Source organism: [Rhizobium] kunmingense, assembly GCF_977018605.1.
Genome location: NZ_CDRNXG010000003.1, coordinates 229,322 through 286,992 on the forward strand (window position 1 = coordinate 229,322; position 57,671 = coordinate 286,992).

The window sequence follows — 57,671 nt, forward strand, 5'->3', positions numbered from 1 at the left end:
ACGAAAAAAATTCGTTGATTTCCTAACGAGCCCCGGCGGGCTGACCGCGCTGTCTGCTGCCCTCGGGCAGATGCCCGGCAAGGTGGTTCAGGCCGATATTGAGGGAAAGACCTGGAAATTCGTCCGTGAGCGATCAACGGGCGATCCTGGAGAAGGTTAGCGAAACCATTTCTCAGCGGCAGCGATAAACTCTTGCTCGTCACGGGTGCCGTCCAGGCCGGCCCTCGGGGCCACTACGTGAAGATTTTGCACGATAGCTTTGAGGGTGAAAGGACATTGAGAAGCGGAACTTATGGTCGCCCTCCCCGGTTAATCAACCTCAGGAAACCGAGGAAAGACTAATGGCATTTATTGAGGCAAAGGACGGCACTCAGCTCCACGTCAAAGACATGGGAAAAGGTCACCCCGTGATGCTCATCCATGGCTGGCCTTTGACGGGCGACATGTTCGAATATCAGACGATCGCACTTCTTGAGGCCGGCTACAGGGTGATCACCTACGACCGCCGCGGGTTCGGCCAGTCCGGCCATCCTGCCGATGGTTACAATTACGATGTCTTTGCAGATGACCTCGCCTCAGTGATCGATGGTCTCGAACTGCAGAAAGTCCATCTGGTCGGCTTTTCCATGGGCGGTGGTGAGATTGCCCGTTACCTGTCACGCCATGGCGCCGCCAAGGTGGCGAAAGCCGCGTTGGTTGCTTCTGTTGCGCCGTACCTGTTGAAAGACGACTCCAATCCTGATGGCGTCGATGGCAGCGTTTTCGACGACATGAAGAAACAGGTCCGCGAAGATCGCTTCGCGTTTTTGCAGAGCTTTGCCAAGACTTTCTACGGCGTCGGCCTCGTCAGCAAGCCCGTCAGCCAGGGGGTGCTCGATTGGTCATTCGTCCTTGGTGTGATGGCCAGCCCGAAGGCCACAATCGACTGCATCGACGCGTTCGGCCGGACGGATTTCAGAGGCGATCTGAAAGCCTTCACGATCCCCACCCTGGTCATCCACGGCACATCGGACAAGACCGTTCCCATTGAGCCGTCCGGGCGAGCCGCTGCGAAGGGCATTGCAACCGCCACACTGATTGAATATGACGGCGAGCCGCACGGCCTGTTCGCGACCGCGCCAGAGCGTCTGAACCGTGATTTGATCGAGTTCTTGGCCTGAACCGAATTGGGTATTCCAGCCAGGCCGATAAAGGCTTGGCTGGATCAAATTTCGCCGACTTCACGCCCATTCTGGCCAACTTCGCGATGCGTCCGCCGCCCTTACCCTTGCGAGATCAGGTCGCTGACGCGCCTCGCGAATGCGTCCATCTGGAACGGCTTTGTCATGACATGCATGCCAGTTTCAAGGTGACCATGGTTCAGCACGGCATTCTCTGCGTATCCTGTGATAAACAACACCTCGAGTTCCCTGCGAAGGTTACGCGCCGCGTCCGCGAGTTGGCGTCCATTCATGCCATTGGGGAGCCCGACATCTGTGATCAGCAAATTCAAAGATTGATCTGACTTCAGGATCTTCAACGCGGATGCGGCATCGCCAGCCTCGATGATCGTATATCCGAGCTCTTCCAGCGCTTCTGCCGCCACCATGCGAATAAGCGGTTCGTCATCGACCAGAAGTATGGTCTGAGCCCCACCTGACCGCGGCATATCTTCAGCTAGTGGCTCAGCGGCACTGGTTTCCGCTTCGCCGTGATGGCGAGGCAAATATATGGCGATCGTCGTCCCTTGGTCGATTTCCGAGTATATTCGAACGGCTCCCCCCGACTGACCAGCGAAACCATAGACCATCGACAGGCCAAGGCCTGTACCCTGACCGATGGGCTTGGTCGTGAAGAATGGGTCGAAAGCCTTCGCGACTGTGTCTGCAGTCATGCCTGTGCCAGTGTCGCTGACACACAGCGAGGTATATTGGCCGGGTTCGAGGTTTCTTTCCCTGGCCGCACTGGCGTCCATCCATCGATTGCTCGTCTCGATGGTGATCTTGCCTCCATTGGGCATAGCGTCACGCGCATTGATGCAAAGGTTGAGCAGAGCGCTTTCCAGTTGCCCCGCGTCAACAAAATTGAGCCAGAGTCCCGCCGCACCGACTGTCTCGACAGAGATCTCCGGGCCGACGCTGCGATGAATCAGCTCGAGCATTCCGTTGACCAGCGAATTGATGTCGGTGACTTTGGGATCGAGCGTTTGCCGTCTCGAGAAGGCAAGCAGGCGTTGTGTCAACCCGGCCGCACGGCGAGCCGCGCCGCTCGCGCCGGTAATATAACGGTCAAGATCTGATATCCTGCCCTGAGCCAAGCGGGTGCCCATCATCTCCAGGCTGCCGCTAATCCCGGCGATCAGGTTATTGAAGTCATGCGCCAGCCCCCCCGTGAGTTGCCCAACAGCTTCCATCTTCTGGCTTTGCCGCAAAGCATCTTGGACCACTTTCAGTTCGTGCTCAGCACGGAGGCGGTCGGAAATGTCCACTGCCAGATGAAAGGCCCCGACAACGTTGCCGCTTTCATCCAGCAGCGGCGTGTAGTTGATTTCCCACATCGGCGTACCAAACTCTGGCCGGCCGAACTCGCTTGTTATTGTAAAATGCTCGCCCTTGAGGGCACGTTGCATGTTGGCCCGCATCACCGGGCGCTGTTCCTCTACAAACAGGTCGGGAAAGACGTCGCCCAGCTTGGTGTCGAACCCGTTCACCCGTCGGAATTCGTCCTGGTGAGCGGTATTGAAGGCAATCAGCCTGTACTCTGTGTCAAAGGCGCAAATCGGTGATGTCGTGGCATCGACGATGTCGCGGAACTGGCGAAGCTCGGCCGTGCGCTCAAGGACTGTGCTTTCCAGCGTCTCATTCAACTGCTGCAGTTTCTGCTCGGCGGCCCGGCGGGCGGAAATGTCGGTGAACAGGATAGCGACCTGCCCCGGCTGCGCGGCCGGGAAAGCATAGACATCGAACCACCGACCAAGGGTATCAGAGCCTTGAATGAAACGTGTGGGCTGGCCAGTTTTCGCGACACTTCCATAAGTCTCATACCAATGCTCTTCCAGGGTCGGTGCGGCCGTCCGAAGCCACTGTTTGTAGATAACCTCGGGAAAGCCCGTCTGGCTGTAGAATGCCGGGTTGGCCTCGATAACGCGGTAGTCGATCCGCGTCTGTCCGTCGTCGGTGGATGCAGCCAGATCGACTTCTACAATGCAGAATCCGTCCTCCAGTGCCGTGAAAAGCGCCCGATAGCGCTCTTCGCTAAGCTGCCGAGCCGCGTCGTCCTTCTGCTGCTGATGGGCTCTTGCGATCTGCTGGCCTGCTTCCTGCAGCAGCTGCATTTCTTCCAGGTGCCATTGCCTGACCTCGGCATGGTTGACGAAGAGGATGGCCTCCAGCTTCCCGTCGACCACAATCGGCACATTCATGAGGGAACGGGCCGATCGCGCCTCAAGAGCATCCGCAGCCATGTAGGTACGAGCATCTAGGCGCACGTCCGAAATTGCAACGAACTCCTTGCGGCGCAAGCTTTCGACGAATGAGCCATACTCCAGCAGCTGCGTCGCGCCGGCGAGCGTGTCGGTAATGCCTGGGGCAAGATAATCCCGGTCGACGTAAAGGGTCGCCGTGGTGTCGTCGACGTGACCGTAGCCGACCCGGCTCACCCCGAGAGCACCGCCGAGCACCGACGCAACGTCGAATGACAGGTCCTTTGAGTTGCCAGCGGCCCTGATGACCTCGCCAAGTTCGGCCAGTGTTTGCCAACGCTGTTCAGCACGCTTGGCATCGGTTGTATCGTAGCCACCAACAAATATGCCGGTGATCTGGCCCTCGGCGTCGCGGATGGGGTTGTAGAGCAGGTCAATGAAACGTTCGCCATTGGCCCGATCAAGGCTTATAGGAATAGACCTCGCGGCATAAGGAGTGCCTGTTTGATAAACTTGGTCGAGCAGCTCGTAGAAGCCTTGACCGTCCAGCTCTGGAAACACCTCCCGAACCGTGTGTCCGACAAAGTCTCTCGGCCCCGAGATCTCCCGGTAAGCTTCGTTCACGTATTCGTAGACATGATCCGGTCCCCGCAAGATGCAGACAAATCCGGGCATGAATTCGAATACGTCGTTCTGTCCACTCGCAACGATGTCAGTCACTTGATCCCCCGCGTGGCTGCTGCGCAGGAGGCGCATCAATGGCTTCATGCTAAATCTGCTAATACATGAAAAGTTTCAAGTGGGCAGAAACGGCTCGAGCGCCGACGTCGATCTCCAATTCTCAGACGAATTTTTCGCCGATTGAAAGGAGAACGCTTGGAGTCGGTCAGCGTCCAAGCGGTCAGGCGGCGAGAACTGTTGCTTTTTAGAATGGTTCCACGTTACTCAAGGCTCGATCATGCCCCCCTGTGCGGTCGGGTCCGTCAATATATCCGGAGCAAGAAATGAGCGATGATCAGCTACAAACTGACCGGGTACAGCAGGCACTGAACCAGGCCGCTGAAAAGAAGCGGGATAAACTGGCCAGCCGCGGTAAAGGCCGGAGATCTCGGTCTTCTGAGAACCAGGTCATCGGCGAAAAGACGAAAGCTGTTCGCAACGGGTCCGAGGACAGCGATCTTTAGATTTCGAGCTTGTCCTTGATGGGATACTGAACGACAAACTATCATTTCCGGATACCGAAAAGCTGACAGTTCCCCAGAGCCGAGGTCTTTCAGGGTAGCAATGATCATTGTTGATCAACCGTCGAGGCAGTCGTTTTGCAGGTAGGCTGCAGAACGGTACGGGGCTTCGGACATCCATTCGTCCCAACCAACTGATAAGCCGCGGCGATGCTAATGACCCTCTCCCTCGTTCTTAAAGGCCAGTGGCAGAAAGGCAACGCTGAAGCCTACTCGCGGAGTGGAGCTCAATCCAACTCGAACGAATCCCGTTGACCCGAGCTCACGTACAAAACACTCCCATGAAACAATCGATTTTCGGCTGGGCCGACCGCGTAAGAATTTTTCCCCGTCCTGCAGGGAACTCTTATCGTCATCGCGCGTTACGGCGCTGATTTGAGGAACAGTCAGAACGAGTGGTACCGTGAATGCTAAACCTGAGCCCGGATTACGGGAAAATTTTATTTGGTCCAGCTCGGGTTCGCTTTGATGCCTGTGCCGCATTTTCTAAAAGTCCGTACCTTGCGGGCGGCGCTCGAAACTGTTTTCACCACTTCCGAGGTGAATCCGTGTTAGTCGACCGCCCCTAGAGTGGCGTCGTTGCTTATCAACGATGCAACAGTTAGGCGTTCGGTACTCAAATCATTTGCACTCCATTCGAGATATTCATGACGACGTCCACAACACCGACGCCAACCCGACGTGCCATAGGCGTTGATCCAGCGGTTGCCTTCAGTCTTATCGGAGCTTTAGCGTTTTTCGTCATCAGCGCAGCCGTCGCCTGGTACAATGTCCAGACACTGCGTTCCAACAACGAGCGTGTCGTCCACAGCCATGAGGTGATCGTCGCTCTCGCCGACCTCCTGTCCAACATCCAGGATGCGGAAACAGGCCAACGTGGTTTTCTGCTGACGAATAGCGACCGCTATCTCGAACCCTATAATGCGGCAATCAACGCGATCCCGAGACGCCTCGACGCAATCGCCGGCATGATCAGCGACAATGCATCTCAGCAGCAACGGCTCGCCAATCTCAAATCGCGTGTCGAGGGAAAGCTGTCTGAGCTTCGCGAGACAATCGACCTGCGGCGGAGCCAGAGTGCTGAAGCGGCGCTCGCCGTCGTCAATTCCGATCGCGGCAAGGCCGAGATGGACGCGGTTCGGGCGCAGTTGACGGCGATGCGACAGGAAGAGACCCGTCTGCGCATCCAGCGTCTTTCGGAAATGGACGATGCTTATACGACCGCGTTCGCCAGTAGTATCCTCGCGGGCCTGCTCGGTGTGCTTCTGACGGTCGCGATCGGGGTGCTGATGCGCCAGGCGACGCTTTCACGGCGGCGGCAGGATTGGCTGCAGTCTGGAGAAGTGGGATTGAACGCGGCGGTCACCGGTGACCGCCGTACTGAAGAGCTTGGTGACAGCATCCTGCAATTTCTGGCTCGTTACACCGGCGCCGTCGCCGGCGCGATTTTTGTCAAGGATGAGGACGACTTTCTACGCGCCGCGACCTACGGAGTCCCAGAAGGTGCGAACGTGCCGGAACGCTTCAAGTCGAAAGAAGGTCTACTGGGACAAGCGGTGACCGGCGCAAAACCTATCCTGATCGAGGGCGTTCCAGACGGCTATCTGGCCTTCGGTTCGGCGCTTGGACGCGACAAGCCACGCCATTTGATGATCTCTCCTGGAAGTGTCGATGGTGCGGTGAATTCCGTCATCGAACTCGGTTTCCTGCGTCCCGTCGATAATTCGGTTCTAAGCCTTCTCGATCAGGCCTCAGCCTCGATCGCTACTGCAGTTCGATCGGCGAAATACCGGAGCGACCTCCAGAATTTTCTCCGCGAAACCCAACGCCAGGCAGAAGAGCTTCAAGTTCAGGGCGAAGAATTGCGCGTTTCCAACGAGGAGCTCGAAGAGCAAGGCCGGGCACTCAAGGAATCGCAGGCACGTCTCGAGCAGCAGCAGGCTGAGCTCGAACAGACGAACTCCCAACTGGAAGAGCAGGCCCAGCAGCTCGAAGGCCAGCGCGACGACCTTGAGAGGGTCAACGCGTCGGTGCAGCTCAAGGCCCGCGAACTCGAACAGGCAAGCCAGTACAAGTCGGACTTTCTTGCCAACATGTCACACGAGCTGCGCACGCCGCTCAACTCGTCCCTGATCCTGGCCAAGCTTCTGGCAGACAACCCTGAAGACAATCTCACGGCCGAGCAGGTCAAGTACGCGCAGACGATCCAGTCTTCCGGCAATGACCTTCTCAATCTAATCAACGACATTCTCGATCTGTCGAAGATCGAGGCAGGCCATGTTGATATTCGGCCCGAGTCCGTCTCTCTCGAGAGATTGGTTAGCGGTCTCAAGCAGCTTTTTGATCCTGTGTCAAAGTCGAAAGGCCTTGGCTTTGAGATCGATATCGCGCCCGAGGCGCCAGCCATCATTGAGACAGATCCGCAACGTCTCGAGCAGGTGCTCAAGAACCTGTTGTCGAATGCTTTTAAATTCACCGAGAAGGGCAAGGTTACTCTCACGCTTCGCAGCGCCACCGACGGTCAGCTCGCGTTGGCGGTAACCGATACCGGTATTGGCATCGCAGAGGATCAGCAGCGCAGCATCTTCGAAGCCTTCCATCAGGCCGATGGTACGATTAGCCGCCGCTTTGGCGGAACAGGCCTTGGCCTGTCGATCTCCAGGGAGCTTATTCGCCTCCTCGGCGGTGCAATCCACCTGACCAGTCGGCACAACCACGGAAGCACGTTCACAGTTGTTATCCCTGTCTCGTACGATCCGTCGCGTGTCGTTTCCCGTGACATTCGTACCGTGGATCCGGTAGCGATTCCGCGACCCGTTGTCGAAGAGGTGCGGGCGCTTCAGCCCGAACGCCATCGGATCGTTGAAGACGATCGCTCGGCTGCAGCTGACGGCAAGCGCACGTTGCTGGTCATCGAGGACGACGAAACGTTTTCTGCTATCCTTCGCGACCTTGCGCGCGAAATGGGTTTTCGTGCGCTCGTCGCAGGAACGGCCCACGACGCACTCGAACTTGCCAAGCAGCACATGCCGAGCGCCATTGTGCTCGACATCGGATTGCCGGATCAATCTGGGCTCTCGGTGCTCGATCGGCTGAAAACCGATGTCCGCACGCGCCATATCCCGATCCACATTGTGTCGGCCGACGACTATGCGGAGACTGCGCTTTCTTTGGGCGCTGTCGGTTACATGATGAAGCCAGTACAGCGTGAACAGCTCGTCGAAGTTCTTCACAAGCTGGAGGCCACGCTCTCGCAGGGTGTACGACGCGTTCTGATCGTCGAGGACAACGAGGTCCAGCGGGAAGCTGTTATGAAACTCCTGACCTCGCATGACGTCGAAACGGTCAGTGCCGGCACGGCTGCTGAATGCCTGATGCTGCTCAAAGAGCAGACGTTCGACTGTATGGTCCTCGACCTTACCCTTCCCGACGCGTCCGGCTACTCGCTTCTGGAGACCATCAGCGGCGACGACAGCCATTCCTTCCCGCCCGTGATCATTTACACGGGAAGGGTTCTGTCGGCGGATGAGGAGCAGCGTCTGCGGCGCTATTCGAAGTCTATCATTATCAAAGGCGCCAAGTCGCCTGAGCGACTGCTCGACGAAGTGTCCTTGTTCCTGCATCAGGTGGTCTCGGACCTGCCGGATGAACAACAGAAGATGATCCGTAAAGCGCGCAACCGGGATGCGTTATTGGAGGATCGCCGGATCCTGATTGTCGAAGACGACGTTCGCAACGTCTACGCGCTGACGAACATCCTTGAACCCCGCGGAGCCGTCATCGAGATCGCCCGCAACGGCCAAGAGGCGCTCGACAAGCTCGGCCAGTCGCAGGGCGATCCGACCAAAGCGATCGACCTTGTCCTGATGGACGTGATGATGCCGGTGATGGACGGATTGACCGCAACACGCACTATCCGGAAAAACTCCGACTGGAAGAAACTACCGATCATCACGCTGACGGCCAAGGCCATGCCTGACGACCAGCAACGCTGCATCGAAGCCGGCGCCAACGACTATATGGCCAAACCCCTCGACGTCGAAAAACTACTGTCGCTCGTGCGTGTCTGGATGCCCCGGTGATCGAGACATTCGAGAAAGTCGAGGACATCGAGATCCGGCTTCTTCTGGAAGCACTCTACGTCCGCTACCACTACGATTTCCGCAACTATGCCATGGGGTCGATCAAACGTCGCCTGCGACAGGCTCGCGAACAGATGGGATTTGCCACAATCTCCGCGCTGCAGGAGAAGGTTCTGCACGACGAGACTATGCTGCCGAGGCTGCTCGGCTATCTCACGGTCCAGGTGAGCGAGATGTTTCGCGATCCGAGCTATTTCCGCGCAATCCGCGAAATAGTCGTTCCGCACTTGAAGACCTACTCGTCGCTAAAGATCTGGATCGCCGGCTGTAGCTGTGGCGAGGAAGTCTACTCAATGGCAATCCTGTTTCGCGAGGAAGGGCTGGAAGATCGAACGATCTTCTATGCGACCGACATCAACCAGGATGCGTTGCAGGCTGCCGAAGCGGGCGTGTACGACCTCGACCGGATCCAGTTGTTCACGGAAAATCATCGGAAATCGGGCGGCAAATCGTCCCTTTCCGATTACTACAATGCCGGCTATGGCCGGGTCTCTTTCGACCGGTCACTGCGCGAGCGGGTTGTTTTTTCCGACCACAGCCTGGTTACGGACGCCGTATTCGGCGAGATGCATCTGATCTCCTGCCGCAACGTGATGATCTATTTCGACCGGCCCCTGCAGGACCGCGCCGTCGGACTTTTCAAGGACTCCCTGGCGCGAAAAGGGTTTCTGGGTATCGGCGCAAAGGAAAGCCTCCGCTTTTCCGAGCATGCGGATGGATTTAAGGAATTTGTCCGCGAGGACAAGATTTATCAGAGGGTCGGCATATGAAACCGGCCAAACCAAAGGCGATCGTGATCGGGGCCTCCGCGGGCGCATTAGAGGCGCTGTCCGTTATACTGCCATCGATACCGGCTGATTTTCGCACTCCTATCGTAGTCGTCGTGCATATCCCGCCGGACAAAAAGAGCGTGCTTGCAGAGCTGTTCCGAGCCAAATGCCGGATCCAGGTGATTGAGGTAGAAGACAAGGAACCGCTCAAGCCCGCGACTGCCTATTTCGCGCCGCCGGATTATCATCTTCTTGTGGAGGATACCGAGACGCTCGGGCTGACTTATGAAGAACCCGTTCTGTTTTCCAGGCCTTCCATCGACGTCCTATTCGAAAGCGCCGCCGACGTTTACGGTTCAGATGTAGCGGCCATACTTTTGACTGGCGCCAACGAGGACGGCGCAAGAGGCCTGGCCGCCGTCGCGAAAGCGGGTGGGCGAGTTATCGTGCAAGATCCAGAGACGGCCTTCGCTTCGGCTATGCCCGAAGCCGGCTTGAAATTTTGCCCGAATGCCGAGGTCATGTCACTGGACGGCATTTCTAAATATTTGAGGAGGTTCGACTGAAATGAGCCAGGTATCGTTTCTTTTGGTCGACGATCTCGAAGAGAACCTCATTTCTCTCGAAGCCCTCCTGCGTCGCGAGGGCCTGACCCTTTTGAAGGCAAGATCGGGCGATCAGGCACTGGAGCTCCTTCTGGAAAACGACGTCGCTCTGGCGCTGATTGACGTTCAGATGCCTGGCCTGAACGGTTTTGAGCTCGCCGAGCTAATGCGTGGCAACGAGCGCACGCGACGCGTGCCGATCATTTTCGTGACCGCCGGCAACACCACTGATAGTCGTTGGCGGTTTCAGGGTTACGAGGCAGGGGCAGTTGATTTCATACAGAAGCCAATTGAGCCAGATGTTTTGCGCAGCAAGGCTGAGGTATTCTTCGAGCTTTATCGCCAGCGCCAACAGATTGCCGCACAACGCGACGAACTCCAAATCCATGCGGAGGCACTGAAGGAAGCAGATCGTCGCAAGAACGAGTTTCTCGCTACACTCGCTCACGAGCTGCGCACGCCATTGGCCCCCCTACGCAATGGCCTTGATCTCCTTCAACGCAACCCGAATGGGGACAAAGCTGGCGACATACGCGGCATGATGGACAGGCAACTGGTCCACCTCGTCCGGCTGATTGACGAGCTGCTCGATGTCTCGCGCGTCAGTCAGGGTAAGATCGAGCTGAGGAAGGAGGCGGTCAGGATTGTTGATATCGTCAGATCAGCGACGGAGGCAAGCCGCCCACTGATAGACGGCGAAGGTCATCTCCTGACGATCGAGATGCCGGAAGATCCGTTATGGGTCGACGGAGACGAGGTTCGGTTGTCACAGGCGGTTTCTAACCTCCTCAATAACGCCGCAAAGTATACGCCTGCGGGCGGGCAGATCACTCTTGGCGTGCGTGCGGACGGTCAGCGCATCATCATATCGGTCACCGACACGGGGATTGGTATAGCTGACAATATGCAATCAAAGGTCTTCCAGCTCTTCACCCAGATCGACGACCACCTGCAACGTTCTCAGGGCGGTCTCGGTATCGGTCTCGCCCTAGTACGACAACTTGTCGAATTGCATGGCGGTTCTGTTGACGCTTACAGCGCTGGGCCTGGGACCGGCAGTCGGTTCACGATCAGGCTTCCCATCAGGCCAGCCCCGGTACAGACACAGGAAGCGGAGCAACCAAGGCAGGCCCCCTCTTCGTTTCGACCACTCCGGGTTCTGGTGGTCGATGACAACCCCATCATCGCTGATACCCTCGGGATGATGCTCGAGGATATCGGTCATGAATTTGAGGCTGTCCATGATGGACGAAAAGCCCTGGACGCCGCCAAGCACTACCATCCTGACGTAATTCTCCTCGATATTGGCCTGCCGGGCATGAATGGCTATGAGGTTTGCAAGGCCTTTCGGAGCGAAGCGGAGTTCCAAGAAACACCAATCATTGCCCAAACTGGCTGGGGTCAAGACCGCGACAAGCAACTGGCCGCAGAGGCAGGCTTCAGTTTCCATCTGACGAAGCCGGTCCCGCTCGAACAACTGCAAAAAGTATTCGCGACTTTTTCGCTCTAATTAGCGATAAGCAGCGATTGACGGGTTCCCAGCTCTTGAGCGGGATCGAACCGTCGACCCGTTAGTCTGAAGACTGAAATCTGATAAAACTCAGCAGCTTAACCCGCTGCGGATCGACTAGAAGCTCACGTCACCACTCAACGAGCAAAGTTACGCGCAGCAAGCTGACCCATCGACGGCCGGCTCGCAGCAGGATGACTTCGCCTGTTCCTCCGCCAGCCACCGATCTCGCGGCTTGCAGCTCGCCGGCCGAGCTGAAAGGGACACGTCAAACGTGCCTGCGACGAGCCGCGGTGCAGACGCGCTGTAAAGGGCCATCGGCCGCACCCCGTCGCTAACCTCGAACGTCAGCCTTGCCGTCGGCTCCAGCCGCACATGGTCGGCCACCTTGCGAATGATCGCCGAGAACTTGCCGGCCGGCATGTGCGTCCGACCATCTTCGTCGATATCCCAGAGCTGCACGAAGATCTCCGACCAGGCTTCCGGGTTGGCGCCGCAATCGAGCGCCGAAAACTGCCCGGCCTTTACCTCGGTGACATGATATCCAGGCCGGACGGGACTGCCATCATAACTGAACACCAGCGGCGCATCCGGCGCCACAGCGAGAACATCCAGAAGATGGCCGAGACTGATGTCGGTCGAAACCGTCTTGTCGATCGCGTTCATGTGGGATATCCCTCCATCCAATAGTTCAAGGATCATTGAAGTATGGATGAACGTCAAGCCCTCTCTTCATTCGCGGCGCTGTCCCAGGAGACGCGCCTCGCCATCGTTCGAGCTTTGGTAGTAGCCGGGCCAGACGGCTTGGCCGCGGGCGTGATCGCCGAGCGCATGGGCGTCTCCGCCACGAACGTGTCCTTCCATCTGAAGGAGCTGGAGCGGTCGGGGTTGATCTCTCAGCGAAGAGAATCCCGCTCGATCATCTACAGCGCCAGCTATGAGGCGCTCGCCGATCTCGTCAAATTCCTGATGGAAGACTGCTGCGCCGGTCATCCGGCGATTAGGGAGAACGTCGAGCGTGCCGAAGACTACTGCCTCCCGGCCGACAAGGGTGGCGTCGTTGCGTAGTTCGAAAATCCCGGCCGGGCTTGTCTCGGCTCTCGGTCTGACACAGATTATCGGTTACGGCACGCTCTATTACAGCTTCAGCATCCTCGCCCCCGGCATGGCAGAAGATCTCGGCTTGTCGCTGGCGGAAGTTTTTGGCGTCTTCTCCGTGTCGCTGTTCATCGGTGGCCTGTCGGCCACCTATATCGGCAAGCAGATGGACAGGATCGGCGCCGCGACGATCATGACGATCGGCTCGGGCCTTGCTACGCTGACGCTCGCCCTCTGCGCCTGGTCACCCTCGGTCGCGATCTTCGCCATCGCCATCATCCTCCTCGAAGTGTCGTCCGGCATGGTTCAGTATCAGGCGGCATTCGCAGCGCTGGTCGAGAGCGATCCCCGCACGGCCTCCCGCAGCATCACCTATCTGACACTGATCGGTGGCTTCGCCTCGACGATCTTCTGGCCGATCTCGGCGACGCTCAAAGGCTATCTTTCCTGGCGGGAGATCTATCTCGTGTTTGCGGCGCTGAACCTGTTCCTCTGCATGCCGCTGCACTTCTGGATCCGAAGCCTCGGACAGAAGGCAGGCGATGCTACGACCCGGACACGCGAGACGATCATCGGCGCGATCCCGCCGCATGCCCGGCGCCGCGCCATGGTGATCGTTTCCTTTGCGTTCGCTCTTCTTGGCTTCACGCTCGCCGCCATCCTTGCCCATATGGTGCCGATGCTGGGATCGATCGGGTTGGGCGCCGCAGCCGTCGTGATCGGCTCGCTGTTCGGCCCGGCGCAGGTTCTGAGCCGTCTGATCAACATGGTTTTTGGGAAGAACTTGTCGCCGCCGGGGCTTGCGGTCCTGTCGGCCGTGCTCATCGTCGTCGGCGTCCTGATCCTGCTGATGACAGGCAACTGGTTGCCGGGTGCGGTCGCCTTCGCCATTTGCCTCGGGCTCGGTTCCGGCATCAACAGCATCGCACAGGGAAGCCTGCCGCTCTATCTGTTCGGATCGGACGGATATGGCGCGATCACCGGAAAGATGGCCGCCGCCCGCCTGGCGGTCGGAGCCGGCGCGCCCTTCGTGTTCGCGGCGGCCATGGAGAATATCGGTCTGAGCTTCGCCCTCGTCGCAAACGCATGCCTCGGGGCGATCAGTATCGCGGCATTCGTCGCGGTGGCCGCCTCCTGCCGGCAGCCTGCCACCGCGACGGGTTGATCGGTCAGATCGACTTGAGCGAAACCCGCTTCTCCAGCTCGGCAGCCTCTTCCTTGCGCTCGCTATAGCGGTCGGTGAGGTAGGACGAGGCATCGCGGGTGAGGATAGTGAATTTCACCAGTTCCTCGCAGACATCGACGACGCGGTCGTAATAGGATGACGGCTTCATCCGGCCATCGGCATCGAATTCCTGAAACGCCTTCGCAACGCTGCTCTGATTGGGAATAGTGATCATCCGCATCCAGCGGCCGAGAATGCGCAACTGGTTCACGGCGTTAAAAGACTGGCTGCCGCCGGAAACCTCCATCACCGCCAGCGTTTTGCCCTGGGTGGGGCGGACGGAGCCGAGCGACAGTGGAATCCAGTCGATCTGCGCTTTCATGATGCCTGTCATCGCGCCATGGCGCTCCGGGCTGATCCAGACTTGGCCCTCCGACCACTGGGTTGCTTCGCGCAGCTCCTGAACCTTGGGATGGCTGACGGGTGCTTCATCTGGAAGCGGCAGCCCGGCCGGATCGAATATCCGCACCTCGCATCCGAGGCGTTCGAGCAGCCGACGGACTTCAAAAGCAAGGTGACGGCTATAAGACACTTCCCGAAGAGATCCATAGAGGATCAGGATTCTCGGTTTATGCGTCGAGAATGCTGGCCGCAGCGATTCTGGCGCGATCGGCTGAAGATGGTCGTCGTGCATTGCGGGAAATGTGTCAGACAATGCGCTTTCCTTCCTGGTCGAGGACCTGCTCGCCGTCTTCCTTGGTGAACGGTCCCTTGAAGGCGTCTGCCGGCAGGATGTCGAGCACGACCTCCGAGGGGCGGGCAAGCCTGGTGCCAAGCGGCGTGACGACGAGCGGCCGGTTGATCAGGATCGGGGTAGCGATCATCGCGTCCAGCAACTGCTCATCCGTCAGGCCCGGCTTGTCGAGGCCGAGTTCCGCATAGGGCGTGCCCTTCTCGCGGATCGCTTTGCGGACCGTAAGGCCGGCATCTGCGATCATCTTCGTGAGCTGCTCGCGCGATGGCGGGTTTTGCAGGTATTCGATGACGGTGGGCTCGATTCCGGCGGCGCGGATCAGCGCCAACGTGTTCCGAGACGTGCCGCAGGCCGGATTGTGATAGATGGTGGCGTCCATGGTCAGGTCCTTTCCGTGATGGTGTTGCGGGAGACGGCCGGGGATGCCTCATACCAACCCTTCGAGCGGTTCACGATCCAGACGACCGACAGCATCACAGGCACCTCAATCAGGACACCGACGACGGTGGCGAGTGCCGCGCCCGACTGAAATCCGAAAAGGCTGATGGCGGCGGCAACCGCAAGTTCGAAGAAGTTGCTGGCACCGATGAGCGCTGACGGCCCGGCGACGCAATGGCGCTCGCCTGCCATGCGATTCAAAAGATAGGCCAGTCCAGAGTTCAGATAGACCTGGATCAGGATCGGCACGGCCAGCAACGCTATGATGGCCGGCTGGGCGATGATCTGCTCGCCTTGGAAGGCGAACAGGAGCACTAGCGTGGCGAGGAGCGCGATGAGCGACATCGGCTGGAGCTTCGCAAGCAAGCGGTCGAGTGCGCCCATCGTGCCGTCGGCCGTCAGGTAGCTCCGCAGCATCTGGGCGACGATGACGGGAACCACGATGTAGAGCGCGACCGACAGGGCAAGCGTCGCCCAGGGCACGGTGATGGCCGACAGGCCGAGCAGCAGGCCGACGATCGGCGCGAAGGCAACCACCATGATCGCGTCGTTCAGGGCCACCTGCGACAGGGTGAACAGCGGCTCGCCCCGCGTCAGGTTCGACCAGACAAAAACCATGGCCGTGCAGGGTGCCGCGGCGAGAATGATCAGGCCCGCGATATAGGAGTCGATCTGGTCCGCCGGCAGATAGGGCCGGAAGAGCCACCCGACGAACAGCCATCCCAGCAAAGCCATCGAAAACGGCTTGATCGCCCAGTTGATGATCAGCGTGACCCCGATCCCGCGCCAATAGGAGCCGACCTGCGCCAGCGACCGGAAATCGATCTTCAGCAGCATCGGAATGATCATCAGCCAGATCAGGATCGCGACGGGGATATTGACCTTGGCGATCTCGGCGCTGCCGATGATCTGGAAGACGCCGGGCATCAGGTGGCCAAGGGCAACGCCGACGGCTATACAGAGGAAGACCCAGATGGTCAGGTATCGTTCGAAGGTGGACATCAGGCAGACTTTCCCTTGCGGGGGCTAGCGAAAATAGAACGCGCGTAACTGCTAGCGCCGAAGAACGGCGCGCAGTAGGTCTTGTCAGTCATGGTCGTGGTCCGTGTTAGGCCGGAGGCCTGGTGAGCTTCATGATGGTCGCCGACGATGGGCAGATGGAGGAAAGCTGGCGGGTCGCAAGCACAGCGGCCGGCACTTCGGCCCGCGGCACCTCCGAAAACCCCATGGTCGAGAAGAACTGTACGGCGCTTGTCGTCGCGAGGTAGACCTCTCCGCTTCCAACTTTTTGCAAGGTCGCCTCCACGATCGGCCGTCCCAGGCCTTGACCCCGGTGCGCCGGAAGTACGACGACCGATCGCAGCAGGTAATCAGCGGCGCAGCGCTCGATACCGGCATATCCGATCGTTTCACCGTCTCCAGATACCGCTTCGAAGAAGGTGCGGCCCTTGTCTTCGATATCATCGGTCGGAAGATCTGCGGCACGGAGCGCCCCGCGGAGGCGGGCGTCGCTACCAGCCACTTCGTGCAATGCGATCGCGCTCAACATAGCTTCGCCCCCGGCTCGCAGCATGGCGTCAGCTCTGCGATCAGCGGCGCGCATAGCTCAATCGAGCCGCCACAGCAGTCCTTCAACAGAAACAGCGTCAGGTCGCGAAAACCATCAAGATCAGCGCGGTAGATGATCGATCGGCTTTGACGCTGGCTCTTGACCAGTCCGGCGCGAGACAGAGTTGCGAGATGCGCCGACATCGTGTTTTGCGGGACGTCGAGTACCCGCGCGAGTTCACCTGCTGGAATGCCGTCAGGTTCGTGCCGCACCAGCAGACGGAACGTCTCAAGCCTCGTGTTCTGGGCCAGGGCCGAAAGCGCGGCGATCGCAGATATGTTTTCCATATATCCAGATTAATGGATATATTTTAACTGTCAATCGCCGGAGGTGTACACGTTGTTGAGCTTTTATACGGAATCGAACCACCGACATCGGCGATATCTGGTTGGACTGCCACCAAATCGCTGGCGATCAAATTCTGACTATCTTTCGTAACAAACGAAGGGCACGCGCGTTCTCCAGTCGCACTGGAGAACACACTATGCAATCCGCAAGGTCTGCTGATCACTTCAAGACTGCGTCGACAACGGAAGTCGAGCTCGACCGGGCATTCTCGCCGAAAACTCTGATCACACCACCAGTTGCCCCTACAGCGCTGTGGACCATCGAACGTGGCATGTCGCCTATTATCGCAACCGCGATCCATGAGGGACACTCTACGCGACTGAACCTACAGTCTATATTCAGCCTGGATCATCACGAGCGTTTACGTGAGGAAGATCCCTACACCGAGTTCACCATTCGCGATGTTCCCAATCGCATCGTCTTTCATCGCTCGCGCTTCGAGGTGGACATTAACCGCAATCGCGAGGGCGCCATATATCTGACGCCGGAGCAGGCATGGGGTTTGAATGTGTGGGCAGGAGCGCTTCCGGACGACCAGATAGAAGCCTCCCTACGAACCCATGACGCCTATTACGATATGCTGCTGCCTTTCCTGAAGGAAATCGAGCGCCAGTTCGGCCGATTTGTCGTTCTCGACATCCACAGCTACAATCATCGCCGTAACGGGCCAACCGCTCGACCTACACCGCCGAAGCAGGCACCGGACATCAATATAGGCACATCCTCGATGGACCGCGGGCGCTGGGCGCCGGTAGTCGATGCACTCATCGCCCATTTCCGATCGCATACGATCAACGGCAGCCCGCTGGACGTACGCGAAAACGTCGCCTTTCAGGGCAAGGGCGAACAGACGCGGTTCATCCACGAACATTTTCCCAAAACGGGCTGCGCAATCGCGGTCGAGTTCAAGAAGTTTTTTATGGATGAATGGACGGGTGAACCAGATACCGGTGTCCTCGACCAGCTTCGCCAGATCGTTGCAACAGCCGTCCCGATACTCGAGAAGACACTCGCGAGCCCGCCATGACCCACGCCTCGTCGCAAACTCGCAGCAGTGACGACAGCTGGCTCGACGAGATCGTATCCTGCCTTGCCGACGGCAAGTCGATCCGGCGCGACCTCCCCGGCGGAGGACGGCTGCATATCGACCGGCCGCTTCCGTTTCTTTGCGTCCATATCGCCGAGGACGGGGCAGAACCGGCAGCGCGTGACATCGCGCAGGCAAATGCGTCCTATCTCATTGCACCGCATGCGGCGTCCGCGATCATGGTGATCGAGGCGATTGAGGCTTCGCTGTGCAAACAGTTCGGCGCATTCATCCTGTTCGACATCGGCGAGTTGAAGCAGGATCGGTTTCTGACCGACGATGCGCCTTTCCTGCCTCCATTCGAGATTTCAATATGGGCGAGCGCCGACATGGCGGAGGCGGCTGAAACCTTCTCCGCCGCGATCAGCGACAGCGAGGCGCGGTTTCGCACGCCGCGCGTCGAACACGCGGCAACGCCTCCGGCGCGCGAAGACAAGGCATTGGGCCGTGACCTCGGCTGTTCGACACTTGCCGTCAGGTTTGCCCCCGTCTACCGGCAACCCGGCAGCGACCAGATTTATCCGGAACTTCACGACCAATTGGTGTCGGTCCTGTTCGACGCGGGTCTGCGAGCCATCGCGCGTTTCGTCGAAGCTGGAAAAATCCTCCAGCCGAAGACGCATCGGGCACTCGGGCGCAGGGCCTTCGTGGATGCGGTCTCGCGTGTCGACCGAAGCATTGACGAAGTGGCCTCGACATTCGATTTCTTGCTGGCTGTGACGCCCATCAATGCCGAGTCGGCTTTCGAAGCCTTCAAGCGAGAGGGGCATCAACCTGTCTTTCTGTACCGTCCTCTTGCCCTGCAGGTTGAGGCGACAAAACGGAAGCTCTTTTCGATTTCCTTCGACCATCTCGAAGACCCTGTCCTGCACCAGCTTTATCGCGAAAAACAACAGGAACTTGATCTTCAGCTCTCGCTCCTTTCCTCTCGCCAGAAACCGCAGTTTGTCGAATTCGGACGGGCGCTGTACGGCCCGGTGGAGCCCCTTCTGCTGCGCGAGGCGCAGATCATTCTGTCGCAGCTTACCAATACGGAACCGAGCGGCGATGACGATGGGGGAGCACAGGACCGGATGGCGGACTGCTTTCAGGTGGAACGACGTGCCCGCACGATGATTTCCGCCTATCATCGCCGGCTGAAGGAGTTCGACGTCTCTGTCGAGCTTCGCGACGATCTACCGTCCGGCCTCATGGTATCTGGCCATCGGCTGTTGATCGCACGCAGCACCGTGATGGACCTGGCCCGGGTCGAGCCGCTGCTGTCGCATGAGATCGGTGTCCACCTGCTGACCTATTTCAACGGATCGGCTCAGGGCCTGCGGCTGTTTCGCTCCGGCCTTGCGGGATATGAGGGCATGCAGGAAGGTCTGGCTGTTTTCGCCGAATACCTGTCGGGCGGCATGACGCCGGCGCGCTTGAGGCTGATTGCCGGACGGGTGGTCGGATGTGCGTCCATGCTGGACGGAGCAACCTTTTCCGAGACCTATTCTCTTCTTGTCGAGAAGCATAATTTTACGCCGCCGGCCGCGTTCAATCTCGTTCTGCGGCTTTATCGCGGCGGCGGGCTGGCGAAGGATGCGATCTATCTGCGCGGACTGCTTGCCCTGCTCGATCACCTGCGCACCGGTGGCGCACTCGAACCCTTCTGGATGGGCAAGATAGCCGCCTCGCATTTCGGTGTGATGCAGGAGTTGGCAGAGCGCGGCCTGCTGCGCCTACCGGCGGTTCGTCCCCTCTTTCTCGAAACCGAAGACGGTCGCACCCGACTGGCACGCGCCAGAGACGGCATGCGTCCTCTCGACATGATTCAACGACAGGAGACGTGATGCGGATTGCATTTTTTGTGAACTCGGTTGCCGATGAGGCCGCGTTCTACACGACGACAGCCCTTGCGCTCACCGCAATCGCCCGTGGCCATGACGTATGTTACCTGACGCCAGGCGATTTCGTGCTGCGCCCAGACGACAGCCTGATGGTACGTGCGACCACTGTCAAAAAAGGCAAGTCCAGGAAGCCTGATGCATTCATAGCATCGTTGCAGGGCGAGCAGGCTGAGATCCAGACGATCCCGATCGAGGACATAGACGTCCTGTTTCTGCGAAATGACCCCTCGCAGGATGCCGATGAGCGGCCCTGGGCAGCCCATGCCGGCATTATTTTCGGCCGACTGGCGGCCGAACGCGGCGTGCTGACGCTCAATGACCCCGACGGGCTGGCCCGGGCGCAGAACAAGCTCTATTTCCAGGGCTTCCCTGAGGCGGTTCGCCCAACAACCCTTATCTCGAAAAGCATCGAGGAGATCCGCGCCTTTATCGACGAGCAGAAGCAGGGCGCCATCCTCAAACCGCTGCAAGGTTCCGGCGGGAAAAACGTTTTCAAGATCGCTTCCAGCAAGGAAGCCAATCTCAACCAGATATTCGAGGCCGTCAGCGGCGAAGGTTACCTGATCGCGCAAGGCTATCTTCCCGACGCGACCGCCGGCGACATTCGTCTTTTCCTGATGAACGGTCGCCCGTTGCAGCGGGACGGCGCCTACGCGGCGCTGCGTCGTGTTCCGGCGAAGGGCGAGGTGCGCTCTAACATGCATGCCGCTGGCACTGCGGCAACCGCCGAGATCACACCCGAAATCCTCGCTGTGGCGGAAATGGTTCGCCCTAAACTGATCGAAGACGGCATGTTTCTCGTCGGGCTAGACATCGTCGGTGACAAGATCCTCGAGATCAACGTCTTCACCCCAGGCGGTCTTCCGGATATTGCTGGGCTTCACGGAGTGGACCTTTCGGTCGATGTCATCGCCGCGTTGGAACAGAAGGTCGATATCCGGAAAAATTACGCAGGTCAGATTAATAACCGCGCTCTCGCCACGCTGTAAGGTTCCTAATATCTTTCGTAGATCGGGCACTGCGGTCTTGATGGAATGTGAACCCACGGCCTGCCAAAATAACGAACGGCTTGATCTTTGAAGAAATTGATATTGCGATGTTTTCGTCCCAGAACTGTTCGGCGAGTGCGGTAGTTCCAACCTACATGTATAGACCTACGTTCGTTAACGTGCAAACATCTCACACTGCAACTAAAGTTTGCACTCCACCGAGGCTCCAATCGCATGCTGATGAGCATCCATAAGGGGCGCCAGTTCTTGACCACATAAATCTATGTGCTATTCTACATAAAATAATGGGTGGTAAGGAGCCGATGCCATACTCAGAATTCCTTGAAGAGCTAGGGAAGGCTGGGTTGAGTGTTCGGGAATTTGCCGAACTCATTGGAATGAAACCGAACTCGATCTCAAATTATGCACGTTCCGGCGAAATTCCCACTCACCTTGCCCTTATCGTTGTTCTTATGGTGGGTATCGTCGTCCTCGGCGGTGACTACAGGCAAGTCATTTCTCGTGTCGAGGTTACACCCAAGAAGCCTCGGGGAGGCGGGAGGCCGGGGCATTTTGGTGGCGACCGCCAAACAGATCTGGACCTTGAAAGATGACCAGTACTTCAGCCCTAACGACCTCGGGACTTCTCGATGGTTGATGTAAAGGAGATCGCTCGCGATTTTGGTGCAGATCCGGAGAGTTTTCTTTTCCTTGATGAAGATGGTCCGGATCTTCTTCCATATGCGACTCTGGTAGCATCGCGACGTCGTCAGGACGGCCCACTTGCGAAAGTGGCAGCAGTTTGCGAGTGGCAAGGTGCGCCACTAATGTTTCTGGTGAACGTCGACGATCTCGACGGGGACGACGATCTCCAAAGAATTCGCCGACTTCTGGCTATGCGAGGGGATGCGCCTTATGTAGGTGTCGTCAGTCCTGGTAGACTGGATGTTTTTAGGATTGCCTTGGATGCCAAGAGGCTCAGTGAGGCGCGTGTTAAACAAGATGGGACAGCCGCAGACAGGTTGACAACCTTTGCACGGCTAGCAAACGGGCGTCCGAACGCCACGGTAAGTAGCCGAAACTGGATCTCTAACGTTGTTCTTAATTTGCTGACCGGCTCGATCACCAAGCTGGTAGGTGTGTCGAAGGTGAACCACGATGATGCGATATCGCTGGTGGGTAGAGCTCTTTTTACTAGGTTTCTCGCTGATCGCAGCCTTCTTCCATCAGCGATGGTTGAGGTCGAGACAGCTGCGACGCTATTCGATAATCGCGGTATGGCGAGGAAAACCTCCGAGTGGCTGGACGAAACCTTCAATGGCGACCTTCTGCCTCTAACTGACGGCATTTGGGAAAGCCTTCCTGATAAAGCTTACCAAATTCTCGGTGATGTCCTCCGGCGGGCTCCAGATGGGCAACTTTACCTTGGCTGGAAGGAACAATGGGACCATCTCGACTTCGCCCACATTCCTGTCGGCGTCTTGAGCCAAGCTTATGAACTCCATCTGAGGCAATACGCGCCCGCGCAGCAAAAGCGCGAGGGCGGCTACTATACGCCTCGACCGATTGCCGATCTTTTAGTCCGCGCATCGCTAAAGGCGCTTGGCCGTGATGGTACAGCACACCGGGCGCGTGTTCTCGACCCTGCTGCCGGTGCGGGCGTGTTTCTTCTTACAGCTTTTCGAGAGCTTGTTTCTGAGACCTGGCGGTCTGAGGGAAAGCGCCCGGGAACTCCACGGCTCAGGCAGATTCTATACGAACAGATCTCGGGCTTTGATATAAACGAATCGGCTTTGCGATTTGCGGCTCTTGGTCTGTATCTTCTTTCCATCGAGCTCGACCCGGAACCACGCCCAGTTGATAAGCTTCGCTTCAAAGATCTTCGCGGACGCGTTCTGCATTTGCTTCGAGGAGATGACGACAGTGAAGGGGCGGCACTCGGAAGCCTTGGTCCGGCAGTATCTGATAAGCACAATCAGCAGTACGATGTGGTCATCGGAAATCCACCCTGGGCAAGCGGGACGGGTTTGGCTGACTGGCAGCTTGTAGTCGATAGGATCGGTGAGATCGCGAAGAGCCGTGAGATTTCGATCGCTGCCCCTCCGCTACCAAACGAGGGCCTTGATCTTCCATTCGTTTGGCGGGCGATGGAATGGGCAAAGCCTGGTGGACAGATCGCATTTGCCTTGCATGCACGCATGTTGTTTCAGCAAGGCGATGGGATGCCCGAGGCTCGGCAGGCTCTTTTTGAAGCACTTGATGTTACCTCTGTAATTAATGGCGTCGACCTACGACAAACAAAGGTTTGGCCTGAGATAGCTGCGCCGTTTTGCCTTCTTTTTGCAACAAACAGGAAGCCAGGTGCGACCGCAGGCTTTCGTTTGATTAGTCCAAAGATAGAAGATGCATTGAATGATGCTGGTTCAATGCGGGTCGATGCCTTAAACGCTGAGATAGTTGCATCGCAATCTCTTTCACAGACCCCGGAAATCTTAAAAATCTTGTACCGGGGCACTAGAGCGGACTTGGGCCTTATCGAGCGCATTAGATCGAAGGGATTCCCAACTCTGGACGCTTTCTGGCGCGATACGATCGGGTTGGAGCGCGGGCATCTGCTTGGCAGTGGTAACGGTTATCAGAAACTGAGGAAGAGTAGCCGAGTTCGGAAAAACGGCGATAAGCTGCCTGGTGTCGATGCAAGCTATCTTAAAGGCTTGCCCGAGCTTGGCACGGGAGCACTCTCAAAAGTTTTGATCGAGACAGACGAGCTCGCCTACTTCAACGACGAGCGAATCCACGACCCAAGATCGCCCGCCATATTCCACGGACCCATTGCCCTCGTCCACCAGTCTCCTCCTTCGACTTCGGGGCGCATCGGAGTCGCGGTGTCGGATAAGCCGTTAGTATTCAACGAAAGCTTCTACGGCTACAGCCCCCATGATTTCGACGAGGCCAGCGTATTTGTCCGCTATCTTGCGATCATCTTGGGAAGCAAGCTGGTGACTTGGATCGCGCTTGTTACCAGCGGAAAGTTCGGCTTCGAGCGTGAGGTGATAGAAAAGTCGACCCTTGATAAAATCCCAATTCCAGATTTTCGTTTGCTCAACATTGAGCAGAAAAATGACCTGTTAGACCTTTTCGAACGGCTCTCCACTGGCGAAGGTAGTTGGGAAGCCGCAGATGCTTGGGTTGCGAGGCTCTATGGTCTAGGCCATCAGGATTTGCGTGTCATCTCCGATACGCTCCGTTATAGTCTCCCTTTCAGCGAAAACAAGCGGTTGGCGCAGGCCACTCCGTTGCCCGAGGAACAGTCTATATTCTGTGCATGGTTGTCCGAGGAGCTTTCTCCTTGGTGCGATCGATACAGCTTAAAGGCAGTTGTCAAACCGATTCAGCTCACCAACGCGTCGCCGTGGCTCGCGCTGGAAATCCGGGTCTCGCCAGATGTGAAAAACCAGATAGCCGCGGGCGAACTGGAAGCCTTATTGGCTGCAGCTGACCGTCTTGCGGCCACTGAAATGATCGTTCACGCCGGGAGCACCGGCTTGCTGATCTGCAGACTGGCTCAGATGCGTTACTGGAGCGCGACGCAGGCCAGACTGCTCGCGCAACGCATCATCTGGGAGCATTCAGACGTATTGAAAGGCAAAGGCCGCGCATGAGGGCGAGCACAATTCACCCGCGACCTGACCAGATCGCAGAACTTACCCGAAAGGTCAGCCTTCCTTTGCCGGCGATTGATACGGATCACCTAGAGATCATTTCGGAGAAGCTGGTCGAAGCGTTCGAGGCAATTAGTCATTCGAATATACAGACGGTTGAAGGGGGAAGCGAAGCAGAGGTTACAGCACTCCTTGTATCCCGCCTGAATTCGATGCTCGATGAGGACCGCCTTCTCTCGCAGATTGTCATTTGTGCTACTAGAGGGACAGAGAGTCTTAGCTTTGATGGATCGCACCTTGAAAAGCGACCAGATATATCATTGCAACTGACAAATCGTGCGCGCGGCTTCCCACTAATTGTCGAAGCGAAGCTTATTGATTTTAAAAAAGATGTGAAAATGTATTGCGACAACGGTGTTACCCGCTTTGTCGCCGGTGAATATGCTTGGGGCAACCGCGAAGCGTTCATGGTCGCATACGTTCGGGACAAATCTACGATCGCCGATACGCTTACCCCTTTTCTCAATAAAGCGGCCAGCCAAAGCCCTCCTACTTACCTAGGCCACGGACTCATTAGCTGAGGCGATCCATATCCTCGTGGCGGCAAGCTTGAGGGCGGCCATGTAATTATCAGCGCGCCGGTCGTATCGTGTCGCGAGGCCTCGCATCTGCTTGATGCGGTTGAAGAACCGTTCCACGAGATTGCGCTGACGGTAGACCCATCGACTGAAGCTGAATGTCTGCTTTCGATTGGCCTTCGCCGGGATATTCGCCCAGCATTTGCGTTGCTTGGCAAAGTTGCGAATTGCATCGGTGTCATATGCCTTGTCGGCGAGGATCGTCGCGCCGCGCTGCAGGTCGCTCAACAGCTTTTCAGCCATCGGTGCATCTGCGGCTTGGCCGGCGGTGAGTTCCAGTCGAACCGGCAAGCCATCAGCATCGACAAGAGCATGGATCTTTGTCGTCAGGCCGCCGCGAGAACGTCCCATGCAAGGATCGGCAAAGCCCCCTTTTTAGCGTTGGCACCATGCTGGTGAACACGAACACAAGAACTGTCGATCATCATGATGTCTCCATCGTAACGCTTTGAAACGGCGTCCAGAAGACGATCCCAGACGCCTGCCTTGCGCCAGCGGGAGAACCGATTGTAAAGCGTCGTGCGGGGGCCATAACGCTCCGGAACATCTCGCCAGGACGATCCGGTTCTGAAGCGCCACAGGATGCCATTGATCACCCGGCGGTCGTCAACACGTTTAATGCCACGGCTATTGTTCGGCAGCAGTGGTGCGATGACGGCCCATTCTTCGTCGCTCAATTCGTGACGGCGCATGGCAATCTCCTTTCTGGGAGATTGATGGTGTGGAACGGCCCTTCGAACCGGCATCAAGGATGCCTATTGTGGGGACGCTAATCACCACACTTTTGAAGGAACCGTTCCATGGAGAAGATTACCACAATCGGTTTTGACTTAGCCAAGTCGATCTTTCAGGTCCATGCCGTGACTGGAGATGGAAAAGTCGCGGTTCGCCGTTCCTTGAGGCGTTCGCAGGTGCTTGATTTTTTCCGCTCCATCGAGCCTTGCCTGATCGGTATCGAAGCTTGCGGCACCGCCCACTATTGGGCGAACGCGATCGGAGCATTCGGTCATACGGTTCGTCTGATGCCACCTGCCTATGTGAAAGCTTACGTGAAAAGAAATAAAACGGACGCCGCAGATGCAGAGGCCATATGTGAGGCGGTGACGCGTCCGACAATGCGCTTCGTACCCGTTAAATCCGCAGAAGAACAAGCCGCCGGTATGGTTTTGAAGACGCGAGAGTTGCTAGTCCGGCAGCGCAGCCAGATGTCAAATGCCATGCGCTCCCACATGGCCGAACTTGGCATCATTGCCGCAACCGGGATGCCCAGCATCGCCAAGCTCGTTGTCATCGTACGTGACGAAGAGGATCATCGACTTCCCCCTTCAGCTCGGGTGGCGCTTTTGGAAATGGCTGAGCAAATCGAAATCTTGACGGAGAGGATCGAAAAGCTCGACAGCAAGATTGTCGCCGCAGTGAAAGCAGATGATGCCGCTCGCCGTCTGACAACGATCCCAGGCGTCGGGCCCATCATTGCAGCGACTGTCCGGGCTTCAGTTCCCGACCCCGCAGGCTTTCGGACAGGGCGCGACTTGGCTGCCTGGATTGGCATCACGCCAAGAGCGAACTCCAGCGGGGGAAAAGAGCGGCTTGGTAAAATATCGAAACGTGGCAACAAACAGTTGAGGACATTGTTAGTTGTTGGCGCGACGTCGATCCTGAAGCAGGCTCGACGAGGAGCGAAACTACCAGCCTGGATCGCCTCTGTGCTGGAGCGGAGGCCCTATAAGGTCGCAGCAGTAGCGCTGGCTAACAAAATAGCGCGTACGATATGGGCGCTTCTCGTGAAAGGTGGGACATATCAGACTCCGGCGATCATGATGAAAGCGTAGACGGGATTCTCGGCGTCAGGCGCCGGGATAGCGGCAAGGTACAACAGCGTGATGAACCAACGGAACGCAACCTCAATATCGATCAGACCGTGTGATTCAGGGCGCCGTAGTGCGCGTGAGATTGATTAGGCGATCGACATTGCGGACTTCATCGTGGCCAGCGGTCTATACCGCATCAACAGGCCGAACATATGAATGCACCGTCCGATGGAGACTTACGAGGAAAACACCTTGCTAACCGGGCCGTTCCACATATGAATCACACACCGTCAACAAGATGAACCCCGTTTATGGGGACACTGCCTAGTCGAAAAGTCGGCGACTGCATGCGGATCAACTAAAGCCGATATGGCACTCAGCCAGCACGGGCGTCAATTTGTGTATCCTCATGCCGGCGCTCCCCCAGTCAGCCCCGGTTCGATAGCTATCTGGCACCTATGGCTTACCTGAGCGTCACGCATCATAGCGTTGAAAGGGCCCACGATAGTGGTTGGGTACGCTCGTCGCGAGCGGTAGCGCAGCAAGATGTTTATCGGCGACCGTGCTGAATCCTAAATTCGACGGATCCCGTTCAGCCAAGTGCGAACAATGCATTTCCATTCTGAGTTTTTAGGAAGCTCGCAAAGGCCTTAATTGCCTTCGTTGATTGGGAAATTTTGAGTTTCGTCCGCAAGCCGTCCTGTTCACCGGCTATCTCGGCATAAGTCTTTCCAGCTCCATCGTCAGGGCAAAAAACTACATCCCAATAAAAGGCCCGCTCACCTCTCGGCGATCCAGCTATGGTGCCTTGGGTTTCGCCCACAAACGAGTAGGTCTGCGTTCCGTCACAGTATCCCACAACAGCTCGAGCTGTTGCTCGTTCCCCGGCGCACCCAACCCGCGTCAGGAAGCCCTCGGGACCTAATGCGTCCCACATCGGCTGCGTAAGACCACCAGGGAAGCCTTCACCAAAATTATTCTCAAGGATCAGCCCAGCGTGCTCGACTATGCATGGTGCCAATATCGATTTATAGGCGGACCTTGCTTTATGCCGGACCATTGCCTCAAGATCTATCGCAAGAGGCTCTTCAGTTCTTACATCCGATACACGAAAGTCGACAAAATCGCCGATCCGTTGAGGCGTGTTCAGAGCATCCAAGAAAGTTTCATCGGCAATTATCGCGAGCTCTTCGTTCTTAAATCGACTGCGCGTTGCGTAAAAAATAGTGCGCATTTTCATGAGACGACCTCGTCTAGGACTTCGGCTAACGTTGCAGTTCTATCGTCACCATACGTCGGAATGATCTCGATGTTTCGCTTCTTGAAGAGCGTATATTCAAAATCGGACGGATTGTTGACCACGATGTAAGCGCGCTTTCCGGTATCACTATCAGGTAGAGTCTTGAGCATTTCATTTAAAAGATTGAAAAGAAAACCGACGTTCAGATCCCTAAAGCTGTATCCGACAAAGAGTGCCACACGGTTCAAGAGATCGGAGCGAAGCTTGAAGTCCAGCGGGCTATCGAGCCGCAGCCGGCTATAATAATGCCCTTCAGAAAATACCATGGCAGTGGGATTGTCAAAATCACCATGAAATTTGACGACTTCGGTAACTTTGTCGTTGGATCCCATGTCCCGTTCGCTTGCTACCACCTTTACGGTTCGCCCAGCGAGCCTCAACGATCGTTCAAGTAAATCATCGTAATTTGTCGTGTAGAATTTGGTGGATTCTTCGAGGCGCGACAGCGAATTGTGAACCGCAGAACTGGCAATTGCACCGTCATCGACGTCGAACCTTCTGACCAGCCAATTGGTCAGGGGGGCGAAATTTCCCTTCTTCTGTTCAAAAAACTCGAGGATCTGGAGATCCGTTCCGCGGTACCGAAGCAGTTCGGGGTCCTCATATCCTAGCTGACGACACGCCTCATTTACCAGCTCGGTCCAGGACGGCCCCCGTCTCTCACTTTTTCCATCTGATGACGGCCAACTCAATGACATCGAGGCCCCTGCGCCAACGAAGGGGACTACGCGGCCTTGCCGATATAATTTCTTAAGCTCGGTTGGAACTGTGGCCCTCATGGTTTCACCGCAGAGATCCGCGTCATGGCGTGGTGATGGGGTATTCCGTTGTGGGGATGAGTTTCAAACAGGATCGTATCCGTACTGCTGATGATATTCCAACCGCTAAGACGAGCCTCAAACCAACTATGGCTAAGTAACAACGGTTGAAATCCCGGATGCGCAGATAAATCGTGGCTGCCGTCGTTGAACGAGACAAGAATAAGCGTTCCACCAGGTTTCAACCAATCTTGGAGCTTAGCGATAAGCTGACGCGCATCGGCCTCTCGTTGCAAACAATGAATAAGACCATAGCAAACCACCACATCGTATTGAGAATTAGACGTCTTGTATTCAACAGCGTCCGTATTCATCCAGTTGATGTCGAGATTGGGGAACAACTTCATACCGTTCTCGATCGCGGTTGAAGATATCTCGATCGCATCGACCTTGGCACCAAGTCGAGCAAAAGCTGCCGCATTTTTACCTTCACCTGCGCCCACATCCAGCACCTTCATTCCCGACGGATCATGAAGCGCCAGAAAGTTTGCAACTAAGCTGGCAGGCTCCTTTCCCCAGAAGCCGACGACAGCTCGATAGCCTTGGTCGTAGCCACCGTCAGCTTCGGTCAACATCTAAATCCTCCATAAGCTTTTTGAGAGCCATCTCGTAACCATCCATACCCAACCAATTGAACGTCACGACATCGGCATCACCGATCATGTATCGGATCTTGCTTTCAACTGGTGCCGTATAAAGGCGCACGAAGTCGGGAAATGAGAGCTTCTGCTCGCCATGGCCTTCGCGATATCGGTACATTTCGTAGGCTACGTCAGGCGGAGTATAGACAAACAGCATGGCAACGGGTGCGGTCGCGTTTTCCTTCAAAGCCTCAAGGGTTTCAGGATGCCGGATTCCGTCAATCAAAACCCGCTCGCAACTCAACTCCGACGCAGCTTCGGCTAAAGCCTTCCCCAAGCGGCTCGGCCCGTCTGGTTCATTAATAAAGTTTTCTGCAGCCGCCTGAAATTCGGATCTAGACGTTGTAGGAATAGGCGGCAATCCCATGATGCCCGCGAGAACCTGGCCCGAGTTCACAGAGCGGTATCCGTAGCTTCCAGAAAGAAGCTTGCTGGTGGCAGATTTGCCAGAACCAATTGAACCGACGACACAGAGAATGTGAGGCATATGGAAAACTGCCTTCCTCTGAATCTTGTATCCAGGGACCATCGTCATTGAGCTCTGGAAAAAAGCCCGAATGGTTAGCTGCGACCAATACTCGAAATCGGCCAAATTTATTGCATCATCAATCGTATCTAGCCAGCGAAGCCGATTTATTGAAACTTCACCTTTTTTCACATGCTTCCAACTGGCCCAATCATCAACCCAATACCGCAGCACTACCGCTGAGTGTCGAACCCCAACGGACGACGAGTCGTCGTTCAGTATTCCCAGAAACTCGAGCTTGTTGGGATTTATCTGCGGCCGTCCATTGGGAAGAATTAATTCTTCTGATATCTCGCGGGCAGCATTCTGCCGGACGCCGTGATCCCATTGCGAAAACAGGTCCCGATCAATGTCGGTAACATGTCCCCCGAAACCTACGCATTGCGCCCCACGCAAGAAGTTTGCCGCGCGGTTGTATAATCCCCTTCTGAAAGAAAGTATTTTCGATTGCCATTGAATTATAGTGTAGGTGACTACTTGCTTGTAGTCATCATCGGTTTCCGCCACTGACCTTGGCACGTATGCAATCTGCTTGTCGTGAAGTAGCTCGATCGGATTGCGAACGTTCTTATGTCCGACGCCTTGGTAATCCAGAAAGAGCTGATGTACGTGCCTCGGAATACACAAGACCATTTCGGTCGATGGAGTGGGTGTCCTCCGCTCCGCTTGATAGATCCGAATAGGGTTCTCTTCGTTGCTCGATACACTCGGTATCAGTTCCTTGAGGAAGAACCGTCCAGGACCCGTGCGCACGAATACCGAGTGCTCGTTGTTTAGAATGTCCATGCTCAGACGCGCTTGCATGGATTTTTGAGGCGTGTGACTGAGGCCAGCCGCCGGAAATAAGCCGTCTTCTTGACCGTAATCAACCAGCGTACGCGCGTTCAGTGGACGCTTATGTTTGCGTAAGACGGCCTCGGCCACCCAGAGATAAGTGACATCTTCCAATTTCACACATGCCTACAACTTTTATTTGAAGTTAGCAGGCTTTCAGTTGAGCGACAGTATTCCTGTGGTAATCCACCGGTATTTTTATTCGGGACCTCGTCGCGCTAACTTGTCCAAAGCTCGAAAGCGGCTTCAATGTTCGCTATTTTGACTGATGCCCTCAGACGATCAGTTGGCGCGTACAAAACGGGGATGTCGTTAATATCCTCAGGCCCCTGCCCGCGTTCCAGCATAGTAACTTCCAACCATTGCCCGTCACTCGACAATGCCTCGATCCGAGCAATTGCAAGAACCTCTGATGACGTTAGTAGCAAGCCGAAACCCCAGTCGTCTTGACCCATCCTCCGCACATACCAAGTTGGCAGAACTTCGAACATCTTATCGGGGTCCGTCACCATCCCAATCTTTTTTTGCAGCTGCTTCAATTGCATCTCCGCTAAAGCTGCTTGGGTTTTTGCTGCGTCGGCTTGCGCTTCAGCGTGGCTCGCCTGATCCTCAGCAGACTTGGCTTGCCTCTTTGCCGAAAGCGCGGCCCCCAATGCAACGAGGAATCCGAGAATTGAGATTACTATAGAGACAACAGCCATATCATCCATCTAAACGTCTCATGTTGGTCTCCAGTTTATCGATCTGAGTTAGCAACAGTCTTCATAGAAACCTAGCAAATTCCCCAAGCCCGAAACCTCCCCCTCCCCGTCATCTCGCGCAGTCCGAGTTCCAAAACGATCCGCCGCGCCGCCTGCGGCGTCACCTCCAGCGTTTTCGCCACCATCCCGGCCGAAACGAGCGGACGCGCCATCACCAGCTCAACCAGTTCCGGCAGTTTTGAAGACGTCCGCCGTCCTTCGAGCTTTCTGTCCATCATGGTTTTCGCCAGCGCCAACCGATCATGCTCCTTCATGCCGATCTCGGCAGCCGCCAGAAGGCCGTAGGCGATGGCGAGCAGCCGCGTCTCGCGATCGCGACTGCGGCGCCGATCGACCGGGATGGTTTTGAGGCCGAGGTTGATGGCGGCGAGATGATTTTGCGTGGTGATGCCGGCTTCCCGTAGGATGGAGGCGCACAACAGTCGGCCAAGCCAGGGCGCATGCTGCAGGACCAAAATCTCGTTCCAGGCATCGAGGGCGACGATCGTCCGAAACACCGCCGGCAGGTGTTCGGTCTGCCGCAGTACGCCGCGCCATTCGTCGAGCCGCGCATCCTCGTCCCAGTCGAGATCGTAGATCATCGCATCCTTCTCGGCTGCAGCGCGGCCCTTGGCCCCACCAGGCCAGGTTGCGTTCTCGATCGCGGCCGACGATCGCGCTAACGTCGCATCGATGGCGGCATAGTCGACGCCCGGCAGATCTTTGACGTCATCGACATCCTCCCCCTCCACTTCCGCATCCATCGCAACCGCCCGCCGGGTCACGGCACCCGTCAGCGCTTCGCCAGTGTCAGCCGACATAATTTCCGATGTTTGCCGCAACATACGCAGACCGTCCGGCGATAGCGCCCAGTCCGGCGACTGCCCGGAAACCCGCCGGCGGGTGCGCAGCACGTCGCGGGCGATGGTGAGTTCGTGGGTGGGGGTGCGGGTATCGCGAAGCGCATCGTGCAGGACGAGGTCTTCGAGATGGACGAGTTCGCCGTCGATCCAGAGCGAGGCGCAGGCATCGGCGTAATTTTGCCGCTCCAGCAAGCCGGCGCCGACCGGCGACCGAGCGATGCGCTCGTCGAGACGGGTGAGCGCGATGCCGGCGTCGAAAGACGGTCGCATTAGCGCAGATATGCTGATTTTTGCGAGATCGTAAGCCATTGATTTTATGGTAAAGGATTCCTTACGCGAACGCTATCTGAATATTGAGGTTCCTCACATGGCATTATTGCCAGTTGGGCTTATAACCATCGATAAGTATCTCTTATCGGAAGTGATTAGACCAACTGCTTGACCAGCACCGGAGAGGCGCCTATCTTGGTGCTTGAAGCCAAACGCAGAGGTTTGCACCGATGACGACCACCGTTAAAATTTCCGAAGCGAAAACGCATCTGTCCGACCTGCTTACCCGCGTCGAGGCCGGCGAAGATTTTGTTATTGCCCGCGGCAACGATCCAATCGCCCACGTCACCCGCATGCGCAAGGAGAACGACTTGCAGTTGCTGCTCGCCGAAGTCCGGGCCGCCCGCCTGAAGGCATCGCCTTCCACCCATGAAGAAATTCTCTCCTGGCGCGATGAAGGGCGCCGCTAATGTTTGTCATCGATGCGTCGATGGCGGCCGCCTGGCTGCTGCCGGAAGAGTTTTCCGACGCGGCCGAGTCGGTGATCGCTACGATCGACGCCCCCTGCCCTGTCCCGTCACTGTTCTTCTTCGAGATCCGCAATATCCTCGCCATGTCCGAGCGCCGCGGCCGGATTGCCGCCGGCGCCGCTCTGGTCAACATGGAACGGGTTCGCCGGCTGCCGCTAGATGATGCCGGCATTGGCGGCGATGGCTATGTCCTGCTGCTGTCGGGGTCTCACGGTCTGAGCGCCTATGACGCGGCCTATCTGGCACTTGCCCTCAACCGCAGCGTTCCGCTGGCGACACTCGATCGGAAACTCGCCGCGGCGGCGCGCAAGGAAGGTGTTGTTGTCCTCGGGCCATTCGCCCACGGCGACTGACCGGGCGTTATGGCAGCAAGGGTGGCTGGCACCTTTGCATTGTTTCGGGAGCATGCATGACCGTCGAACCGATCCGCTTGCCCGATGGCGTTTCCGTAGGGAGCATGCTGAACGCGCTCAAGGAGCGCGGTGGTGAGAATGGCCTCCTCCATGCCCTGTCGTCTGCCTTTCCCGGATTTGAGTTCAGACTCAGCTCCGTCTATCTTCCCTATTGGCGCACCGATCGCAGCGTAATCGACGCGGACGGCAACCGGCTGGACGACCATAAGCAATGGGTCGAGGCGCAGCTTGCTGCCTGCGGTGGGGATCTCACCGCCCTGTGGAAGCGATACAGGGAAAGCGACATGCAGATCGCCGAATGGCGTGGCAGACCGGTCTATGCAGCGGCATCGACGGGGCCCGGTGCCGCGGATTTTCTACAGATCTCGCTGGTCGAGGAGACGGAATGGCTGGCCGGGCCGATTGTCGATCCGGATTTTGCCCCTCGCCTGATCGAATCCTTGCTCCAGCCCTCCTGGATTGACCGGGACGCCAGGCCTTCCCGGCCCCCTGTGGCCGGTCCGGTCTACCGACTGTCGGGCAATGCCGGCACGGCCGTCGTCCACATGCGCGGCCTGCTTGCACGCTTTGCCCGGATCGAGCGGGACAAGAGAGAGGCGCAGCGCTCAGAAATGCAGGCTCGCACGGTTCGGGTTGTCGACGAAAACTCCAGCCGCGAAATTCCGTTTCTGGATGCCAATCCGGACTGGTTTGATCAGCTGCCGCGTGAAAACCGTTTCTTCGCCGACTGGGAGCAATCCAGTGCGGCCGGTGCCGCGATCCACGAGCACTGGGCATTCGACATTCGCGGGTTTGAGGAACGCGGCGAGCAGAACATCAGTTTTATCCCGCGCCCGCTCCGCGAGCCCACCATGCGGATCACGACTGACGATGGCTCGTCCATCCACCGCCTCCTGGAGCAGTTCGAGCTGTTCGACGCGGAGCAAGGTGTTCCCTTCTCGTGGTTCTTCTTCATGGCGCATGGGCAGTGGGTGGATCCGGATGTTGGTCCGGCAATTGCCGCTGCCCTGCGCGGAAATCGCATTGGCCTGACCGATGCCGACGCAAAGGTGCTTCTGTCCTGGGCCGAGCGGCCCTACCTGTTCTAGGGGCGAAGAATGGCTGAGCGACACTCGAGCGCAAAATCGCCTGTCGACCGCCGAGCCGGTGAACTCGACACAATCGCTGCTGTCTTGCCGATGGAGCGTCGCGACGAGCTCGCCGAACTGCTCACCGATCAGGATGTCGAAACCCTGCGCCATCTGGTCAATCAAGGCATGGGCGAAAATACCCTTCGGGCACTCACTTCGGATCTGGCTTATCTGCAGGCCTGGTCGTTGGCGGCCACGAGAAAATCCCTCTCCTGGCCGGCGCCTGAAGCGCTGCTGCTAAAGTTCGTAGCGCATCACCTGTGGGATCCGGCAAAGCGCCAAAGCGATCCGGAGCACGGCATGCCTGCGGAGGTGGAGCAGAACCTCCGTAGCCAGGGGTTTCTGAAGACGGTCGGCCCGCATGCGCCCGACACCGTGCGCCGGCGGCTGGCCAGCTGGTCGACGCTGACGAAATGGCGCGGGCTGACCGGCCCCTTCTCGTCCCCTGCCCTCAAGTCGGCGATCCGCCTCGCTGTACGAGCCACGCCCAGGCCGCGCAAAAGGAAGAGTGCCAAGGCGGTCACAGGTGATGTGCTTGCGAAAATGCTGGCGACCTGTGCGAGCGACAGTTTGCGGGATCTCCGCGACCGGGCGATATTGATGGTGGCGTTTGCCTCTGGCGGCCGCCGGCGCAGCGAGATTGCCGGATTGCGCCGTGAGCAGCTGACGGTCGAGCCGCCGATCGTTGTCGAGGGCAGCCCTCCCCTCCCCTCTCTCGCCATTCATCTCGGACGGACGAAAACGTCCGGTGCCGATCACGACGAGGTCGTCTATCTCACCGGCCGGCCGGTAGAGGCGTTGAATGTCTGGATTACGGCTGCTGGGATCGAAAGCGGAAGCGTGTTTCGAAAGGTTGATCGCTGGGGCAATGTGTCGAAGCGGGTGCTCGATCCGAAAGCGGTCAATGATATCGTCAAGCGGCGGGCGGAGATGGCTGGTCTACACAGTGGCGAGTTCTCAGCGCACGGACTGCGGTCCGGGTATCTGACCGAGGCCGCCAATCTCGGCATTCCGCTGCCCGAGGCAATGGAGCAGTCGCGGCATCGGTCGGTGCAGCAGGCGTCAAGCTATTACAACAACGCTACTCGCCGCAGCGGCCGGGCGGCAAGGATGCTCTAGGGCCTGTCGGCTCATTGCGGTCACCTGAAAGGACAGGGAACTGATCTTGAACGCAAGCGTCGTAACACTAATCATGTGGCGAAGATGACTTGGTATAGCTCTCACACCAAGCGCCTGACCTCATATGAACCGCCGCATCAGGTCCGTCCCCCAATGCGGCGGAACTCCGCCGGCAACTCCCCGATCTTAGGAAACCGGCGTTGCTAATGCTTATCGTGGCGCCGTAAGGGAGGCTTTCACGAAGATGACGGAATTGCACGAAAGTGCCAGGAAAGCTTTCACGCTAACAGTTGTTGACCGTCGTTCCACTGCCGTCAGTCGTACCCGCCGTAGCGGAAGGGGCGCCGCTGTTGCCCTGCTGGACGCAGCTGCCGCTCCACGTGCCATCCTTGGAGGTCTTTGCGTCAGACGATCCAGTTTGGTTGGGGGTCGGCTGGGCTCGATCCGTACGCTCGGAGCGCTCCGACTGCTTCTGCGCATCTGGTGCGCGCTCTTGTGCCAGTGAAACAGTGGATAGCGAGGCGATTACGAGCGTGGATGAGATTAACTTGAGCATGACCTTTCCTTTCACTAGGTCAGGGTCAACAGGCTCTGTTCCAATTCGTTCCAAGCTCTGAAGGGACAGTGATCGGTCCGTTTTTGGATGTCACTTCCTGATCGCGCCAAGATAGCCTGTCCCGCCCGCCTCCTCGCGTTCCTCTTCCGGCGTCTTGCTGGTGTCAACGTCTTCCCGATATCGTGAGCCGCGTCCAGCCGGCAGAGACGACAGTAGCTACAAGACCGTGTTAGCTTCCCCCAGGACGAGGCGCAGTGTTCCCCTCTGTACGAGGAAGTCCATCGTCCAAGTGTAGAAACGGCAGCTGCGAGCCAGCATACCCATGTATGGTCGGCGGGAACCGACCAGGATCATCCATAGCCCCCATCATGAAGAAGATCTGATCACTGATGCGAGCATCCCGGTAGGCGATGGGCGCCCCGCAAGTGGGGCAGAAGCTCCGCTGAATGGGATAGCTACCGTAGGTTGCTCCTTCAAAATCGCGAAAATTGACATTTTTGGCATAAAATCCGACGAAAGCGGCAACCGGTGCGCCGCTGGCCCGCCGGCAATCAGAGCAATGGCAATAGGCAGCATAGAATGGCTTCGATTTGGCCACGAACCTGATGGCGCCGCACCGGCAGCCGCCTGTATGTATCTCCAAGGCTCATCTCCCGCTTCGGCAGTTGTGTTGGGCAGGATTTCCCAAGCATTCTTCTTGACCTCATCATCCAACGTCCGAGATTATATTCCAATACCCGGCGACACAACAGCGTGGGCCTCGAAAGGCGGACAGCGGAAAATGCAGATCCGCGCTCGGTGCGAAGCGGAAAAGGTAAAGCAGGGCCTCCCGAGCCAGGGGTTTCAGAAGACAGTCTGACCGCATGCTCCCGCCACCGTGCCCCGGCGGCTGGCCACCTGGTCGACGCTGACGAAATGGCGTGGGCTGACCGGCACATTCGCGTCCCCTGCCCTCAAGTCCGCCATTCGCCTGGCGGTCCACCCCGCAACTCGGGTGTTCACCCTCGTATGTTTCTGCTGGGCCGACTTACCCCGCCCTCTTTGCGGCATACTCACGTTGGCCCGTCAAAACGGTCTTGTCTGTAATCCTCAACCCCGGCATACACCAGCGATGACCTCCCCTTCAAAAATCTTCGTCGGCCTCAAGTCCGTCCGCAGTAGCAAGGCATCGCCTAAGAGTGCGTCCATCGGCCCGAAATGCCATTGGGATGGCTGCGATCAGGTCGGACTCCATAGGGCGCCCGTAGGACAAGAGGGTGACGGCCTCTTCTTTCTGTTCTGCACAGAGCACGTAAAAGAATTTAACCGCGGCTATAACTATTCGAGTGCGCTCTCCAGTCCGGAGGTCGCGCGTTACCAAAAAGAAGCAGCTTCCGGCATTCGGAAGGTGATGGGAGAACTTGCATCGCCAGCGAGCCGCGAGGCCCCATTGCCGTCGACAGCACGGTCCGGATCAGCCAAGAGCATCAATGCAACGCGGTCGGCTGCGCAACGGAGTGCTAGAGACGCTGAGGCTCGGAAGCGGAAACTGCGGGTCTTGGAAGCAAGGGCTTTCGAGACGCTCGGTCTTCCAGAGGATGCAGCTCCTGAAGACATCAGGACTCGCTACAAACTCCGCATAAAGATGCTCCACCCTGATGCCAACGAAGGGAGCCGTACGACCGAAGACGAGATGCGCGCCACAATTGAGGCGTATAAAATCTTGAAGCTCAACCACTTCTGTTGAGTAGCGACCGTAGCTACCTTGTCTCCGACCTACTATAATAGCGTCCCCTGAAGGCAGGCCGACCGAGCACCAGAGGGGGGCCGCATCCAGGAACTGCTGCCACTTGTTGAACTGGCGGCCGACATCGCCGGCCAGCTTCCGGCGCAGGTCAGCGGCGGGCAATTGCAGCGGGGTGGTATCGCGCACGCTGGCCGACGATCCAAACCTGGCCATCCTGGATGAAGCCGTCTCCAACTTCGAACGGCCTGACGCATGACCGCACTCGATCGCATATGCTGGAATTTTCGAAACCGCTTGCATGAAACGGGGCATCCACACATGGAGCCTCCTGCAAATCCGGTGCGGTTCCATCGCTGTGCTTGCCTATAATCCGGATGATGCAGATTGCCGCACTATAAAATTGAGACCATAGCCTGTTGCCCTACCGCTAGTTGCCGCCGCCTTTGATATATGGGGTGAGCAGTCTTTCCATTCTCTTGGCGGCAGCCGGCGCAAGATGATTGTTGTCTACGAATGTCAGCTGCTGATCATTGCCACCAAGGCAGGTTCGTTCATCGCAGTAAAGCGGCAGAATATCTATGTACTCCACACGTGCATCGCTTGAAACCTGCTTCAGAATGTCGATTGTTCTTGCCTGGCGCTGATCGACCAGTGGCCTGTCCACCGACACGTACATGGGAGATAGCTGAAAACTCCGCCTTGCAAGACCCCTCACGACATCCTCGCTGATTTCGGGGGTCGGGCCAACCAATGCAACTGTGTTTGCATTGGCCTTCGCCCAACTCAGGGTATCGATAAGGGAAATTCGGACAAGTGAAGCGTTATCCTCAGCCGTTTGGCCGAATACGGGCGGGTTGCGGGTTTCAGAGCCAAATGGTGCCGCTTCAACGTAATAGGGCCACCTCGCGGCAATAAAAATAGTGCGAGTGTCGATAGCATTCACGACAGCCCGCGCGGCATCATTGAACGTGCGGCATTGCCACTGGCTCGAGTCTTGGCGCTCAAGACCGATGAGTGGAGGACATCCCCCTTTAGTAAGGCTGTAGGCTGCCATGCCCCGCGCGGCCAGCCAGGTGTCCAGTGCAGGAGCCATCGCGTTTGCATGGCTATCGCCCCATACGATGACCTGCACCGATGCGGTCCGATCCCCAATCTTGCAAATCCTGGCCTCAGGGAAGCGCTCTAAAGGTGAAAGCCTTGCGTCGGCAGCGATCAACTCGGGCAGTTTACACTGCGATGAGGGAGGTCCGGCAGGTTTACGTGCTTCTTCTGTCCACGCCTGGAGCTCTGGAGGCAAGCGCCAAGGGGCGCCGTCAGTCCGATTCAGGTAGAAATTGAAGGCTAGCAAAACGCACGCGAAAAGGAGGATGCCCCCAGTCATCGAAGCCTGTCGCCTTCCTCTAAACGGAAGCTCCACGAAATGGTAGCTCAGCACACCTAAACAGAATGAGGCCAGTATTGCCGCTATGCCCTCGAGGAGGTTCATCGCTCGACCGAGGAAATAGGTAGCGAAGGTGATTACAGGCCAATGCCAAAGATAGAACGAGTAGGATGTTCTGCCGATATAGTTGTGCCAAGGAAGCGATAGAGCCTTCGAAACAAAAGATGAGCGGCTGCTAATTATCAAAGCTGCGCCTAGGCAGGGTGCGAGAGCATTCCAACCCGGAAAAGGCGAGCTTTCGTTTAGAACGATGACTGGGTAAGCAATCAACGCGGCTCCGATCAACCCAAAAGTAGGCTTTAACGAGACCGGTTTGACCGCCAGAAACGCGCCGATCAGCAACTCCCAAGCCCTGAATGGCAACAGGAAGAATACCGTTTCCGGCATTCTGGGCAGCATTACAAAGGAAGCGGCAAAAGAAGTGGCCGCCAATGCTCCGATCAGCAGTGGCGCGCTCTTATTCCTTTTTACGAATAACACGAGGATAGACGGAAAAATTATGTAAAATTGCTCTTCGACGGACAGGGACCACATGTGCAACATGGGCGTTAATTCTGTGGGCGCCTCAAAATATCCAGTCCCATGGAGAAAGTAATGATTGGAGTAAATGAGAACGGCAGCAACGACACTCTTCGCATAGCGCTCCAAGTCATATGGCGCGTAGAATAGATATGCCAATGCTGTCGTTGTGGCAGCCATAACAACGAAGGCAGGCACAAGCCGCGCTATTCTACGCTGATAGAACCGGGTGTACGAAAAGCGACCTTCGGCAAGTTCCTCAGTCACAATCCGAGTGATGAGATATCCGGAGATCACGAAGAATATGTCTACCCCGACGAAACCGCCAGTGAGGAAGTGCGGGAACGCATGAAAGACAACCACTGACAATACGGCGACAGCTCTCAACCCATCAATATCTGCGCGGTATTTCACTATTGTCTCCGTCAACCCAAGGCGTTGGTTAGCGCTCGATACAACAGGGGCCTTTGACGTAGCAATGGTGCTTGCGCAGAAGGTGGTTTTATCTGCAGCAGTTGGCGATCCTTCCAGGAATGAAAAACCGCTTCGAGGAAAGCTCCATCGAACGGGTCGGATAAAAAACACGAGCAATTCTGCTTAAGGGGGAGCAATCCTGATCGGCTTGCTTTTCAGATTGTTGTATGGGAACCAGTCCCAACAAAATCGACGGCTTGAGGAACGCTATGCTGCTCTTCGATACTTACTTACTTTGGAAAAAGATCTCTCATTCAATCCGGCGGTCGATAATCGGGAAGCGCGAGCTCCACGTTAGAAATTACAGCTACGCGGTGGACGCGCTGCCCAAGAAACTTCCTAGGACCATATGGATCTACTGGGACAAGCCCATAGATGAGGCCCCAACTTTCGTCCAGTATGCCGTAAAGAGCTGGATTGCCAAAAACCCTGATTGGAGGATTGAGGTTCTCAACGACCAGATCCTGCCATACCTAGTTCGATTCGAAGAGCCCAACGGTAAAGGAAAAATCCAAGGCCGTTCTGACGCGATCAGACTTGCTCTGCTTCAAAAGTATGGCGGCGTCTGGGTCGACGCGACCTGCGTTTGTGTTCGCCCCCTAGACGAGTGGTTGCCTCCGCTGATGCAGACTGGTTTCTTCGCATTTCCCGAAACTTATCCAGGCCGAATAATCCAGAGCTGGTTTCTAGCCGCGGCACCGGATAACTACTTGGTAGATCGATGGGCAAACGCCGCACTTCGTTATTACGGCCGAGCGGGCAAAGTTGGCCATTATTTTTGGGTGATGCACCTATTCGAGTACCTAATCCGCAAAGACAGACGTGCGGCCGCTATATGGGAAGCCACTCCCAAAATTTCAGCGAAGGGCCCATCACTTCTGAAGCGCATCCTCACGCAGAAAGATCTCGCAGAAGCTGTACCATTCGAAGTGGATTTAGCCGCGATTCCGGTTCTGAAGATCAGCTCGACTACAGAGACAGACGAGCCGGAGCTGCAAAAAGCGATGTCGGAAAAGCGGGACGTGGATCTGCAAAAAATGATAGACGCGCTCCTAAAGAAATCAGAGGCCTAGGTATGGCCCCAGTCAAGCTAATACTTCGCTTGCACAGATTTGTTGCCGAGATCGATAGGAAGAAGAGAAGCGAGAGAACCTGGCCCCAGAGAGTGGCACGTACGATAGGCCGCTTTTGGATCGACAGGGCTCTCGCGACTGGATATGGAGCCTTCATCGGAAAAGGCGCACGTATCGCACCTACCGTGAAGTTCGTCCATGAGCTCTACGGGGTTTTTATCGCCGGTGAGGCCACGATTGGTGATGGTTGCAACATCTTTCATCACGTCACTATCGGCGCAAAAAGGAGGCCTGGCGGGCAATATGAGGCACCATATATCGGTGAAAATGTTGTAATCGGCGCGAACGCGACCTTGCTTGGTAAGTGTGTCATCGGGGCTGACGCCAAAATCGGGGCAGGCGTAACCCTAGTTGACGCAACGGTTGCTCCGGGTTCCATTATTGTTAACAAGAGCGCCTATGATTTAACCAATCAGCGCTTCATCTACAAGCAATGAAGCCATGCTACCGCCGTCATCCAGCACCGAATTTTGTCATAAAGCCCATATCGACCATCTGTTGAGCGTCGCGAAATTTGGTTGAGCCGTTATGAAAGAGCTTTAGGTCGCCTGAGCGGTTGAGCTCAGCCATCATCTTTTGATAATGTTCAGCCCCGTTGTAATGTTGCTTTTCGACAGCCGCTTCTTCAATTTTGGCTTTGTAATTTGTAAAAAACTTAATGTGCAGCAGTACTCCGAAGGATGCTGCGAAATTACGCTGATAAGGTAGCGGCTGGTGTATGCTTGCCCCTAAGAAACAAGAGCGATCCCAGTACAGCAGCGGATATTTCATAAGTTCATTGGTTTCTCCGAAGCAGCGCTGCCTTGGCCCGCCCTTGAGACTTATCGCACGCTTATCAACTTTAGCTTCGTACCCTTCTGCATCGAAATGGTTCGAATAATGCCACGGCATGCTGCCTTCTGTAGTCGGGACAATGCTTCCCGGCCCGGGATATAAGTCGATCATCGGAGCTGCAAGTCGCAAGCTTCCAGAGCGCTCAAGGATAGAAATCAGCGCCGGAAGGGTTCGTGATGCACACTCATCGTAAATAAGGAATTCGTCTGCATCTACATTCAGATACCAACGGTCGTATCCGTATCGGCTGAAGAGCTCTTCTCGCCACTGTTTTCCTCGCCGCGCCTCTGCATACCGTATCGGCGATGTCCATAGATCTACGTCATCTTGAGATGATAGATACGCGTTAGCTCCATCTTCTGATGCATCATCGACGCATATAAATCGGGTCACACCCAAGCGACGGTAGTGGCTGAGAAAGTACGGCAACAACGCCAAATCGTTGTGAGTGACTAGAACGAGCGGCAGCTCGTTAGGCGCGAGTGGTCTCACGGTCGCGGGAGGGGTAAGAGGCACGTCGACGCGATCACGAAGTTCGCGCCGAGTGATTCGCCACGTTTCATAGGCGGTACGCAATTTTTGCCGCATGCTGCGACGGATATCAGGCCCATCAACGTTCAAAGGATACTTCAAGAGAGCCTACCACCATGGAAATCAAAATGACTTGCTCGTATCAAACAAGAAAAATGCTTGCAATGCCGCGCCCTTATTTAGAGCAATCCCCTTATGATCGCGAGGCAGTGGGCCAGCGGATGTGCCACTTTCTGGCCAGATTGGCTGCTCTGTGACAGCCGCCCGGAGCACCCTGCGGTATTTAAACTCGCCGCCGGTTTCATAGAATCGGAGTGTCACCGGCGACGTTCCGCACCATAGGAACCAACCTGATGTGGCGGTTCCATGCCGCGAAAGTTGATCCAACTCAGCCGCCGTGGCTTTACCGAGTTCCCTAATTGGCCAGGAAAGACCGCTCCATTCGCGCTAATGGTCACTAACAGTGCCTGTTATCGCTACCATTTCGAATTGAAGAAGACTACACGCGCTAGTTTGGGTAAGAGTAAAACCCCAAAGGGCTGAAACGATTACATGTTGATCAGCTGCGCGCCCACCATTTCCACGTAAGACGTCGCGGAATGGTATCGCATTTGGTGGCCCTCGGTTGGGTTTGCTTAGTCGGCCCCCTGCCCTGTCAGCTCAAATGCTAACAAGGACACCTTCCGATGTTTGTGTGAGTGCCGCATACCTTGTGGTGCACGAAAAGTCGGTGCCGTAGAGCAACGCGGATGGGCTGGTGGTAAAAGTGTAGTTTTTCGACTACATCGGATATGATGATCGAGATTAGGCAAACGACGAACATTCGTCAAATGGGAGACGCATCGTCGCGACAAGCGAGCTAGAACCATAATCGCGTCCCGGCTGATGCGATTAGCCGATAAGGGATCGCAGACCCGAGACATCGCTGCTGCAAAGAAACTCGCTAAGGAATGGAGCGTGTAAATTGGCTGAACAACTCACAGCTTACGATCCTGCTGCCGCGCTTGTCGACGATGAAGAGATCGCCGCCTTCATGGCTGACGCTTTTGAATCAGGCGATGCGGCTTATATAGCCAAAGCGCTAGGCGTCGTCGCCCGTGCAAAAGGAATGACCGAAATCTCTCGCAAGTCTGGGCTTTCTCGTGAGCAGCTTTACCGTTCATTCAGCGAGCGCGGTAACCCGACGCTCAAGACAACCCTTGCGGTGATGCGCGCACTAGGCGTCGATATGACGGCCAAAGTCTCTCCGACTATATAGTTTCGGTCCTTCATCGTCCAAGTGGGTCAGAAACTGCCCGGCCTTTAGCTTAGCGGGATTAGGTCGCGTGCTAAATGCATAAAAGCTGAAAGATGCCACCTAGTAACTTTCTCCTAAGCACTGGGCACGCTAATCGGGTCAGAACAAGATTAGTGCGAAATCTTACGTTTAGCCGAGAACGGGACGGCCGAGATCGATATCTGTTTCAAAAATAGGGGTAAAAACAGCATTTTGCCCTGAACATTCAAACTTAGGATGGGCAGCAAACTGCGGAAAACATGCATGATTTCGCCTAGCATACGATTTCGTACTAATCTTGTTTCGACCCCATCACGCTCGACGACGGCTCGTCCGTTCACCGCCTAATGGAGCAGTTTGATCTGTTCGACGCGGAGGAGGGCGTTCCCTTTTCCGTTTGTTCTTCATGACGCACGGGCAGTGGGTAGATCCGGACGTCGGCCCGACTGTTGCGTCCGCCTTGCGCGGTAATCGCATCCGCTTGGCTGATGCCGATGTAAGAATACTTCTGTGCTGGGCCGAGCGGCCCTATCTGTTCTAGGTGCGAGGAATGGCTGAGCGCTCCCTGAGCTCAAAATCGCATGTAGACCGCCGCGCCGGCGAACTCGACACGATCGCTGCCGTCTCGCCGATCGAGCGTCGCGACGAGCTCGCCGAGTTGCTGACCGACCAGGATGTCGAAACCCTGTGCCATCTGGTCAATGAAGGCCTGGGCGAAAATACCCTTCGGGCACTCACTTCGGATCTGGCCTATCTGCAGGCCTGGTCGTTGGCGGCCACGAAAAAATCCCTATACTGGCCAGCGCCTGAAGCGCTGCTATTAAAGTTTGTGGCGCATCACCTGTGGGATCCGGCAAAGCGGGAAACCGATCCGGAGTACGGGGCATGCGGAGGTGGAGCAGAACCTTCGCGCCCAGGCGTTTTGAAGGTAACCGGTCCGCATGCGCCAGACACCGTGCGTCGCTGGCTGGCCAGCTGGATCTCTGCTAGCCCGTGTCAAGCGACGTGAGGAATTACCCCCCTTGGCGACATCACGAATTGACCCCCTTATTGGTTGGTCGTTTCGCTGGGTCCAAGCGCCGCTCCGGCCTTCTGCAGAAGGCCGGAGCGGCGCTTTTCGCGAAGTCTGAAGCTATCTCCGCGGATAGTGATCACCGTCGAGTGGTGAAGTAGACGGTCCAATATGGCCGTGGCGACAACAGGATCTCCAAAGACACTTCCCCATTCTCCCACACTTCTATTGGACGTGATGAGGATCGAGCCCTTTTCATAGCGCCGCGACACGAGCTGGAAGAACAGATGTGCGGCGTTGGCCTCGAACGGCAAATATCCCAGTTCGTCGATTATCAGCAGCTTTGGCCGGGAAAGCAGCGTCAACTGCTTGTCCAAAACGCCGTCGTTATGGGACTTGGCCAGTGTCGCCACCAAAGTGGCGGCCGTGATGAACTGGACATTATAGTTCTGCCGGATTGCTTCGCGACCAAGGCTCACGGCCAAGTGGGTTTTCCCAGTGCCGGGCGGTCCCAGGAATAAGACCGTGTCACCGTGAGCTATCCACCGGCAAGCCGCGAGTTCTCGTATCTGCCCCTTGTCCAATGATGGCTGCGCGTCGAAGTCAAAGCCGTCCAATTCGCGCACAAAGGGGAATTGAGCGATCTTGCTCGACATTGAGATCCGCCGTTCGTCACGACGGGCAATCTCTCGCGACACCAGGAAAGCCAGAGCCTCGCGCAGCGTCATCTTTGAACGCGCGGCTTCATCGAGGAGTGTATCCAGCTGGTCCCGGATTGCCGTTAGCTTCAGCCGGTCAAGTGTCGCGATCAAGAGGTCATGATCTACCGTCGTCATTACCAGCCTCCTCCAACAACAGCTTCATACTCTGCAAGCGGGCGCAACAGCACAGCAGGTTCGATCTCGATACGTTCAGCGTGCACAGCGCCCTCGAAGCCGGCAACGCCAACAAAATGCTCGCGATCCACGATCCGTTGTCGTCGGCCGAGACATAGCGCATGGTCCGCGACCACCTGACCAGCATGGCGCACAATGACGCGGCCGCCCATAACGACAACCTGCACGCTCTCACCGATCAGACGCCAGGGTACAGAATAACTGTTCGTGTCGAGATCGACGGCACAATCAGCTTGGACCTTACGAATGAGGTCCCGCAGCTGCCCAAAAGGCGCACGTCCGGAAAGTGGGCGTAGCGCGTCGGCCTCAGCAGCAAAGCGCTCTGCCGGTTTGACGCCAGTGGTGCCGTGATCGCGCTGATCGGCGACTTCGCGTGTCCATTGATCAAGATGAGCCTCGAATTCGGCCCAACTCTCAAAACGGCGGCCAGCGATGGCATTCTTCTTGACGTACCCAACTCCCCGTTCGTCTTTCCCTTTCGTTCGTGCTCGATAGGGTGCGCATGCCCGCGGCCGGAAGCCCCAATACTGGGCAAAAGCATGCAGCCTGGTGTTGAACCTTACCTCTCGCGTCACCGCATCATGGTGCTCGACAAGAGGCTTGGCGTTGTCGAGCAGCACCTCCACCGGAATCCCCCCAAACCGGAGGAAGGCCCCTTCGATACCTTCGAACCAGTCCGCCTGGCGCTGTCGTTGCGACACTCGAATATATATGCGTCGTGAGTAACCAAGCGTGGCAACAAACACATAAATCCGGACCCGAAGGCCGCCAATCGACACCTTGGTATCGCCGAAGTCGATCTGCAACTGACGGCCGGGCGGCGTCTCGAAGCGCACCGTGGCCCGCTTCTGTGCCTTCAATTCCCGCCTCCAGACCTGAACCCGTCGCTCAACCGTACGTAAGCTCAGTACAATGCGATGCTCATGCGCCAGCTCCTGCCGGATAACATCAGCATTGCCGTCGTGGCGGAAAAAACGTTCCCGCAACCAACCATCAAGGCCATCCAGGGCGGAGGCACGTATGCAGCCACGATAGGCAACCATGCCGCCTTCCCGAAGATATCGGCGAACCGTATTGCGCGCGCAGCCGAATTCTTTTGCGATCCGCTTCGCACCCCAACCATTCGCATGGAGCCGTAGCATGGCCGCCACTTCTTCTGCCTGAAGCATCGTCTCGTCCTGCATCGTTCTCGACAATGCAGGTTGCACCGAAATCTCAATTGCCATCCATCTTTCCTCTCATTCGAGAGGGGGCAGATCATGATGTCGCCAGGGCGTTAGTTTCTCATGTCGCCCGACAGCCCGATCACTTTCAAGGTGCGCCGCTGCTAATGGCGCCGGGCTGGCATGAGGTTAAGCTATCAGAGCCGCGCGTTTCACCCGGAACGAAAAAGCCCCACCGACGGTTATCGGCTGGATCCCGTCTCCTGTTCGGGTCTAGGGGACTGCTGTTCGCCCCAACAGCGGTCCCTTGATCCGCCCCTAGACGACGGATGAAAACCAGATCATCTTCGCCGCATGGTCAGACTGATAGACTCAACACTGTATTCCATAGCCGATGCCTTCCTTGAGGCGATGCGCGGAGACTTCGAACAATCCTTCGAGCTGAGCGATTTTTTCCGCTTCGTCCGGGTCCGTCATATCCGTGATGCAGACGAGGAGCAGCTTGAGGCATTCGCTTTCAAGTATTTCGGCGCCCACTACGATTTGATCAGGTGGCCTATTGGCGTGGGGTGGGCGTTTAATTCAGAACTGAAAGCACCGGAACCGCCGGGTGGCGGCTAGGACGGCCCGGTGGGGCGGCCTCACCATAAGAGCTCGTACGGAGCCACCGGATCGTGGCTTTTCTACCAACTCCTGGGTCGCGTTGCCCCCATCTCTGAACTGCACCTGTAGCTAAACGGGATAGAGCGCCCTTCTTAAAAACAGGATGTCGAGGGTGGAGGCGGGCGCAATCTGGTCTATGTTGGCCAGCTTATTGAGGATCGAGGGTCTCTAGCGAAGTTCAAGCAGTTGCGCTTGTTACGGAAGGCTAAGATACGAGCAAGTGCTGTCTTGAATGGGATCATTCACGCATTGCGCTCTGCTCAGCCCCCTGCGTAAAGCTTACAAATGCTTTGCAGAACGGCCTTGTCTGAAGCCCTCAACCTCGGCATATCATCAGCGATGACCTCCCCTTCAAAAATCTTCGTTGGGCTCAAGTCCGTCCGCAGTAGCAAGGCGCCGCCAAAGCGTGAGTCCATCGGCCCGAAATGCCATTGGGATGACTGCAATGAGGTCGGGCTCCACAAGGCGCCCGTAGGACAGGAGGGTGATGGCCTCTTCTTTCTGTTCTGCACAGAGCACGTAAAAGCATATAACCGCGGCTACAACTATTCGAGTGCGCTCTCCAGTCCGGAGGTCGCGCGTTACCAAAAAGAAGCAGCTTCCGGCATACGAAAGGTGATGGGAAAACCTGCAGCGCCAGCGAGCCGCGAGGCCCCATTGCCGTCGACAGCACGGTCCGGATCAGCCAAGAGCATCAATGCATCGCGGTCGGCTGCGCAACGGAGTGCTAGAGACGCAGAGGCTCGGAAGCGGAAACTGCGGGTCTTGGAAGCAAGGGCTTTCGAGACGCTCGGTCTTCCAGAGGATGCAGCTCCTGAAGACATCAGGACCCGCTACAAACTCCGCTTAAGGATGCTCCACCCTGATGCCAACCAAGGAAGCCGCACCACCGAAGACGAGATGCGCGCCACCATCGAGGCTTACAAAATCCTGAAGCTCAACGACTTCTGCTGAGAGGCAGCGAGCTGTGGCAACCTTCCCAAGGCAGGGGAACAGTCTTTACACCGCTCCGTACAGAAAAACTCCGATTATTATAACCGCACTACGCGAAAGATCGGATTAGGGGCACGTCGGCACGGAGACATCCGGGCTCAGTCGTAAAACCCGTTGATGTCGAAAAGTCGCCAGTGGTTTTCAGCGAGATGTTTGACAAACGGCTCAAAGTGGCGGCGTCAACGCCATCCTTCACAACAGATCTGTTTGTTTTGCCGAGTGACGGGACGATCGTTAAAGCTCATGCTGCAAAGGCCCCATTTTCTCGCATTTCCGTCTTAGAGCTCCGCTGGCCGGCATTGTGCTATATTAACAGCCAAAGACCAGGGCCAGATCTAAAATCTCGCCCTGCAGAGTCGGTTCCGAGCGCTTATCCACGCTTGCAATGATACCTTTATCGGCGCATTCCTTATTTGAACAGCTCTGGCGGAATCGAAACGTAAATCCATGACAAAAACGGCGAAAAGCAATCTACCGTACCGGCTGGTCGGCTACGCCCGTTTTTCGACGGACGATCAGATCCTTGATGCCCAGGTCGACGAGCTACAGGCCGCCGGCTGTGGTCGCATTTACCAGGAACATGGATCTGGAGCATCCCAAACGCGACCGGTGCTCGCCAGACTGCTGAAGGAACTGACCGCCGGCGACGTTCTCGTTGTCGTAAGACTTGACCGGTTGGCACGATCAGTGAGCCATCTGCTCGATGTTATCAAAGATCTTGAGGAACGAGGCATCCATTTCCGATCGCTGCACGATCCGATCGACACGTCCACACCGAAAGGAATGTTTTCGTTAGAGGTCCTTGGCGCGGTCGCCCAGCTTGAGCGTGCTCTGATAGCGGAGCGAACGAAATCCGGGATGAAGGCTGCAAAGGCACGCGGGCGGATCGCGGGCAACCCCGGTCTGCGCGCGCGGCGCCCAGAGGCGATACAAGCTGCAACTGCCGCGAAGAACCGGCTTTATCTCGATGAACTCACCAGTTCGTCGCAGACCTGGCTTCCGATGGTAAATCGACTTCGCCCGCAGCATAGCTGGGACAATGTCGTCCTGATCCTCAACCGTAAGGGCCACGACTGGACTGTTGAGCGGTTGCGCCGTGCTGTCCATCGTATGGTGCGCGAAAACCTGGCGGACCCGGAATTGTTGGCCCGCTCTCCACGCAGGCCGGTAGACGATCACCATATGAAGCTAGTGGCAGCAATTGCCATCGCTGATCCGACTTTGACGCTGCGCGAAATCGCGGGGCAGTTGGATCAGATGGGTGAGCGCCCGGTTCGGGGCGGGAGGAAATGGCAGCCCTCGTCCGTTAAGACGCTCAAGGACGAGGCGTTTCGGTTCGGGCTCTTGCGAACCTGACCAGATGTCGTGCTAGTCGCGAGATCACTTTCGAACGCTGGCGGCGGGTCAAGGTTGAGAGATCGTGTCACAGCGGATCCCTCACGCCGCGGTCGCCCGCCAGAGATAATCAGCGTCGGTTCGGGGTCGCGGTTTTCTCTCCATGGTTCCTCCTTTGGTCGCCCGGCTGACGTCCGATTGGTGTCGAAGACCATGTCGACGGTCGACATGGCCGGGGAGTGCTAGCTCTTTCACGATGTCGCTGCTTCCCGTGCAGGCGCGCCTCCCCTCCCCTCGCCTCCTCTCTCTCGCCATCCTTCTCGGCCGCACTAGGGCGACCTTCTCTAAGGAGTTTGAAAAGGATAGGTGATGTCCTTACCGACATTGCCGCCGCTCCATACTCATAGAGCTTTTTCGCTACTCGACATGTTCGGGAGCCGCTTCCCCAAGGTGGTTTACAGCCGGAGAATGTTTTTGGACTCGTTGCCGCTTCCAAATTGTCTCGGCATCAGCTTAGTCTCGGTTTCGTAGTGGAGAGGTTTGCAAGTCACCCATATCGCGATGCGACTCACTGCCCCTCGATTCGCGAGAAAAGGGCTTTTTCGGCCTGGCTAAGCGTGCGGCATGGCTACCGACAAAGTTGTCGACTCTTTTTTGTGATAGGCTCGGCTCCATCGAGATTCTGCACAATCACTTGAAACACAAACGTTTCCAGTGGTCTGGCGGTGGAATTCGCTCTCGGCTCAACGCCTTGTTAACCTTTCATTAACCCTAAATAGCTTGCCGCCGTATCGAAATCGGTGCTTATTCTCAGTAGCGGAAGTTACCAGACTTTTCGCACATAAGCGCTAATTTGAGATTGATGGTTTAACATGGCGAAGATCGCGACCCAAATCGCCCCTGTTGATGAGGACCTGATGGGTATCATCACACGGCATTCCCATGCCCTCTCGGAACAGCTCCAGGACCATCACCTTGCGACTTTCCCGCCAGATGCGATGAAAGGCATTCGGAGTTTTCAGCCGTCGGAAACAGCGAAGCTCCTCGGGGTAAAGGAAGTTTATCTCCGGCGCCTTTCAAATGAAGTCGAAGGGTTACAGGTGGCCACAGGCCTTGGCGGCCGTCGATCTTACAGCGTCGAAGACATTGCCCTTATCCGCAAGCACCTCGATGAGGTCGGGCGGGGTTCGCGGCGCTACTTGCCTCATCGCAGAGACGGCGATCAGCTTCAGGTGATCTCAGTCATGAATTTCAAGGGTGGGTCCGGAAAGACAACAACCGCCGCCCATCTGGCACAGTATCTTGCACTTCGTGGCTATCGCGTCCTTGCAATAGATCTCGATCCTCAGGCCAGCCTCTCCACTCTCTTCGGCGTGCAGCCCGAGACGCTTGGTGCTGGAGAAAGCCTGTACGGCGCAATTCGCTACACTGATGCGCGGCCGATGGGTGAGATCATTACGGGTACCTATATCCCTGACCTGCATCTCGTTCCCGGGAACCTCGAACTGATGGAATTCGAACATGAGACTCCGGCGGCGCTAATGAAGCGCAAGCCTGGAGACACCATGTTCTTCAGCAGGATTGGCGAGGTGTTGGGACAGGTAGCCCATGCTTACGATATAGTCGTCATCGACTGCCCGCCACAGCTCGGCTACCTGACGCTGTCTGCGCTCACAGCAGCGACCTCAGTGCTCATCACCGTTCATCCACAGATGCTCGATGTGATGTCGATGAACCAGTTTCTCGCGATGATGGCGGATCTTCTCAGAGAGATAAAAGCCGCCGGCGCTGACTTCACCTATAGTTGGATGCGCTATCTGGTGACCCGCTTTGAACCGAGCGATGGGCCGCAGAATCAGATGGTGGGATATCTACGAGCGATCTTCGGTGAGAATGTCTTGAACTTCCCCATGTTGAAAACGACGGCCGTCTCCGATGCTGGTTTGACCAATCAGACGCTCTACGAAGTTGAACGGGGACAGTTTACGCGGTCGACCTACGATCGCGCACTGGAATCAATGAACAACGTCAATGACGAGATCGAAACCCTGATCAAGAAAGCATGGGGTAGAGCCGCATGAGCCGGAAAGACATCCTTCGGGTTCCACAAATGAAGCCCTCGTCAGAACCGGTGCAGGCCCGTCCGATGCGGGCCAAGGTTCTGCCTATGCTTAACGCAGAGGCACCTCCCGCTGCATCTCGGTTGACACACCAAGTCGGTACCGCCCTCTCCGAAGGGAAAGCTCGCTTCGAGCGAGCCGAGGAAATTGAGCGACAACTGGCCAAGGGGCAGGCGGTCGTTGAACTCGACACCGGCGAGATAGACCCTTCATTCGTCCAGGACAGAATGGAAGGCAATATTGATGGACTGATCGCTTCAGTTCGAGATCATGGGCAACAAGTGCCAATCATGGTGCGACCTCATCCCGACCAGAGTGGGCGATACCAGACCGTTTTCGGCCATCGTCGTCTACGCGCAGTCAAAGAGATTGGTCATCGAGTTAGAGCCGTCGTTCGTGACCTGACCGATGAAGAGCTGGTGGTCGCTCAGGGTCAGGAAAACAACGAACGCCAGGATCTCACCTTTATCGAAAAGGCGCGCTTTGCTGCACGGCTGAGAGAGCGGTTTTCGCGAGACGTCATTATCGCCTCCCTCTCCGTAGACAAGGGTGACTTGTCGAAGATGCTGGCGATTGTCGATGCCTTGCCCGCCGAGTTGATCGATGCGGTAGGGCCTGCTGCTGGCGTTGGACGTCCCCGTTGGCTGGAGCTTGCCGAGCTCATGGAGAAGGCCCCTGCCCCGCAGGATGCTGTCAGCTACGCATTGTCCGACGGTGTCCGGCATCTCGCTTCGGAAGATCGTTTCAAGGCGCTCGTAACGCACCTGAAACCCCGTCGATCTGCAAAGGGCGCGCCAAGTATCCTTGCGTCACCATCGGGTGTTCGGTTGGCCGAGATCAAGAACAGCAAATCGAAGCTCGAAATCACGGTCGACAAGAAGCTGTCGCCGATATTCGCGGCTTTCATTTTAGAGAAATTGCCAGAGCTATTCGAAAAGCATTTGGCCGACGATCAACACGACAACGGAGAGTAAGCCGGGAAAAGAAAAAGGCCCCAACAGCGTTGCCGCCGTGGAACCCATTTCTGTAGTCCTGAGAAACACAGAATCGCATTTCCACGAATCCTCGTCAAGAGTCTTTGGCATCGTTTTGGTGAGCGGATTTCTTTTGCCTTCTGAAAGGTGAGAGATGATGCAGACTGGATGTGTGACGACGCCATTCGGGCGGCGGCCGATGACGCTTGCGCTCGTTCGGCGCCAGACGGCGACAGCGGAAATCGCGACAGGTAAGACGGTCGACAAATGGAAGGTTTTCCGTGATGTCGCAGCTGCCATGACAATCCTTCGGATCCATTCCAACAGCGTCGCGGTGCTCGACGCGTTGCTGACCTTCCATCCGCGCAATGAGCTGTGTCAGGATGACAGCCTGATCGTCTTCCCCTCGAATACCCAGCTCGCTTTGCGGGCACACGGCATGTCGGGCGCGGCCTTGAGGCGGCACCTTGCTGTCCTCGTCGAAGCCGGTCTGATCGTGCGTAAGGACAGCCCCAATGGCAAGCGGTATGCCCGCAAGGACCACGAAGGCGAGATCGAGACAGCATTCGGGTTCGACCTGGCACCACTCTTGGCTCGTTCGGAAGAGCTGGCGTCGATGGCCCAAAAAGTTGCGGCCGATCGCGCCACGTTGCGCAAGGCCAAGGAGAGCCTCAGCCTGTACCGGCGCGATGTGCGTAAGCTGATCACGGCCGCGATGGAGGAGGGTGCTCCAGGCGACTGGTTTGCGATTGAGGCAATCTATATCGGGATCGTCTCTCGAATTCCGCGCATCCAGACGCTTGAGACAATCGCTCCCCTCCTCGATGAGATCCGCATGCTCCACGAAGAGGTCGTCAATCGGTTGGATATTCAGGACAATACTGAATTTAAGAGCAGCAATGATGCTCAAATCGAGCGGCACATACAGAATTCAAATACCAACTCCATAACTGAACTTGAACCTAGCTCTGAAAAAGAGCAGGGAGCCGCGTCGCGTCAAACCATCGAGCGGAAGAGCGAGCCGATGAGAGTCTTTCCGTTGAGTGTTGTGCTGAAGGCCTGCCCGACGGTGATCGATTACGCGCCCGGCGGGGTTGTCACAAGCTGGCGGGATTTGATGACAGCCGCGGTCACTGTCCGATCAGTGCTGGGTATCAGTCCATCCGCCTATCAGGATGCCTGCGAGATAATGGGGCCTGAAAACGCTGCTGTCGCTTTGTCCTGTATCCTGGAGCGGGCCGCGTTCATAAATTCGCCGGGCGGCTACCTTCGCGATTTGACGCGCAGGACTGAACTCGGCGAGTTTTCGCTCGGACCGATGGTGATGGCTGCTTTAAAAGCAAACGGTGCCGGGCATTTGAAGGTCGGATAAGAGTTGGCAGCTGCCAACATAGATAACCAACTGAAATGTCTATGCTATTTAGATTGCGATTTTGCACGTCGGAAATCAAACGCCGTCTTCTAAAAACCGCTCTTAATTTCTCAACCTACTGGATCAATCTGCTGCCAGGCAACGTGTCAGAAGTCAAAGACGTCCTTCCGAAATTCATTTCTGCGCGGTTTCAGCTAGCTTGGGCCGCTTGCGATCGGCAGGCGGCAAGGGAAGCTCCGCCGCGGCTGGCATCCCCGAAGGGAGCAAGCCGCCCGACATGAAGCCCACCATCCGCGCCCTTGCCTCCTTCGCTCTTCGCGGCATGTGGAGGGCGTCCACGCAATGTGGGGAAAGGCAAGGAAAAGGAAGGACGGGCCTCTGGCCCGGGAGAACAATGGAAAGAAAGGAACTGGAAAATTTGCGGGACCGAGTCCCGTGCTCAGCGGTGCTCGAAGGAGCCGGCTACGCAATAGATCTGAAGGAGAGTTCGCGAGGGGCGATCAAGTATCGACGCGGCTCAGAAATCGTGATCGTCATCCACCAGGGGAAGGGATGGTTCGACCCCCTGTCGGAGGCGAAGGGCGATGTATTCGGTCTTGCCGAATATATTTATGGCCTGCCCTTCAACCATGCCGTTGAACGCGTGTCGGATTTGATCGGGTTTGCCGGCGTCCAGCCAAGCGGGCAACGGGTGTCGAATATTCGCTCCGTTCGGCACAACTTTTCAGGTACTTCCGCCCAAACACGTTGGGCGGAACGCGGTAGGCTGTGGCAGGGATCGGCAGCCTGGCGATACCTACGATCGGAACGCTGCTTACCGTATGCAATCATCCGCGCCGCGATGCGAGCTGATCTGCTAAGGGAAGGACCTTTTGGCAGCATGTGGGCGGCACATGTCGATGACTATGGCGTCGTCTCCGGCTGGGAAGAGCGCGGGCCCGTCTGGCGTGGTTTTGCCACCGGCGGTTCCAAAGTCCTTTTTCGTTTTGGTGCGGAGGATGCACCGAGGCTTTGCGTGACCGAGGCCGCGATCGACGCCATGAGCCTTGCAGCCTTCGAGGGTTTTCGTGAGGGCACCCTCTATCTCAGCACCGGGGGTGGCTGGTCTCCGACCAGCGATAGCGCGATACGCAGGCTCGCATCGCGAGCGGGGGCCCGGCTTGTCGCGGCCACGGATGCCAACAGCCAAGGTGAGACATTTGCCAGTCGGTTACGCAATATCGCCGACGCGGCCGGTTGCGACTGGCTGCGCCTCAAGCCGCCAGCCGAGGACTGGAACGATGCGCTGCGCGCGCGGGAGAATGAGAAAGTGGGAGGGAGAGGGCAGGCGAGGGGAACGGGGAGGGCCTGCCGCATGCCCGCCGGGCGCGTCAAGGGTGAAGCTTCGCCCGGTTTTGCCGGCCCTTGACACGCTCGGACGAAGAGGCGGCCTGAGGGGAGGGGTCCAGAAGGGCTGAAGAGAAGATGGCGACCACCAGGATCGGCCACGCTTCGAGCCCGGCCAAAACCAAAGGATCCCGCCGTGACCTTCACTTCCATCCGCAAAGTCTTCCAGGGCATCGCCGATCGCCGGCAAATTTTCCGCATGTTCGACCGCCATGCTCAGCGCCCCGATCGATGGGCAGGCGATGACAGCGCTCTTTACCGTGGCGAGTGGTTCGAAATCGACGAGCCTTCGCATGACTACATGTTCGAAATCCTTCCACCGTTGTTCATGCGTGGGCATCTGTTCGCCATGAGAGAATATCTCACCGGTTCGATCACCAGCATCTTCTTCAAGCTCTCAATCGACGGCACGATGCGGCACTTCCATGGCTATTGCGATCTCAACGAACAGGGGGCTCTTGATCGCATGCAGGCTGCCATCGTCGATCGGGAGACCCGCAAGGTTCATGCGATCACTCGCGAGGAACGTTTGGAGCATATCTGGTCGAGTACGGCGGACGATTATCGTGGATATGCCGGCGACCCCTGGCCCGAGGTCGATAGAGGCCAACGTACCATCATGCTGTGGAGCGACGGTCGTGGGACCATCCTGAAGTTGCTTGCAGCCCTGACTAACGAAGAGGTGACCGCCAAGCTCCCGGTCCAGCTTCGCCATCTGCCCGACGCGGTTGCAGCGTGAGGGAAGGACGCGATGTTGACCATTTCTATCGATGCTGTGCGTGACCTCATCGCCCGGGGCATGGCCGATGCCACGGCGGGGCTATCGCCATGGTGGGCTCTCCGGCATCGAAAACTGTAAACCGGGCCTGTATCTGGTCGACGACCAGGGCGTCTATTTCTGCCCGAATGGCAAGTCTGCCGGGGCACGTCCGC

51 protein-coding genes and 3 pseudogenes (2 of these 54 running past the window's edge) are annotated in these 57,671 nt (G+C 56.9%); 34 read left to right on the top strand and 20 right to left on the bottom strand.

Annotation, left to right across the window (positions count from 1 at the left end; genetic code table 11):
- Both AC0JZ4_RS25345 and AC0JZ4_RS25350 read left to right on the top strand, forming a co-directional pair.
- Positions 1-160, top strand: the 3' portion of a protein-coding gene (locus tag AC0JZ4_RS25345; RefSeq protein WP_471889285.1) for a hypothetical protein. Its footprint begins 128 nt before the window's first position; the window shows 160 of its 288 coding nt (coding positions 129-288); its start codon lies beyond the left edge, outside the window; its stop codon occupies positions 158-160.
- Positions 161-341: 181 nt separating this feature from the next.
- Positions 342-1,160: an alpha/beta fold hydrolase gene (locus tag AC0JZ4_RS25350; RefSeq protein ID WP_471889286.1), complete on the top strand. Its 819-nt coding sequence runs from the start codon at positions 342-344 to the stop codon at positions 1,158-1,160.
- A 101-nt stretch (positions 1,161-1,261) separates the two neighbouring features.
- On the opposite strand, the gene AC0JZ4_RS25355 is transcribed toward AC0JZ4_RS25350, so the two are convergent.
- Both AC0JZ4_RS25355 and AC0JZ4_RS25360 read right to left on the bottom strand, forming a co-directional pair.
- On the bottom strand, positions 1,262-2,845 hold the full coding sequence (locus AC0JZ4_RS25355) for an ATP-binding protein (protein ID WP_471889418.1): 1,584 nt from the start codon (positions 2,843-2,845) through the stop codon (positions 1,262-1,264).
- Between the two features lie 204 nt (positions 2,846-3,049).
- Positions 3,050-4,168, bottom strand: a pseudogene (locus AC0JZ4_RS25360) (PAS domain-containing protein); the annotation flags it as partial.
- Between the two features lie 236 nt (positions 4,169-4,404).
- On the opposite strand from AC0JZ4_RS25360, the gene AC0JZ4_RS25365 reads away from it, so the two are divergent.
- The 5 genes from AC0JZ4_RS25365 (at position 4,405) to AC0JZ4_RS25385 (ending at position 11,668) form a co-directional block, all read left to right on the top strand.
- A complete protein-coding gene (locus AC0JZ4_RS25365; protein WP_471889287.1) occupies positions 4,405-4,584 on the top strand; it encodes a hypothetical protein in 180 nt (59 codons plus the stop codon).
- 704 nt (positions 4,585-5,288) lie between these two features.
- On the top strand, positions 5,289-8,723 hold the full coding sequence (locus AC0JZ4_RS25370) for a response regulator (protein ID WP_471889288.1): 3,435 nt from the start codon (positions 5,289-5,291) through the stop codon (positions 8,721-8,723).
- Entirely contained in the window at positions 8,720-9,553 is an 834-nt protein-coding gene (locus tag AC0JZ4_RS25375; protein WP_471889289.1) for a CheR family methyltransferase, read from the top strand. The genes AC0JZ4_RS25370 and AC0JZ4_RS25375 overlap by 4 nt, the downstream gene beginning before the upstream one ends.
- Positions 9,550-10,119 (top strand): chemotaxis protein CheB, encoded by a 570-nt coding sequence (locus AC0JZ4_RS25380; protein ID WP_471889290.1) that lies wholly within the window; start codon positions 9,550-9,552, stop codon positions 10,117-10,119. The genes AC0JZ4_RS25375 and AC0JZ4_RS25380 overlap by 4 nt, the downstream gene beginning before the upstream one ends.
- 1 nt (position 10,120) lies before the next feature.
- Positions 10,121-11,668 carry a response regulator gene (locus AC0JZ4_RS25385; RefSeq protein ID WP_471889291.1) on the top strand — a complete coding sequence of 516 codons (1,548 nt, stop codon included), beginning with the start codon at positions 10,121-10,123 and terminating at the stop codon, positions 11,666-11,668.
- 150 nt (positions 11,669-11,818) lie between these two features.
- Here the strand turns inward: AC0JZ4_RS25385 and AC0JZ4_RS25390 are convergent, their stop codons facing one another.
- Positions 11,819-12,334: a DUF6428 family protein gene (locus AC0JZ4_RS25390; RefSeq protein WP_471889292.1), complete on the bottom strand. Its 516-nt coding sequence runs from the start codon at positions 12,332-12,334 to the stop codon at positions 11,819-11,821.
- A gap of 42 nt (positions 12,335-12,376) precedes the next feature.
- Here AC0JZ4_RS25390 and AC0JZ4_RS25395 point away from each other — a divergent pair, with 42 nt between their 5' ends.
- Both AC0JZ4_RS25395 and arsK read left to right on the top strand, forming a co-directional pair.
- Positions 12,377-12,736 carry an ArsR/SmtB family transcription factor gene (locus AC0JZ4_RS25395; protein ID WP_471889293.1) on the top strand — a complete coding sequence of 120 codons (360 nt, stop codon included), beginning with the start codon at positions 12,377-12,379 and terminating at the stop codon, positions 12,734-12,736.
- Positions 12,729-13,931 (top strand): arsenite efflux MFS transporter ArsK, encoded by a 1,203-nt coding sequence (gene arsK / locus AC0JZ4_RS25400; protein WP_471889294.1) that lies wholly within the window; start codon positions 12,729-12,731, stop codon positions 13,929-13,931. Before AC0JZ4_RS25395 ends, arsK begins: the two co-directional genes overlap by 8 nt.
- A 4-nt stretch (positions 13,932-13,935) precedes the next feature.
- On the opposite strand, the gene arsH is transcribed toward arsK, so the two are convergent.
- The 5 genes from arsH to AC0JZ4_RS25425 all read right to left on the bottom strand — a co-directional run bounded on the left by arsH (position 13,936) and on the right by AC0JZ4_RS25425 (position 17,019).
- Complete coding sequence (arsH, locus tag AC0JZ4_RS25405) at positions 13,936-14,625, bottom strand: arsenical resistance protein ArsH (RefSeq protein WP_471889419.1); 690 nt, start codon at positions 14,623-14,625, stop codon at positions 13,936-13,938.
- A 13-nt stretch (positions 14,626-14,638) separates the two neighbouring features.
- On the bottom strand, positions 14,639-15,064 hold the full coding sequence (arsC, locus tag AC0JZ4_RS25410; protein ID WP_471888430.1) for an arsenate reductase (glutaredoxin): 426 nt from the start codon (positions 15,062-15,064) through the stop codon (positions 14,639-14,641).
- A gap of 2 nt (positions 15,065-15,066) precedes the next feature.
- On the bottom strand, positions 15,067-16,125 hold the full coding sequence (gene arsB / locus AC0JZ4_RS25415) for an ACR3 family arsenite efflux transporter (protein ID WP_471889295.1): 1,059 nt from the start codon (positions 16,123-16,125) through the stop codon (positions 15,067-15,069).
- Between the two features lie 106 nt (positions 16,126-16,231).
- Positions 16,232-16,672 carry an arsenic resistance N-acetyltransferase ArsN2 gene (arsN2, locus tag AC0JZ4_RS25420; protein ID WP_471889296.1) on the bottom strand — a complete coding sequence of 147 codons (441 nt, stop codon included), beginning with the start codon at positions 16,670-16,672 and terminating at the stop codon, positions 16,232-16,234.
- Positions 16,666-17,019: an ArsR/SmtB family transcription factor gene (locus tag AC0JZ4_RS25425; protein WP_471889297.1), complete on the bottom strand. Its 354-nt coding sequence runs from the start codon at positions 17,017-17,019 to the stop codon at positions 16,666-16,668. Before AC0JZ4_RS25425 ends, arsN2 begins: the two co-directional genes overlap by 7 nt.
- A 197-nt stretch (positions 17,020-17,216) precedes the next feature.
- On the opposite strand from AC0JZ4_RS25425, the gene AC0JZ4_RS25430 reads away from it, so the two are divergent.
- From AC0JZ4_RS25430 to AC0JZ4_RS25450, 5 genes are all read left to right on the top strand, one after another.
- Positions 17,217-18,107 (top strand): N-formylglutamate amidohydrolase, encoded by an 891-nt coding sequence (locus AC0JZ4_RS25430; protein WP_471889298.1) that lies wholly within the window; start codon positions 17,217-17,219, stop codon positions 18,105-18,107.
- Entirely contained in the window at positions 18,104-19,993 is a 1,890-nt protein-coding gene (locus AC0JZ4_RS25435) for a flavohemoglobin expression-modulating QEGLA motif protein (protein WP_471889299.1), read from the top strand. Before AC0JZ4_RS25430 ends, AC0JZ4_RS25435 begins: the two co-directional genes overlap by 4 nt.
- Positions 19,993-21,039 (top strand): glutathione synthase, encoded by a 1,047-nt coding sequence (locus AC0JZ4_RS25440; protein WP_471889300.1) that lies wholly within the window; start codon positions 19,993-19,995, stop codon positions 21,037-21,039. The genes AC0JZ4_RS25435 and AC0JZ4_RS25440 overlap by 1 nt, the downstream gene beginning before the upstream one ends.
- Positions 21,040-21,689: 650 nt before the next feature.
- Positions 21,690-24,701, top strand: coding sequence for an N-6 DNA methylase (locus AC0JZ4_RS25445; protein ID WP_471889301.1), 3,012 nt, complete (start codon positions 21,690-21,692; stop codon positions 24,699-24,701).
- A complete protein-coding gene (locus AC0JZ4_RS25450) occupies positions 24,698-25,282 on the top strand; it encodes a hypothetical protein (protein ID WP_471889302.1) in 585 nt (194 codons plus the stop codon). The genes AC0JZ4_RS25445 and AC0JZ4_RS25450 overlap by 4 nt, the downstream gene beginning before the upstream one ends.
- Here the strand turns inward: AC0JZ4_RS25450 and AC0JZ4_RS25455 are convergent.
- Positions 25,259-26,037, bottom strand: a protein-coding gene (locus tag AC0JZ4_RS25455; protein WP_471889420.1) for an IS5 family transposase whose coding sequence is annotated in 2 segments (ribosomal slippage) — positions 25,259-25,702 and positions 25,705-26,037 — 777 coding nt in all. Because the reading frame shifts where the segments join, the coding sequence is not laid out codon by codon here. The genes AC0JZ4_RS25450 and AC0JZ4_RS25455 overlap by 24 nt on opposite strands.
- Before the next feature lie 102 nt (positions 26,038-26,139).
- Here AC0JZ4_RS25455 and AC0JZ4_RS25460 point away from each other — a divergent pair.
- Positions 26,140-27,171: an IS110 family RNA-guided transposase gene (locus tag AC0JZ4_RS25460; protein WP_471889303.1), complete on the top strand. Its 1,032-nt coding sequence runs from the start codon at positions 26,140-26,142 to the stop codon at positions 27,169-27,171.
- Positions 27,172-27,742: 571 nt separating this feature from the next.
- Here the strand turns inward: AC0JZ4_RS25460 and AC0JZ4_RS25465 are convergent.
- From AC0JZ4_RS25465 to AC0JZ4_RS25490, 6 genes are all read right to left on the bottom strand, one after another.
- Positions 27,743-28,390: a non-canonical purine NTP pyrophosphatase gene (locus AC0JZ4_RS25465; RefSeq protein ID WP_471889304.1), complete on the bottom strand. Its 648-nt coding sequence runs from the start codon at positions 28,388-28,390 to the stop codon at positions 27,743-27,745.
- The gene (locus AC0JZ4_RS25470) at positions 28,387-29,229 is read right to left on the bottom strand and encodes an SIR2 family protein (RefSeq protein ID WP_471889305.1); all 843 of its coding nucleotides are present in this window, start codon (positions 29,227-29,229) and stop codon (positions 28,387-28,389) included. Before AC0JZ4_RS25470 ends, AC0JZ4_RS25465 begins: the two co-directional genes overlap by 4 nt.
- Positions 29,226-29,843, bottom strand: a complete 618-nt coding sequence (locus AC0JZ4_RS25475) for a class I SAM-dependent methyltransferase (protein ID WP_471889306.1) — start codon at positions 29,841-29,843, stop codon at positions 29,226-29,228. Before AC0JZ4_RS25475 ends, AC0JZ4_RS25470 begins: the two co-directional genes overlap by 4 nt.
- Entirely contained in the window at positions 29,827-31,383 is a 1,557-nt protein-coding gene (locus tag AC0JZ4_RS25480) for an HTH domain-containing protein (protein ID WP_471889307.1), read from the bottom strand. Before AC0JZ4_RS25480 ends, AC0JZ4_RS25475 begins: the two co-directional genes overlap by 17 nt.
- A 104-nt stretch (positions 31,384-31,487) precedes the next feature.
- A complete protein-coding gene (locus AC0JZ4_RS25485; protein ID WP_471889308.1) occupies positions 31,488-31,979 on the bottom strand; it encodes a hypothetical protein in 492 nt (163 codons plus the stop codon).
- A gap of 62 nt (positions 31,980-32,041) precedes the next feature.
- Positions 32,042-33,181, bottom strand: coding sequence for an RHE_PE00001 family protein (locus tag AC0JZ4_RS25490; protein ID WP_471889309.1), 1,140 nt, complete (start codon positions 33,179-33,181; stop codon positions 32,042-32,044).
- Positions 33,182-33,372: 191 nt separating this feature from the next.
- Between AC0JZ4_RS25490 and AC0JZ4_RS25495 the strand changes: the two genes are divergently transcribed.
- From AC0JZ4_RS25495 to AC0JZ4_RS25510, 4 genes are read left to right on the top strand one after another with little or no spacing between them, the layout of a single operon-like run.
- Positions 33,373-33,612, top strand: a complete 240-nt coding sequence (locus AC0JZ4_RS25495) for a type II toxin-antitoxin system Phd/YefM family antitoxin (RefSeq protein WP_471889310.1) — start codon at positions 33,373-33,375, stop codon at positions 33,610-33,612.
- The gene (locus AC0JZ4_RS25500; RefSeq protein WP_471889311.1) at positions 33,612-34,025 is read left to right on the top strand and encodes a type II toxin-antitoxin system VapC family toxin; all 414 of its coding nucleotides are present in this window, start codon (positions 33,612-33,614) and stop codon (positions 34,023-34,025) included. Before AC0JZ4_RS25495 ends, AC0JZ4_RS25500 begins: the two co-directional genes overlap by 1 nt.
- Positions 34,026-34,081: 56 nt before the next feature.
- On the top strand, positions 34,082-35,173 hold the full coding sequence (locus AC0JZ4_RS25505) for a hypothetical protein (RefSeq protein WP_471889312.1): 1,092 nt from the start codon (positions 34,082-34,084) through the stop codon (positions 35,171-35,173).
- Between the two features lie 9 nt (positions 35,174-35,182).
- Entirely contained in the window at positions 35,183-36,334 is a 1,152-nt protein-coding gene (locus tag AC0JZ4_RS25510; RefSeq protein ID WP_471889313.1) for a site-specific integrase, read from the top strand.
- A 785-nt stretch (positions 36,335-37,119) separates the two neighbouring features.
- Here AC0JZ4_RS25510 and AC0JZ4_RS25515 read toward each other — a convergent pair.
- Positions 37,120-37,533 (bottom strand): GFA family protein, encoded by a 414-nt coding sequence (locus AC0JZ4_RS25515; RefSeq protein WP_471889314.1) that lies wholly within the window; start codon positions 37,531-37,533, stop codon positions 37,120-37,122.
- A 468-nt stretch (positions 37,534-38,001) separates the two neighbouring features.
- Between AC0JZ4_RS25515 and AC0JZ4_RS25520 the strand changes: the two genes are divergently transcribed.
- Both AC0JZ4_RS25520 and AC0JZ4_RS25525 read left to right on the top strand, forming a co-directional pair.
- Entirely contained in the window at positions 38,002-38,616 is a 615-nt protein-coding gene (locus tag AC0JZ4_RS25520) for a J domain-containing protein (protein ID WP_471889315.1), read from the top strand.
- A gap of 81 nt (positions 38,617-38,697) precedes the next feature.
- Positions 38,698-38,857 (top strand): annotated as a pseudogene (locus AC0JZ4_RS25525) (ATP-binding cassette domain-containing protein); the annotation flags it as partial.
- Between the two features lie 186 nt (positions 38,858-39,043).
- Here AC0JZ4_RS25525 and AC0JZ4_RS25530 read toward each other — a convergent pair.
- Positions 39,044-40,990 (bottom strand): acyltransferase family protein, encoded by a 1,947-nt coding sequence (locus AC0JZ4_RS25530; RefSeq protein ID WP_471889316.1) that lies wholly within the window; start codon positions 40,988-40,990, stop codon positions 39,044-39,046.
- Positions 40,991-41,259: 269 nt separating this feature from the next.
- Between AC0JZ4_RS25530 and AC0JZ4_RS25535 the strand changes: the two genes are divergently transcribed.
- Positions 41,260-42,123 (top strand): capsular polysaccharide synthesis protein, encoded by an 864-nt coding sequence (locus AC0JZ4_RS25535; protein WP_471889317.1) that lies wholly within the window; start codon positions 41,260-41,262, stop codon positions 42,121-42,123.
- A 92-nt stretch (positions 42,124-42,215) separates the two neighbouring features.
- Complete coding sequence (locus AC0JZ4_RS25540; RefSeq protein WP_471889318.1) at positions 42,216-42,620, top strand: LbetaH domain-containing protein; 405 nt, start codon at positions 42,216-42,218, stop codon at positions 42,618-42,620.
- Positions 42,621-42,636: 16 nt separating this feature from the next.
- Here the strand turns inward: AC0JZ4_RS25540 and AC0JZ4_RS25545 are convergent, their stop codons facing one another.
- Positions 42,637-43,593: a glycosyltransferase family 2 protein gene (locus AC0JZ4_RS25545; RefSeq protein WP_471889421.1), complete on the bottom strand. Its 957-nt coding sequence runs from the start codon at positions 43,591-43,593 to the stop codon at positions 42,637-42,639.
- Between the two features lie 919 nt (positions 43,594-44,512).
- Here AC0JZ4_RS25545 and AC0JZ4_RS25550 point away from each other — a divergent pair.
- The gene (locus tag AC0JZ4_RS25550; protein ID WP_471889319.1) at positions 44,513-44,806 is read left to right on the top strand and encodes an addiction module antidote protein; all 294 of its coding nucleotides are present in this window, start codon (positions 44,513-44,515) and stop codon (positions 44,804-44,806) included.
- Between the two features lie 568 nt (positions 44,807-45,374).
- Positions 45,375-45,803 (top strand): annotated as a pseudogene (locus tag AC0JZ4_RS25555) (integrase); the annotation flags it as partial.
- A 68-nt stretch (positions 45,804-45,871) separates the two neighbouring features.
- Here AC0JZ4_RS25555 and istB read toward each other — a convergent pair.
- Positions 45,872-46,672: an IS21-like element helper ATPase IstB gene (gene istB / locus AC0JZ4_RS25560; RefSeq protein WP_471889320.1), complete on the bottom strand. Its 801-nt coding sequence runs from the start codon at positions 46,670-46,672 to the stop codon at positions 45,872-45,874.
- On the bottom strand, positions 46,672-47,958 hold the full coding sequence (istA, locus tag AC0JZ4_RS25565; RefSeq protein WP_471889321.1) for an IS21 family transposase: 1,287 nt from the start codon (positions 47,956-47,958) through the stop codon (positions 46,672-46,674). The genes istB and istA overlap by 1 nt, the downstream gene beginning before the upstream one ends.
- Before the next feature lie 291 nt (positions 47,959-48,249).
- On the opposite strand from istA, the gene AC0JZ4_RS25570 reads away from it, so the two are divergent.
- The 9 genes from AC0JZ4_RS25570 to AC0JZ4_RS25610 form a co-directional block, all read left to right on the top strand.
- Entirely contained in the window at positions 48,250-48,516 is a 267-nt protein-coding gene (locus AC0JZ4_RS25570; RefSeq protein ID WP_471889322.1) for a hypothetical protein, read from the top strand.
- A gap of 381 nt (positions 48,517-48,897) precedes the next feature.
- The gene (locus AC0JZ4_RS25575; protein WP_471889422.1) at positions 48,898-49,512 is read left to right on the top strand and encodes a J domain-containing protein; all 615 of its coding nucleotides are present in this window, start codon (positions 48,898-48,900) and stop codon (positions 49,510-49,512) included.
- Positions 49,513-49,998: 486 nt separating this feature from the next.
- On the top strand, positions 49,999-50,907 hold the full coding sequence (locus tag AC0JZ4_RS25580) for a recombinase family protein (RefSeq protein ID WP_471889323.1): 909 nt from the start codon (positions 49,999-50,001) through the stop codon (positions 50,905-50,907).
- Positions 50,908-51,758: 851 nt separating this feature from the next.
- Positions 51,759-52,967 (top strand): plasmid partitioning protein RepA, encoded by a 1,209-nt coding sequence (gene repA, locus AC0JZ4_RS25585; RefSeq protein WP_471889324.1) that lies wholly within the window; start codon positions 51,759-51,761, stop codon positions 52,965-52,967.
- Positions 52,964-53,980 (top strand): plasmid partitioning protein RepB, encoded by a 1,017-nt coding sequence (repB, locus tag AC0JZ4_RS25590; RefSeq protein WP_471889325.1) that lies wholly within the window; start codon positions 52,964-52,966, stop codon positions 53,978-53,980. Before repA ends, repB begins: the two co-directional genes overlap by 4 nt.
- Before the next feature lie 157 nt (positions 53,981-54,137).
- The gene (repC, locus tag AC0JZ4_RS25595) at positions 54,138-55,352 is read left to right on the top strand and encodes a plasmid replication protein RepC (protein WP_471889326.1); all 1,215 of its coding nucleotides are present in this window, start codon (positions 54,138-54,140) and stop codon (positions 55,350-55,352) included.
- Positions 55,353-55,746: 394 nt separating this feature from the next.
- Positions 55,747-56,760, top strand: a complete 1,014-nt coding sequence (locus AC0JZ4_RS25600; RefSeq protein WP_471889327.1) for a DUF3991 and toprim domain-containing protein — start codon at positions 55,747-55,749, stop codon at positions 56,758-56,760.
- 114 nt (positions 56,761-56,874) lie between these two features.
- Entirely contained in the window at positions 56,875-57,477 is a 603-nt protein-coding gene (locus AC0JZ4_RS25605) for a DUF1419 domain-containing protein (RefSeq protein ID WP_471889328.1), read from the top strand.
- A gap of 40 nt (positions 57,478-57,517) precedes the next feature.
- Positions 57,518-57,671, top strand: partial view of a DUF3085 domain-containing protein gene (locus AC0JZ4_RS25610; RefSeq protein WP_471889329.1) — the 5' portion only. It continues 83 nt past the right edge of the window; the window shows 154 of its 237 coding nt (coding positions 1-154); the start codon lies at positions 57,518-57,520; its stop codon lies beyond the right edge, outside the window.

Coding starts and splice junctions, on each gene's coding strand:
- AC0JZ4_RS25350 (WP_471889286.1), top strand. CDS start 342: ATGGCATTTATTGAGGCAAAGGACGGCACTCAGCTCCACGTCAAAGAC.
- AC0JZ4_RS25365 (WP_471889287.1), top strand. CDS start 4,405: ATGAGCGATGATCAGCTACAAACTGACCGGGTACAGCAGGCACTGAAC.
- AC0JZ4_RS25370 (WP_471889288.1), top strand. CDS start 5,289: ATGACGACGTCCACAACACCGACGCCAACCCGACGTGCCATAGGCGTT.
- AC0JZ4_RS25380 (WP_471889290.1), top strand. CDS start 9,550: ATGAAACCGGCCAAACCAAAGGCGATCGTGATCGGGGCCTCCGCGGGC.
- AC0JZ4_RS25385 (WP_471889291.1), top strand. CDS start 10,121: ATGAGCCAGGTATCGTTTCTTTTGGTCGACGATCTCGAAGAGAACCTC.
- AC0JZ4_RS25390 (WP_471889292.1), bottom strand. CDS start 12,334: ATGAACGCGATCGACAAGACGGTTTCGACCGACATCAGTCTCGGCCAT.
- AC0JZ4_RS25395 (WP_471889293.1), top strand. CDS start 12,377: ATGGATGAACGTCAAGCCCTCTCTTCATTCGCGGCGCTGTCCCAGGAG.
- arsH (WP_471889419.1), bottom strand. CDS start 14,625: ATGCACGACGACCATCTTCAGCCGATCGCGCCAGAATCGCTGCGGCCA.
- arsC (WP_471888430.1), bottom strand. CDS start 15,064: ATGGACGCCACCATCTATCACAATCCGGCCTGCGGCACGTCTCGGAAC.
- arsB (WP_471889295.1), bottom strand. CDS start 16,125: ATGTCCACCTTCGAACGATACCTGACCATCTGGGTCTTCCTCTGTATA.
- arsN2 (WP_471889296.1), bottom strand. CDS start 16,672: ATGTTGAGCGCGATCGCATTGCACGAAGTGGCTGGTAGCGACGCCCGC.
- AC0JZ4_RS25425 (WP_471889297.1), bottom strand. CDS start 17,019: ATGGAAAACATATCTGCGATCGCCGCGCTTTCGGCCCTGGCCCAGAAC.
- AC0JZ4_RS25430 (WP_471889298.1), top strand. CDS start 17,217: ATGCAATCCGCAAGGTCTGCTGATCACTTCAAGACTGCGTCGACAACG.
- AC0JZ4_RS25435 (WP_471889299.1), top strand. CDS start 18,104: ATGACCCACGCCTCGTCGCAAACTCGCAGCAGTGACGACAGCTGGCTC.
- AC0JZ4_RS25440 (WP_471889300.1), top strand. CDS start 19,993: ATGCGGATTGCATTTTTTGTGAACTCGGTTGCCGATGAGGCCGCGTTC.
- AC0JZ4_RS25445 (WP_471889301.1), top strand. CDS start 21,690: ATGGTTGATGTAAAGGAGATCGCTCGCGATTTTGGTGCAGATCCGGAG.
- AC0JZ4_RS25450 (WP_471889302.1), top strand. CDS start 24,698: ATGAGGGCGAGCACAATTCACCCGCGACCTGACCAGATCGCAGAACTT.
- AC0JZ4_RS25460 (WP_471889303.1), top strand. CDS start 26,140: ATGGAGAAGATTACCACAATCGGTTTTGACTTAGCCAAGTCGATCTTT.
- AC0JZ4_RS25465 (WP_471889304.1), bottom strand. CDS start 28,390: ATGAAAATGCGCACTATTTTTTACGCAACGCGCAGTCGATTTAAGAAC.
- AC0JZ4_RS25470 (WP_471889305.1), bottom strand. CDS start 29,229: ATGAGGGCCACAGTTCCAACCGAGCTTAAGAAATTATATCGGCAAGGC.
- AC0JZ4_RS25475 (WP_471889306.1), bottom strand. CDS start 29,843: ATGTTGACCGAAGCTGACGGTGGCTACGACCAAGGCTATCGAGCTGTC.
- AC0JZ4_RS25485 (WP_471889308.1), bottom strand. CDS start 31,979: ATGGATGATATGGCTGTTGTCTCTATAGTAATCTCAATTCTCGGATTC.
- AC0JZ4_RS25490 (WP_471889309.1), bottom strand. CDS start 33,181: ATGGCTTACGATCTCGCAAAAATCAGCATATCTGCGCTAATGCGACCG.
- AC0JZ4_RS25495 (WP_471889310.1), top strand. CDS start 33,373: ATGACGACCACCGTTAAAATTTCCGAAGCGAAAACGCATCTGTCCGAC.
- AC0JZ4_RS25500 (WP_471889311.1), top strand. CDS start 33,612: ATGTTTGTCATCGATGCGTCGATGGCGGCCGCCTGGCTGCTGCCGGAA.
- AC0JZ4_RS25505 (WP_471889312.1), top strand. CDS start 34,082: ATGACCGTCGAACCGATCCGCTTGCCCGATGGCGTTTCCGTAGGGAGC.
- AC0JZ4_RS25510 (WP_471889313.1), top strand. CDS start 35,183: ATGGCTGAGCGACACTCGAGCGCAAAATCGCCTGTCGACCGCCGAGCC.
- AC0JZ4_RS25520 (WP_471889315.1), top strand. CDS start 38,002: ATGACCTCCCCTTCAAAAATCTTCGTCGGCCTCAAGTCCGTCCGCAGT.
- AC0JZ4_RS25535 (WP_471889317.1), top strand. CDS start 41,260: ATGCTGCTCTTCGATACTTACTTACTTTGGAAAAAGATCTCTCATTCA.
- istB (WP_471889320.1), bottom strand. CDS start 46,672: ATGACGACGGTAGATCATGACCTCTTGATCGCGACACTTGACCGGCTG.
- istA (WP_471889321.1), bottom strand. CDS start 47,958: ATGGCAATTGAGATTTCGGTGCAACCTGCATTGTCGAGAACGATGCAG.
- AC0JZ4_RS25570 (WP_471889322.1), top strand. CDS start 48,250: ATGGTCAGACTGATAGACTCAACACTGTATTCCATAGCCGATGCCTTC.
- AC0JZ4_RS25575 (WP_471889422.1), top strand. CDS start 48,898: ATGACCTCCCCTTCAAAAATCTTCGTTGGGCTCAAGTCCGTCCGCAGT.
- AC0JZ4_RS25580 (WP_471889323.1), top strand. CDS start 49,999: ATGACAAAAACGGCGAAAAGCAATCTACCGTACCGGCTGGTCGGCTAC.
- repA (WP_471889324.1), top strand. CDS start 51,759: ATGGCGAAGATCGCGACCCAAATCGCCCCTGTTGATGAGGACCTGATG.
- repB (WP_471889325.1), top strand. CDS start 52,964: ATGAGCCGGAAAGACATCCTTCGGGTTCCACAAATGAAGCCCTCGTCA.
- repC (WP_471889326.1), top strand. CDS start 54,138: ATGCAGACTGGATGTGTGACGACGCCATTCGGGCGGCGGCCGATGACG.
- AC0JZ4_RS25600 (WP_471889327.1), top strand. CDS start 55,747: ATGGAAAGAAAGGAACTGGAAAATTTGCGGGACCGAGTCCCGTGCTCA.